The 42,447-nt window shown below is 32.0% G+C and carries 41 protein-coding genes (1 of these 41 cut by a window edge); 12 read left to right on the forward strand and 29 right to left on the reverse strand.

All coding sequences use genetic code 11. The features are described 5' to 3' along the window. Window positions 1–1,436, reverse strand: the 5' portion of a protein-coding gene (gene parE, locus KA814_RS05880) for a DNA topoisomerase IV subunit B (RefSeq protein ID WP_164987281.1). It extends 559 nt beyond the left edge of the window; 1,436 of the gene's 1,995 nt are visible here — the first part of the coding sequence; it begins with the start codon at window positions 1,434–1,436; the stop codon falls past the left edge of the window. Window positions 1,437–1,638: 202 nt separating this feature from the next. Here parE and plsY point away from each other — a divergent pair, with 202 nt between their 5' ends. Both plsY and KA814_RS05890 read left to right on the forward strand, forming a co-directional pair. Next, the gene (gene plsY / locus KA814_RS05885) at window positions 1,639–2,247 is read left to right on the forward strand and encodes a glycerol-3-phosphate 1-O-acyltransferase PlsY (protein ID WP_046208729.1); all 609 of its coding nucleotides are present in this window, start codon (window positions 1,639–1,641) and stop codon (window positions 2,245–2,247) included. 461 nt (window positions 2,248–2,708) lie between these two features. Beyond that, window positions 2,709–3,005 (forward strand): HesB/YadR/YfhF family protein, encoded by a 297-nt coding sequence (locus KA814_RS05890; RefSeq protein WP_046208554.1) that lies wholly within the window; start codon window positions 2,709–2,711, stop codon window positions 3,003–3,005. A 204-nt stretch (window positions 3,006–3,209) separates the two neighbouring features. Here KA814_RS05890 and menI read toward each other — a convergent pair whose 3' ends face one another. The 3 genes from menI to KA814_RS05905 all read right to left on the reverse strand — a co-directional run bounded on the left by menI (window position 3,210) and on the right by KA814_RS05905 (window position 8,507). Continuing rightward, window positions 3,210–3,671: a 1,4-dihydroxy-2-naphthoyl-CoA hydrolase MenI gene (gene menI, locus KA814_RS05895; protein ID WP_046208555.1), complete on the reverse strand. Its 462-nt coding sequence runs from the start codon at window positions 3,669–3,671 to the stop codon at window positions 3,210–3,212. A 229-nt stretch (window positions 3,672–3,900) separates the two neighbouring features. Beyond that, window positions 3,901–6,603, reverse strand: coding sequence for an aconitate hydratase AcnA (gene acnA, locus KA814_RS05900; protein WP_046208556.1), 2,703 nt, complete (start codon window positions 6,601–6,603; stop codon window positions 3,901–3,903). A gap of 260 nt (window positions 6,604–6,863) precedes the next feature. Further along, complete coding sequence (locus KA814_RS05905) at window positions 6,864–8,507, reverse strand: BCCT family transporter (RefSeq protein WP_371090931.1); 1,644 nt, start codon at window positions 8,505–8,507, stop codon at window positions 6,864–6,866. A 216-nt stretch (window positions 8,508–8,723) separates the two neighbouring features. Between KA814_RS05905 and mscL the strand changes: the two genes are divergently transcribed. Next, the gene (gene mscL / locus KA814_RS05910) at window positions 8,724–9,074 is read left to right on the forward strand and encodes a large conductance mechanosensitive channel protein MscL (RefSeq protein ID WP_046208558.1); all 351 of its coding nucleotides are present in this window, start codon (window positions 8,724–8,726) and stop codon (window positions 9,072–9,074) included. A 459-nt stretch (window positions 9,075–9,533) separates the two neighbouring features. Here mscL and sbcC read toward each other — a convergent pair whose 3' ends face one another. The 8 genes from sbcC to sosA form a co-directional block, all read right to left on the reverse strand. Continuing rightward, entirely contained in the window at window positions 9,534–12,560 is a 3,027-nt protein-coding gene (sbcC, locus tag KA814_RS05915) for an exonuclease subunit SbcC (protein WP_064208999.1), read from the reverse strand. Continuing rightward, window positions 12,557–13,690, reverse strand: coding sequence for an exonuclease subunit SbcD (gene sbcD / locus KA814_RS05920; protein WP_064209000.1), 1,134 nt, complete (start codon window positions 13,688–13,690; stop codon window positions 12,557–12,559). The genes sbcC and sbcD overlap by 4 nt, the downstream gene beginning before the upstream one ends. Before the next feature lie 175 nt (window positions 13,691–13,865). Next, window positions 13,866–14,333 (reverse strand): CcdC family protein, encoded by a 468-nt coding sequence (locus KA814_RS05925; protein ID WP_046208561.1) that lies wholly within the window; start codon window positions 14,331–14,333, stop codon window positions 13,866–13,868. 246 nt (window positions 14,334–14,579) lie between these two features. Further along, window positions 14,580–14,765: a hypothetical protein gene (locus KA814_RS05930; RefSeq protein WP_046208562.1), complete on the reverse strand. Its 186-nt coding sequence runs from the start codon at window positions 14,763–14,765 to the stop codon at window positions 14,580–14,582. Window positions 14,766–15,077: 312 nt separating this feature from the next. Further along, window positions 15,078–15,317, reverse strand: a complete 240-nt coding sequence (locus KA814_RS05935; RefSeq protein WP_019467986.1) for a YneF family protein — start codon at window positions 15,315–15,317, stop codon at window positions 15,078–15,080. A gap of 210 nt (window positions 15,318–15,527) precedes the next feature. After that, entirely contained in the window at window positions 15,528–17,516 is a 1,989-nt protein-coding gene (tkt, locus tag KA814_RS05940; protein ID WP_064209001.1) for a transketolase, read from the reverse strand. Between the two features lie 76 nt (window positions 17,517–17,592). Then, window positions 17,593–17,841 carry a DUF896 domain-containing protein gene (locus tag KA814_RS05945; protein ID WP_046208564.1) on the reverse strand — a complete coding sequence of 83 codons (249 nt, stop codon included), beginning with the start codon at window positions 17,839–17,841 and terminating at the stop codon, window positions 17,593–17,595. Window positions 17,842–17,964: 123 nt separating this feature from the next. Beyond that, entirely contained in the window at window positions 17,965–18,198 is a 234-nt protein-coding gene (sosA, locus tag KA814_RS05950; RefSeq protein WP_064209002.1) for a DNA damage-induced cell division inhibitor SosA, read from the reverse strand. Window positions 18,199–18,340: 142 nt separating this feature from the next. Between sosA and lexA the strand changes: the two genes are divergently transcribed. Beyond that, on the forward strand, window positions 18,341–18,964 hold the full coding sequence (gene lexA, locus KA814_RS05955) for a transcriptional repressor LexA (protein WP_064209003.1): 624 nt from the start codon (window positions 18,341–18,343) through the stop codon (window positions 18,962–18,964). 188 nt (window positions 18,965–19,152) lie between these two features. Here the strand turns inward: lexA and KA814_RS05960 are convergent, their stop codons facing one another. The 3 genes from KA814_RS05960 to rpsN form a co-directional block, all read right to left on the reverse strand. Next, window positions 19,153–20,169 (reverse strand): CAP domain-containing protein, encoded by a 1,017-nt coding sequence (locus KA814_RS05960; protein ID WP_064209004.1) that lies wholly within the window; start codon window positions 20,167–20,169, stop codon window positions 19,153–19,155. 20 nt (window positions 20,170–20,189) lie between these two features. After that, the gene (gene guaC, locus KA814_RS05965) at window positions 20,190–21,167 is read right to left on the reverse strand and encodes a GMP reductase (protein ID WP_046208568.1); all 978 of its coding nucleotides are present in this window, start codon (window positions 21,165–21,167) and stop codon (window positions 20,190–20,192) included. Window positions 21,168–21,358: 191 nt separating this feature from the next. After that, entirely contained in the window at window positions 21,359–21,628 is a 270-nt protein-coding gene (rpsN, locus tag KA814_RS05970; RefSeq protein ID WP_046208569.1) for a 30S ribosomal protein S14, read from the reverse strand. Window positions 21,629–21,851: 223 nt separating this feature from the next. On the opposite strand from rpsN, the gene rpmG reads away from it, so the two are divergent. Both rpmG and KA814_RS05980 read left to right on the forward strand, forming a co-directional pair. Beyond that, window positions 21,852–22,001 carry a 50S ribosomal protein L33 gene (rpmG, locus tag KA814_RS05975; protein WP_017724369.1) on the forward strand — a complete coding sequence of 50 codons (150 nt, stop codon included), beginning with the start codon at window positions 21,852–21,854 and terminating at the stop codon, window positions 21,999–22,001. Window positions 22,002–22,351: 350 nt separating this feature from the next. After that, on the forward strand, window positions 22,352–22,600 hold the full coding sequence (locus KA814_RS05980; protein ID WP_064209005.1) for a hypothetical protein: 249 nt from the start codon (window positions 22,352–22,354) through the stop codon (window positions 22,598–22,600). 329 nt (window positions 22,601–22,929) lie between these two features. Here KA814_RS05980 and KA814_RS05985 read toward each other — a convergent pair whose 3' ends face one another. Continuing rightward, a complete protein-coding gene (locus KA814_RS05985) occupies window positions 22,930–24,417 on the reverse strand; it encodes a catalase (RefSeq protein WP_046208571.1) in 1,488 nt (495 codons plus the stop codon). Window positions 24,418–24,640: 223 nt separating this feature from the next. Here KA814_RS05985 and KA814_RS05990 point away from each other — a divergent pair, with 223 nt between their 5' ends. Both KA814_RS05990 and KA814_RS05995 read left to right on the forward strand, forming a co-directional pair. Beyond that, window positions 24,641–26,086 carry an amino acid permease gene (locus KA814_RS05990; RefSeq protein WP_064209006.1) on the forward strand — a complete coding sequence of 482 codons (1,446 nt, stop codon included), beginning with the start codon at window positions 24,641–24,643 and terminating at the stop codon, window positions 26,084–26,086. A gap of 203 nt (window positions 26,087–26,289) precedes the next feature. Continuing rightward, entirely contained in the window at window positions 26,290–26,604 is a 315-nt protein-coding gene (locus KA814_RS05995; protein ID WP_046208573.1) for a hypothetical protein, read from the forward strand. 274 nt (window positions 26,605–26,878) lie between these two features. Here the strand turns inward: KA814_RS05995 and KA814_RS06000 are convergent, their stop codons facing one another. Genes KA814_RS06000 through KA814_RS06015 form a run of 4 tightly spaced genes read right to left on the reverse strand, consistent with a single transcriptional unit; the run spans window position 26,879 to window position 30,999 of the window. Then, complete coding sequence (locus KA814_RS06000) at window positions 26,879–27,682, reverse strand: Cof-type HAD-IIB family hydrolase (RefSeq protein ID WP_064209007.1); 804 nt, start codon at window positions 27,680–27,682, stop codon at window positions 26,879–26,881. A gap of 53 nt (window positions 27,683–27,735) precedes the next feature. Beyond that, on the reverse strand, window positions 27,736–28,647 hold the full coding sequence (gene thrB, locus KA814_RS06005; RefSeq protein ID WP_064209008.1) for a homoserine kinase: 912 nt from the start codon (window positions 28,645–28,647) through the stop codon (window positions 27,736–27,738). A 1-nt stretch (window position 28,648) separates the two neighbouring features. Continuing rightward, complete coding sequence (thrC, locus tag KA814_RS06010; protein WP_064209009.1) at window positions 28,649–29,710, reverse strand: threonine synthase; 1,062 nt, start codon at window positions 29,708–29,710, stop codon at window positions 28,649–28,651. Between the two features lie 5 nt (window positions 29,711–29,715). Continuing rightward, the gene (locus tag KA814_RS06015; RefSeq protein ID WP_064209010.1) at window positions 29,716–30,999 is read right to left on the reverse strand and encodes a homoserine dehydrogenase; all 1,284 of its coding nucleotides are present in this window, start codon (window positions 30,997–30,999) and stop codon (window positions 29,716–29,718) included. Between the two features lie 192 nt (window positions 31,000–31,191). Here KA814_RS06015 and KA814_RS06020 point away from each other — a divergent pair, with 192 nt between their 5' ends. Beyond that, the gene (locus KA814_RS06020) at window positions 31,192–32,559 is read left to right on the forward strand and encodes an aspartate kinase (RefSeq protein WP_064209011.1); all 1,368 of its coding nucleotides are present in this window, start codon (window positions 31,192–31,194) and stop codon (window positions 32,557–32,559) included. Window positions 32,560–32,655: 96 nt separating this feature from the next. Here KA814_RS06020 and KA814_RS06025 read toward each other — a convergent pair whose 3' ends face one another. Both KA814_RS06025 and KA814_RS06030 read right to left on the reverse strand, forming a co-directional pair. Then, a complete protein-coding gene (locus tag KA814_RS06025; protein ID WP_046208579.1) occupies window positions 32,656–33,249 on the reverse strand; it encodes a hypothetical protein in 594 nt (197 codons plus the stop codon). 111 nt (window positions 33,250–33,360) lie between these two features. Next, window positions 33,361–33,807, reverse strand: coding sequence for a DeoR/GlpR family DNA-binding transcription regulator (locus KA814_RS06030; protein ID WP_226857773.1), 447 nt, complete (start codon window positions 33,805–33,807; stop codon window positions 33,361–33,363). A gap of 283 nt (window positions 33,808–34,090) precedes the next feature. Here KA814_RS06030 and KA814_RS06035 point away from each other — a divergent pair, with 283 nt between their 5' ends. Beyond that, complete coding sequence (locus KA814_RS06035; protein WP_046208581.1) at window positions 34,091–34,954, forward strand: NERD domain-containing protein; 864 nt, start codon at window positions 34,091–34,093, stop codon at window positions 34,952–34,954. 236 nt (window positions 34,955–35,190) lie between these two features. On the opposite strand, the gene nucI is transcribed toward KA814_RS06035, so the two are convergent. Continuing rightward, window positions 35,191–35,724, reverse strand: coding sequence for a thermonuclease NucI (gene nucI, locus KA814_RS06040; RefSeq protein WP_046208582.1), 534 nt, complete (start codon window positions 35,722–35,724; stop codon window positions 35,191–35,193). Between the two features lie 177 nt (window positions 35,725–35,901). Between nucI and KA814_RS06045 the strand changes: the two genes are divergently transcribed. Further along, window positions 35,902–36,093 (forward strand): hypothetical protein, encoded by a 192-nt coding sequence (locus tag KA814_RS06045; protein WP_046208583.1) that lies wholly within the window; start codon window positions 35,902–35,904, stop codon window positions 36,091–36,093. A 109-nt stretch (window positions 36,094–36,202) separates the two neighbouring features. Here the strand turns inward: KA814_RS06045 and KA814_RS06050 are convergent, their stop codons facing one another. The 6 genes from KA814_RS06050 to hflX all read right to left on the reverse strand — a co-directional run bounded on the left by KA814_RS06050 (window position 36,203) and on the right by hflX (window position 41,837). Next, the gene (locus KA814_RS06050) at window positions 36,203–36,751 is read right to left on the reverse strand and encodes a GNAT family N-acetyltransferase (protein ID WP_064209012.1); all 549 of its coding nucleotides are present in this window, start codon (window positions 36,749–36,751) and stop codon (window positions 36,203–36,205) included. Window positions 36,752–36,882: 131 nt separating this feature from the next. Next, window positions 36,883–37,083, reverse strand: a complete 201-nt coding sequence (locus tag KA814_RS06055) for a hypothetical protein (RefSeq protein ID WP_046208585.1) — start codon at window positions 37,081–37,083, stop codon at window positions 36,883–36,885. A 310-nt stretch (window positions 37,084–37,393) separates the two neighbouring features. Next, entirely contained in the window at window positions 37,394–38,734 is a 1,341-nt protein-coding gene (gene glnA / locus KA814_RS06060; protein WP_210122696.1) for a type I glutamate--ammonia ligase, read from the reverse strand. A gap of 21 nt (window positions 38,735–38,755) precedes the next feature. Beyond that, a complete protein-coding gene (locus KA814_RS06065) occupies window positions 38,756–39,124 on the reverse strand; it encodes a MerR family transcriptional regulator (protein ID WP_073342234.1) in 369 nt (122 codons plus the stop codon). 242 nt (window positions 39,125–39,366) lie between these two features. Further along, the gene (locus KA814_RS06070; protein WP_064209013.1) at window positions 39,367–40,590 is read right to left on the reverse strand and encodes a methionine gamma-lyase family protein; all 1,224 of its coding nucleotides are present in this window, start codon (window positions 40,588–40,590) and stop codon (window positions 39,367–39,369) included. A 14-nt stretch (window positions 40,591–40,604) separates the two neighbouring features. Then, window positions 40,605–41,837: a GTPase HflX gene (gene hflX, locus KA814_RS06075; RefSeq protein WP_046208588.1), complete on the reverse strand. Its 1,233-nt coding sequence runs from the start codon at window positions 41,835–41,837 to the stop codon at window positions 40,605–40,607. Window positions 41,838–41,940: 103 nt separating this feature from the next. On the opposite strand from hflX, the gene KA814_RS06080 reads away from it, so the two are divergent. Further along, entirely contained in the window at window positions 41,941–42,414 is a 474-nt protein-coding gene (locus tag KA814_RS06080; RefSeq protein WP_046208589.1) for a glutathione peroxidase, read from the forward strand. The last annotated feature ends 33 nt before the right edge of the window (window positions 42,415–42,447 follow it).

Raw genomic sequence — 42,447 nt, forward strand, 5'->3', positions numbered from 1 at the left:
GTGTGGATAATCGTGTTAATCTCTTCATTTTTAAAAATATCTTCTAAACGTGCTTTTTCAGTGTTTATAACTTTACCTCTTAATGGTAAAATCGCTTGATATTTGCGGTCACGTCCCAATTTTGCAGAACCGCCAGCTGAATCACCCTCAACTAAATACAGTTCTTTTTTCTCTGTATTCTTACTTTGTGCAGGTGTTAGTTTTCCTGATAACAACGTATCTTTTCGTTTATTTTTCTTACCAGATCGCGCATCTTCTCTTGCTTTACGTGCTGCCTCTCTTGCTTGCTGGGCTTTTAATGCTTTTTTAACGAGTGCTTTTGACAATTGTCCTTTTTCTTCTAAATAATAAGGTAATTTTTCAGATACAACAGAATCTACTGCACTTCTCGCTTCAGGCGTGCCTAACTTAGACTTAGTTTGTCCTTCAAATTGTAATAATTCTTCTGGAATACGAATAGAAATAATCGCTGTCAAACCTTCACGTATATCATTACCATCTAGATTCTTATCTTTTTCTTTCAATTCATTAATACGTCTAGCATAGTCATTAAATACTCTCGTCATGGCTGTTTTAAAGCCAACTTCATGCGTACCGCCATCTTTAGTACGTACATTATTGACAAAACTTAAGATACTCTCCGAATATTGATCATTATATTGAAATGCGACCTCTACTTCTATTCCATTAGCAGTTCCAACAAAATTTGCTACATCATGTAACACTTCTTTACCTTCATTTACATAACTTACAAATTCTTTAATGCCATCTTCATAATGGAATACATCTTCTCTTTCTTTACCAGATCTTAAATCCTTAAGCGTAATTCTAAGATTTTTAAGCAAAAATGCTGATTCTTGTAAACGTTCGCTTAGCACGTCATAGTTAAAAGAGGTTGCTGATTTGAAAATTTCAGCATCTGGTTTAAAGGTAACTTTAGTACCTGTTTTTTTAGTTTTCCCTAGTTTTTCTAAGCCTGTAGCTGGTATACCACCTTGACTGAATCGTTGTTTATAAATAGCACCATCTCTGTAAATTTCTACTTCTAACCATTCACTTAATGCGTTTACGACTGATGCACCTACACCATGTAAACCTCCTGAAGTTTTATATCCACCTTGTCCAAATTTACCGCCTGCATGAAGTACTGTAAATATTACTTGAACAGTTGGTTTGCCCGATGTATGAATACCAGTCGGCATCCCACGTCCATCATCTTCTATAGTAATACTTTCATCTTTATTTATTGTAACTGCTATTTCATTACCAAAGCCGTTTAATACTTCATCGACGGAATTATCGACAACTTCATACACTAAATGATGTAATCCTCTTTTATCGGTAGAACCAATATACATACCAGGTCTTTTTCTAACGGCTTCTAGCCCTTCCAAAACCTGAATGGAATCATCCGAATAATTATTTTGTTTGTTCATTGCCAATCGTTTCGCCCTCCTACAAACGTACGTTCGTTTTTAAAACTATACATTAGTTATTCTTATATAAATCTTGATAAATTGCAAGTATCAAATTATATTTGAACCGTGTTTTACTACAGTTATAAATTTTTGTTCGTCTAACCGTGGTCATATGTGGTAAAATAATTTTAATGTCATTAAAGGATGTGGATTATGTATGGTGATGATAATAATCATGTTAATTTTAAGTTATCTCATTGGTGCTTTCCCAAGTGGCTATGTAATAGGTAAATTATTTTTCAAAAAAGATATTAGACAATTTGGTAGTGGGAATACAGGAGCAACAAATAGTTTTAGAGTGTTAGGTAAACCTGCAGGATTCCTAGTTACATTTTTAGATATATTTAAAGGATTTATTGTTGTATTCTTACCACTTTGGTTACCAGTACATGCAGATGGTGCTATTAGTACATTTTTCACAAATGGACTCATCGTAGGCGCATTTGCAATTCTAGGTCATGTGTATCCAATTTACCTTGGATTTAAAGGTGGAAAAGCAGTTGCCACAAGTGCAGGTGTGATACTTGGAATCAATCCTCTACTATTACTCATTTTAGCAGCGATTTTCTTTGGCATACTTTATTTAACAAAGTATGTATCACTTTCGAGTATCATAGCATCAATCTGTTGTGTTATCGGTGCGCTGTTAATTCGTGATTATATCTTATTAGTCGTGAGTTTCGGTGTAGGCGTCTTATTAATATTTAGACATCGAACAAATATCGTGAGGATTTTTAAAGGCGAAGAGCCAAAAATTAAATGGATGTAACTATTACAAAAGTCATTAGCAATCAATAAAAAAAATAGCAAACATTGCTCAGTCTGAGATATTCTTATGTCTCAACTATTGAAAAGTAGAAACGAATATTTAGCTAATAGAAAACGACAACACAAAAACTTGTTTATTAGCCAGTTTCCCAACATAGTGAAACAGAAATCTTTAACATAGACTTCTGTTTCACTATTTTTTTATTCACTAAAATAACAATATACACTTCAGAATATTATAATAGTCTTAATTATGTCACACTAATTCACAACATTTTTAAAAATTCTTTGCCCTCACCCTAAAACATATTGAACAATTTGAATTTAAAGAAAATAATACTTAATTATGTTATACTACTTTTATTGTTACTCAAATTTGGGTAATAGATATAGTACTAATTTAAAAATTAGTAACCAATGGTCACAAGTTTTAAACTTGTGAAATGAGAGGGGACTTTTATTATGGATATAAAACTTTCAGATAACGCTGTATCTTGGTTTAAAGATGAACTTGATTTACCTGAAGATAACAAAGTCTTACAATTTTTCGTTCGCTATGGTGGAGAATTCCAATTAAAACAAGGATTTAGCCCTGCATTCAGTGTTGATCAAAAAGATGATGTAGAAATTGGTTACGAAAATCATTTTGACGGCTTAGATGTAGTAATTGCAGAAAAAGACTTATGGTATTTTGAAGACCATGATTTATTCATAGACGTCAATGATAGTGTCGATGAAATTTCATATTCTGCTAAATAATAATAGAACTCAATTCACATAACACAATTGATCATTCATATATAAATATATACTTAAAAAGAGCCTGGTTCCATTCCAGGCTCTTTTTATTTATCATTTTGATAATCTTGTGTACATTTCAAAAACACATTGCAAATCAATCATTGTATATAAATACATACGCATACACTTAATTATGCATTTATACATTTAACTACAACTATATTAAAGTATGCCATTTTTCACTTCAAATGTTTCTCCTGCTTGATTTCTTTTATCTACATCGGCATACATTGCATGCCATTCAGGAAAATATCTATCCAATCTAATAGGCTTAAAGTTATCCTTTCTAATACAAGTCAAAACAGTTGAACCAGTAGTCGCTAAATCACCTACTTCGTTATATACTTCATAACGATAAATTGATCTTAAACGCGTATATTTTTCAACCCATGTCTTAATTTTCACAGTTTCAGGATACTGTATTGTTTTTATATACTTAATATCTAAATCTGTAACCGGTGAAATAATACCAGATTCTTCCATAGCTTTATAGCTAAAACCTAATTTTGATATATAATCTGTACGTGCAACCTCAAACCATGTTGGATAATTACCGTGATAAATCACACCCATTTGATCTGTTTCTGCATAACGTGAAGGAATTTCTGTAATACTATAAATCATTATAAACGTCCTCTTTTCAATTGTTCGTAGTACTTATATATAAATATTAACATAAAAAAGAATGCAAGGCAGAAATCACATTTTAAAATTCGTTGATTATAGACTCACCGAGCTAAAGATAAAACGCTAACGTTTAAAAAATCTATTCAACGTTCGCAAATTAAAATAAAGGCTGAGACACAAAATATTGTCTCAGCCTTAACTATATTCATAATGAACAGTTAATTTGTTAATTTGCTAATTTATTTCTTAATACTAATTGTAAAATACCGCCATTACGATAGTAATCAATTTCTACATGTGAGTCGAAACGTGCAACTGCTTCGAAGTCAATAACTTCTCCATTCTCTTTTTCAGCAGTTACTTTTACTAAATCATGTGGTTTTACACTTTCATCGATATCTACTGAAATCGTTTCTGTACCATCTAAGCCTAAACTATCAGCAGATTCGCCATCTTTAAACTGTAAAGGTAACACACCCATCATAACTAAGTTAGAACGGTGAATACGTTCATAACTCTGAGCGATTACAGTTTTAACACCTAGTAAATTTGTACCTTTAGCTGCCCAGTCACGAGAAGAGCCCATTCCGTAATCATTACCAGCTAATACTACTAAACCAGTGCCATCTTCTTTATATTTCATCGCTGCATCATATATAGGCATTTGTTCACCAGTAGGCCAATAAGTTGTGAAACCACCTTCTGTACCTGGCGCTAATTGGTTTTTAATACGAATATTAGCAAAAGTACCACGAACCATTACCTCATGGTTACCACGACGAGAACCATAAGAGTTAAATTGACGAATAGGTACGTCATGATCTAATAAATATTTACCTGCTGGTGTATCTTTACCGATAGCACCTGCTGGAGAAATATGGTCAGTCGTAACTGAATCTCCAAATTTACCCATAATACGTAAATTATTTAATGATTTAATATCATCAGGTTCTTTAGATAAGTTTTGGAAGAATGATGGATTTTGAATATAAGTTGACTCTGGATCGAAATCATATAACGGTTGGTCTGTTACATCGATTTCATTCCACATTTCATTATTATTATAAACAGTTTCATATTCTTCTTTAAACAATTCAGGAGTAACAACACTGTCTACAGTATCTGCGACTTCTTTAATTGTTGGCCAAATATCTTTCAAGTAGATATCTTCTCCATTTTTACCTTTACCTAAAGGTTCATTTTGTAAATCAATATCGACTGTACCTGCAAGTGCGTATGCAACTACTAATTGAGGTGATGCTAAATAGTTCGCTTTTACTAATGGATGAATACGTCCTTCAAAGTTACGGTTACCTGATAAAACAGAAGTCACAAGTAAATCTTCTTCAGCAATCGCTTTTTCGATTTCTTCTAATAATGGGCCTGAGTTACCGATACATGTCGTACAACCATAACCTACTAAATTAAATCCTAAGTCATCTAAATATTCTTGCAGACCAGAATCTCTTAAATAACCAGTAACAACTTTAGAACCTGGCGCTAACGATGTTTTAACATATTCAGGTACTTTCAAGCCTTTTTCTACTGCATTCTTAGCTACCAAACCGGCACCTAACATAACATATGGATTTGATGTATTTGTACAAGATGTAATTGCTGCAATAGCAAGGTCACCTGTAGTCATTTGTGTTTTAGAACCATCTTTAAATTCAATTGTTGCTGTTTTATCAAATTCACTCTCATCGAAACCATGACCTTGGTTACCAGCTGGTGCAGTAACAGATTTTTCAAATTCTTCTTTCATATCACTTAAGAAGATTAAATCTTGTGGACGTTTCGGACCTGAAAGTGAAGCTTCAACTGTAGCTAAGTCTAATTCAACAACGTCTGTATAATCTGGTTCATCTTTATCAGCAGTAAAGAACATATTGTTTTCTTCTAAATATGTTTTAACTAATTCAATTTGTTCGTCTGAACGACCAGTTAAACGTAAATATTTTAAAGATTCTTCATCTACAGGGAAGAAGCCACAAGTTGCGCCATATTCAGGCGCCATATTTGCAATTGTAGCTCTATCTGCTAATGGTAGATGTTCTACACCTGGACCAAAGAACTCAACAAATTTACCAACAACGCCTTTTTTACGTAATTCTTGTGTTACACGTAATGCTAAATCAGTTGCAGTAGCACCTTGAGGTAACGCATTGGATAATCTAACACCAATCACTTCAGGAATTGGGAAGTATGAAGGTTGACCAAGCATACCAGCTTCGGCTTCAATACCACCTACACCCCAACCTAATACACCTAGACCATTAATCATAGTTGTATGTGAGTCAGTACCTACTAAAGTATCTGGAAAAGCAACTGTTTCTCCGTCTACTTCACGTGCGTGAACAACGTTTGCTAAGTACTCTAAGTTAACTTGGTGTACAATACCAGTTGCTGGTGGAACTGCACTATAGTTATCAAATGCTTTAGTAGCCCAATTTAAGAATTGATAACGTTCATAGTTTCTTTCAAATTCTAATTTCATATTTCTTTCTAGTGCGTCTGGATTCGCATAGCTATCTACTTGAACTGAGTGATCGATAACTAAATCTACTGGCACTTCAGGGTTGATTTTGTTTAAGTCTCCCCCAACATCATTCATAGCTTTACGTAATGACGCTAGGTCAACAACTGCAGGTACACCAGTGAAATCTTGTAAAATAACACGAGATGGTTTGAAAGGTACTTCACCTTCTGTACCTTTATTGAATTCTGACAATGCTTTGATGTGCTCTTCAGAAATAACAAATCCATCTTCTTGTCTCAATTCAGATTCTAGTAAAACTCTAATCGAATATGGTAATTTGGATATCTTTGTTAAACCTTGTTCTTCTAAAGTTTTTAAATCATAGTATGTGTATGATTTCCCATTTAGCTCGAATGACTTTTTCGCTTGCTCTTTTAAATTAGAAGCCATATAAATCCCCCTTGAAAATTTTAGTAATTATATGCCGTTAATTAAATTGTATAATTATATGTAACTTAAAACAACTACCTACCATTATAAACCTCTATAATTTAGATTTGAATTTACAATCAGTATGTATAAGCAAAACTTATCGCGAGTGTATCGTGTAATAAGTTATTATTATTAATTGAGAATCATTATCATTAATTTAGAGCAATTAGTATCTAAACAAAAAACTGAGAGCCTATGTTGGCCCTCAGTTTTTAAGACTATTTTTCAGATTTTTCAGCGTCTCTTAACGGCGCTCTTCTATTAATTATATCATCTTCAAAATCTTCTTGTTGATATTGTACATAATCTTGTAATCTGTGTTTGTTAGGCGTTAAAGTTAAGCCTAAGAATTTACGTTCCTTATTTGCATCCTTGTAGAAAGAAATCATCATCATTATAACTACAAAGGAGAATGGTAACGCACTAATTATCGCAGCACTTTGAATTGCATTCAACGCATCTGCACCATTTCCTCCACCTGCAAATAGTAATACGAAAGCAATTAATGACTGAGCAATACCCCAAGTCACTTTAACAACATTTGAAGGTTCTAATGAACCAAATGTCGTTTGCATACCTAATACAAATGTTGCAGAGTCGGCAGATGTAATAAAGAATGATGCAATGAGTACTAGTGCTATCAACGACAATATAATTCCAAATGGTATTTCATTAAACACACCAAATAGTTGTGTTTCAGCAGTCATATTAAATAGTTCTGGATTTTTCTTACCAGTTTCAATACCTAATACACCAAATACGCTGAACCATACAAAACTTACTAAAGCAGGTACTAAAAGTACACCAGCAATAAATTCACGTACTGAACGACCTTTAGAAACACGTGCTATAAAGATACCTACGAATGGACTCCAACTTAACCACCAGCCCCAATAGTAAAGTGTCCAGCTAGACATCCATTCACGTTTTTGTGGGTTTTGAGCTGCTGTATCAAAAGTATTAAATAGGAATGAATTTAATAAACTACCTGTTGAACTTGTCATCATATTTAATATCAACACAGTTGGTCCAATAATTAAAACTGCAATCATTAAGACCGCACCCAAGCTAATATTTAAATTACTTAAGTATTGGATACCTCTACTTAAACCTGACCATGCACTCATAATAAATAGAATCGTAACGATCACAATAATGATTGCTTGTACCCAAATAGTATTTGGTACACCAAATAGGTAATTCAAACCACCATTGATTTGTAGTGCACCCATACCTAACGAAACAGCAACACCGACAACTGTTGCAAATACTGCTAACACGTCAATGATCGTTCCAATTGGACCTTCTACTTTATTGCCTAAGATAGGGCGTAACGTTCTTGAGATAAGTCCTGGTTCTCCTTTTCTAAACTGAGCGTAAGCAAGTGCTAATGCAACCACACCATAAATAGACCACGCATGGAATCCCCAATGGAAAAACGTAGAACGTAATGCTTCAGTATATGCTGCAGTAGTTTTAGGTTCCGCATTTGGCGGTGCAGCAAAATCTGCCATAGGTTCAGCAGCACCGTAGAACACAAGTCCTATCCCCATACCAGCACTGAATAGCATCGCAAACCAAGATATCGTATTAAACTCTGGTTTATCATTTGGTTTACCGAGCTTTAATTTTCCAATAGGACTAAAAATTAGGAAAATACAGAAGAAAACAATAAACGTTGTAAGAATTAAGTAATACCAACCCAATTTATCTGTAATCCATAGCTTAATTGTGTTAGTAACATTGTCAAATTGTTCTGGAACAATTGCCCCGATTAAAACAACGATACCAACAATAATCGCACTATAAATAAATACTGGGGATATCTTCTTACCGTTTGGTTGATTTTCAGAAGAATTCACAATTAATTACTCCCTTTCATATTCATATTAAATTTTTAAATCTAAATAGAAATTTGCAAAAATAAATTTATTTCTATTTTTTAGTTTAACCATTCATAAGAATAACAAACATCTATGTTAATATCAAATTCACTTTTAAAAAGTATTTTCATAATTTAATAAATATTGTATAATAACATTTATATTAAATATATTTAATTAAGAGAGGTTAATAATATGCTACAAGAATTTAAAGATTTTGCATTGAAAGGGAATGTCTTAGATTTAGCAGTAGCTGTAGTTATGGGTGCAGCTTTCAACAAAATTGTAACAGCTTTGGTTTCATATATTATCATGCCATTAATCGGTTTAATCTTCGGTACCGTTGATTTTGCCAAAAGTTGGTCCTTCATGGGTATCAAATATGGTATGTTTGTACAATCGATTATTGACTTTATTATTATTGCATTCGCACTATTTATATTTGTTAAAATTGCAAATACATTGATTAAACAAGAAGAAGAAGAAATTGAAGAAAACACAGTACTATTAACAGAAATTCGTGATTTATTACGTGACAAACAATAAACGTTAACACGAAATATTATTTAGTACGCTCGTATTTTTGTAAGAAATTAGGATAAAATTCCTTAAACTATAATCCCGTAAATGAATTTTCGACATTCATTTACGGGATTATTTTGTGATTTGGACATTCTACCTTTAATTCATAAGACGAGCTAACTTGTTGCTATTTCCTTTTTATAATAAGACTCTTTGTTACAAATACTTCACCCCTAGTTTTAAATTTAGCGCTATTTGTCTAAGCTATTCTCAATAAAAAACAAGGCCTTTGCATATTATTAATAGATGATTAAACTAAACTTATAACCTAAATCAACATATCATCCATGTATAAACTTTCATTAAGTTTATTTTAAAATGAAATTATTTAAATAAGTATCATCAATGCCCTTATATACCTATTTCTTTAAGATTAAAAACAGTGAATTACTGTTCATAAAGCAATTCACTGTTTTTATGCTTTTATTGTTTTATAAACTTTGTTTTACTTTGGTATTGTTCTGTCTGCACTTCTAAAATAAGTGGAATACGTTGCTTTAATTCACTAACATGAGAAATAATTCCAACCATTCTTCCAGAAGATTTTAAACTAAGTAGTGTATCCAAAGCAGTTTCTAGGGTCTCCTGATCTAAAGTACCAAATCCTTCGTCTATAAACATCGAATCTAATGCAATGCCACCAGATTCCTGTTGTACTACTTCACTCAGACCTAAAGCCAGCGCTAAGGAGGCCTGGAAGGTTTCTCCTCCTGATAACGAAGTAATATGTCTTTTCTTATTAGAGTGCGAATCAAATACATCTATTTCTAAGCCACTATACCCTTTTGAAGTTTGTTCCCTTCTAACTAATTGATACCTTTCACCTGTCATCAATGATAAGCGTTGGTTCGCATGCGCAAGTATGCGTTCTAAATAATAAATTAAAACAAAATTTTCTAAAGTTAATTTTTGTTCATTTTTCCCAGATAAAACTTCTGCTAATTGAAAAACTTCTTGTTGTTCTTGTAGTTCTTTTTCTAAATGATTTATAATAGCATAAATATTATCAATTTTCTTGTTGTTAAACTCAAGTTTATAATTATGTTTACTTAACATCGCTTTGGCATGATCTAGTTGTATTTTTTCCTGCTCATAATCTTTTTTTAATTGATTAATATCACATAATTCTTGGTCATTAATTTCTGTTTCCAGCTGTTTGATGATAATCTCAAATTGTTGTTTCTCTTGATTAAATTTGTTGATTTCTGCTTCTATTTTCGTTTTATTAGGAATTTCATTAATCGTGTGTTCTACATCTTTTAATGATGTAAAGCCAATTCTATTCATTTCATTGTTGATTTTATGGTCCGCTTCTTTAATATCCTTTTGCAAACTCTTTTCAGTATTGTCAAGATGTGTTTTGTTATTCATTTCAAGTGACAATGCGTTTTTAGATTCTTGAAGTTGCTGTACTAACCATTCATATTGCTTTTGATAATCATTGACTTTCACTAATGAATTGTCATAAGCAGTAATAAATTTATCCACGTCTGTATATTGTGTTGTATTTTCAAAATCATTTATCATCAATGTATTTTCATCTAATTTGAATTGTTGCGTTTTTAAATCCAATTCTAACTCATGTGCTTTCTGCCTTAGATTAAAAATTTTCTCTTGAAGGTTTCTAATTACTTCATTTTCCTCTTCTAGCAATCTTTTTTCTTTTAATAAGTTATCTTTAGTTAATTCTAGCTCAGTATAATTTGTTTTTTCTAAATCATCTAAGTTAAATCTATGTAACTGTTCTGAAATGTGATGCCATTCACTTTCATATTTAATTTTTTGCTCTTTTAATTTTAGACGTTGTTGTTCTATATGATCAAGCTGACTATGTCTTTTGGTAAGTTCATCAAAATCTATATGATGTTCAATTTCATGAATTTCATTGCCACAAAGTGGGCAAGTATCACCTATAGCTAGCACTGATTGTAACTTAGATATCATATCTTGTTTATTATTTAAATCTATATTAGTTTTATCGATTGCTTCATATTTAGCGTCTAATGCACGCATTTCAGAATTAATATGTTCAGTTTGGTTTGTTATGTTAGTTTGTCGCTTTTGCAAGTCTTGATATTCGTTTTTATTCAACTCATTTTGTTTGTTAACCTTAATTTCATTATCCAACTGATGTATTTTTTCATTAAGTTGTTCATTTCTTTTATAATCTGGTTCTCTGTCATTTAATTTTTCAATATATTGATTAAGTAGTTGTTTTTGTTGCTCATACGTTGATTTTAACTCGACATATGTGTAATTTAAATTTTCTCTTTGTTGATATATATCTTTATACTTATCAAATTTATTGTAAAATATTTTAGAATTTTCTATAAATGATTTCGATTTCTCTATTGTTTCAGATAGTTTCTGATGTTTTTCAAATTGTTTCTCGTAGTCTTCTAATTGTCTTTGTAAATTTGAAATGACTGCTTTTGTTTCTGTTTTATCTTTTTTTATCTCTTCGTGCTTTTTTAAAAGTTTCTCTTTTGAATCAAGTAAATTAGAAAGTGGTCTTACCTCATTGATCTCATTTAATAGTTTTATTTGATTTTTTATATGATTTTCATTGGATAACAAATCTTCTTGCTTTTGCTTATTTTGTTCAAGACTTGTCATAGCATCTTGAAGTTTTAAATTACGATTTAATAAATTTTCAGCTTGCTCAAATTTTTCAATACTTCTTTTTTCAGCTGCTAATAAATCATTTTGAATAGAATCGCCTATACTTTTGAATTGTGGTATTAATGCTTTAATTTTATCAGTTTGTCTTGAACTAACTTCTTTATATTCTTTTAACACACTATCATCAAAAGTATCCAAATCCATCCAATCCGTTTCAAGTGTATGATATCGCTTTTCAATATTCGCCCTTACCTCTTTAACATCATCATTTAACAATTTTTGTATTTCTTCAAATCTTTGACTATTAAACAATGTTCTTAGTATTTCTTGTTTTTCTATACTTTTAGATAATAAGAAACGTTTAAATTCACCCTGAGGAAGGATAAATAATTGTCTAAACTGTTCCGAATTAACTCCAAGTAACGATCTAATAAATTGATTTCCAGCATTCACTTTACTTTCACGTAATTCATATGTATCTTCAAGTTGATAAATTGAAAGTTGTCCAAGTGTTTTATTTTTATTGCCTTCTTTTACAAATGCACCTTGTCGATTAATTTTATAAATACTATCTCTCAATTTAAACTCGAACTCAACGACCATTGGTAATTTAGCATCTGCAAAGTGACTACGTAAATCCCCTTCGTTTCTATCTTTTGTCGATGCTTCACCAAATAAAGCGAACACAATAGCATCAAATATCATCGTTTTCCCTGATCCCGTTTTTCCGCTAATTAAAAACAATTGATCATTGTTTACTTGTTGAAAATCAATTGTTTCATCTAAAAAAGGGCCGAAATTAGTTAATTTTAAAGTTAAAGGTCTCATTTAGTCTGATCTCCTTCAAGTAAATGATTTAATACTTTACCAATTTTATTATTTTGAACGCTCGTTAATGTTTCATCCGTCATATTTTCAAAAAATTTATTAATGATTGTTTTATCATCTAATTTTTGTATTTCTATATTTTCATGATGTAACGAGGTATTAAATTCAAACGAACTATTGGTAAGTGACAACGTGTTTGGATAAATTTGTTTCAAATGCATCATAGGATCACTAACATGTGACATGTGTTTTAGTTTAAAATGTAAATAATTGTTTTTATCTTTTATGTCTAATTTTTCTTGGATAGCATCTTCGTAGTCCCCTTCAATGACTTCTAATTGTCTTAAAGGTGTTAATGGTTTAAATTCATTTTTTAATTTATGATCTATCACTTCAATTACCCTATAACCTTTAGGTTGTGTAGCTTCTGAAAAAGAATATTGTAATAAAGAACCACTATAATGAATAACATCCGAATTTATACTAAATGGATGATGTAAATGCCCTAACAATACTGCATCAAATTGTTGGAATGAATTTTCTGCAACTGATTCAACAGTGCCAATTGTCAATGCTCTTTCAGATTCGCTGCGAATACCACCTTGGACTGTGAGATGTCCTACCAGCATATTCACTTTATTTTCATTTATATTCTGCGTTATAAATTCTATTGATTTATTCACGGCTTGTTGATGCGTTTCAATCGTTTTATCATTAAAAAAATAACTTGTTTCATTCACAGTAGAAAATGGTAATGTATAAAAATCAATATTTCCAATCGAAATAGGATAACACATATCTTCTAATGAGGTTCTAATATAAAGTTGAGATTTTTCAAACCACTTTGAGCCATAATTTAACCGTTCTTTACTGTCGTGATTTCCACTTATAATCACTAAAGGAATGTTCATTTCTAAATTTAACGTATTAATTGTATTTTCTAATAACTGAATTGCTGCTTTGTTCGGATAACTTGTATCGTATAAATCACCTGCTATTACGATTACGTCTGGTTTTTCGTCGTTCATTTTATCTATAAATTGGTTTAATATATGTGATTGGTCTTCCAGTAAAGATTTTCCATTCAAAATCCTACCTAAATGCCAATCAGCTGTATGTATAATTTTCATTCTATCACTCCTAATAGAACATCCGTTCGATTTTATGATATAATACTCCAACTTAATACTCAAGTAATTTCTCAAAATATAAAACAGGCTACTTAAATTCCGTGATTTTTAAGGAAATTTAGTAGCCTTTTGTATCAAGCATATTCAATTACACTAGTATTATTACATATTTCGCTTATTTAATTAATGTTTTCTTAACTTTTTTATATTGATATAACATAGCCAATCTCCAAGGTACAATCATACAAAATGCTAGTAAGAAAAACATGCCAGCAATTTCACCTGGATCTATTTTATTACTAATAAATATTTTTATAATCGTTCTAATCAACAATAGCGAAATTAAGATAATAGGAAAAGCTTTAGAACGCTTCATATATATTTCACTACCGTATGTCTCAAAACGAGACGTCCAAATCAATATCGTTGAGAAAAGCACGCCTAATATAATGCATTCTATTATTTCCATACCTGTTAACCTGAAATAAGGAACAACATACATTAATGCACCTGTTGCCATAAAAAACGGCGGTAAAATAATTTTCTTTTCATTTACTGGATATTGTTGCGCCTTCATTCTTACAACGATTACCCCAATACCCATTAAAAAAGCTACAACTATAGAAAAAACTAAATATAACATGCTTACACCTTCTTTATGTTACTGGCTAAATCTCCACCTAAAATAGTATATCATTTTACTATTTAACATTCAGTAATTTTAATATGTTTCATTTGATCTGTATAACATGTTATTTAGCCTTATTTGTAGATTTCAAAATTCAATTATGTATATATCAAATGATTAATGCCAACGTCGGGAGGTATTGATAGAAAATTACTCAAAATAAAATAAGCCTTGTTTCAGACTTATCTTATTCATTGCTATTTAAATAGCACGTGTTGTATCACAAGCTGACAATGCATTTTCTAAAGTATATCTAAGATAATTCATATCATGCATTTGCATCGCATTGTGATATTCTTTGAAAGCTTCATCAGTAGAAAAGTTAATATGCATATTTGCTAGTCGATCTAAAACTTCTTTGTCTTCCATGTCATAAGCACTCTTCACTTATTAATACCTCCCTTATATATACAAATTATAACAAATATGATTTTACAATCAAATATTTACTGAATATTTAAAAAATAAATTACATTCACTATCACTTTAATTATTTTAATGCCCATTTAAAAAACTTAATCCATCTATAAAATTTCGAATCATTATAGTATGGTTTGCAAATAGCAAAATTAAGCACCATCACATTTATATGACCGAACCTAGATTATATTCTCATTTTTTAAATATAATAGGTATTTGTTCAAACCAAAAAAGCTGACGATTTACTAGTAGGTAGTAATCATCAGCCTTCACAAGACGTTATTTCTTCTTCTTGAATGCGTCGTCTTGATTTTTATTCATCATTGTCATCATTTGATTTATTTTCTTTTGAGATGGTTTTTGACCCATCTGCATCATCATCATTCGTAGCATTTCTTCATTAATTGGCGGGTTCTTTTTCAAATAATCCATCATATATTTTCTCGCAAGGAAAAATCCACCGACTAGTCCTAGAATAAGTGCTAACACGATTAATAAAATTGCTAACCAAGTTGCCATTGTTTCACCCACTTTCCTATCCTAATGCATTTTACTAAAATAAGCACTCCTTTTCAAGAGTGACTCAATTCATTTATATTTCCAACCTTATGTATTATATCAATTATAATTTCAGTTTGTAAATATAATCCAATTTTTATTTATAAATAAAAATTGGTATGAGAACAAATGCTCTCATACCAAAATATTAGCTATCTTTTATACAAATGATTAGAACGATTGAATTTGATTTAGGACGTTTTCTTTAGTGAAACCATATTTTTCAACTACTAAATCACCAGGCGCACTTGCACCAAATCCATCAATACCAATAACTTTACCTTCAGTACCTACATATTTATGCCAACCTAATGATGATGCCATTTCTATAGCTATACGTTTTGTAATTGAAGATGGTAATATTGATGCTTTATATTCATCTGATTGTTGATCAAATGCATGCCAGTTAGGCATTGATACAACACGTACACCTTTACCTTGTCCTTCTAAATCTTTAGCAGCTTCAATAGCTAAATTAACTTCTGAACCTGTAGCTAATAATAAGAACTCTGGATCTTTATCTGATTCAAACACCACATAAGCACCTTTACGTACACCTTCTTCAACAGTTTCTTTAGGTAAATCCATTGTTGTTAGGTTTTGACGCGTTAGTACTAAAGATGTAGGCGTACTTTCTGATTCCATCGCTACTTCCCAAGCTACACGTGTTTCATTACCGTCTGCTGGACGAATAACATTCATGTTTGGAATTGCACGTAAACCAGCTAATTGTTCGATAGGTTCATGTGTAGGACCATCTTCACCAACAGCAATTGAATCATGTGTAAAAATAAACGTTGAATTTAATCCCATGATTGCTGATAAACGAAGTGCTGGTTTTAAATAGTCACTAAAGACGAAGAAAGTTGCTCCATATGGGTGTAAACCACCATGAGCTGCCATACCATTCACTGCAGCACCCATTGCAAATTCACGTACACCAAACCAGATATTTTTGCCTTCAGGTGTATCTTTATCAAAATCAACCGCATCTTTAACGTTTGATTTATTTGATCCTGCTAAGTCAGCTGAGCCACCAAACAATGAAGGCACTGTTTTACTAAGTGCTTGAATGACTTCACCAGAATCTGCACGTGAAGCTCCACTATGTCCTGCTTCAAATTCTGGCAATTCATCTGAGTAGTTCGTTGGTAATTTACCACTGATTGCTAACTTAAATGTTTCAGCTAATTCTGGATATTTTTCACTGTATGTTTCAACAAGTTTATTCCAGCTTTCTTCTTTTTCATTAGCACGTTTCAACATTGTTTGTTGGAAAATTTCATATACTTCATCAGGTACGTTAAAGCGTTTTTCAGGATCCAAACCATAGTTTTCTAATGCTAATTTTCTTTCTTCTTCACCTAATGGAGCTCCGTGTACACCATGAGAAGCTTGTTTGTTTGGTGCGCCGTAACCTATGATTGTTTTTACTTCGATAATTGTTGGTACATCAGAAGCTTTAGCTTCTTTAATAGCATTATCGATAGCATCTATATCATTACCATCTTTAACTAAAATATGTTCCCAACCATATGATTCAAAGCGTGTTTTAACATCTTCAGAAAATGCTTTGTTTAAATCACCGTCTAAAGAAATATCATTTGAATCATATAACACGATAAGCTTATCTAATTGGTTATGACCAGCTAATGATGCAGCTTCATGCGAAATACCTTCCATTAAATCCCCATCAGAAGCTATCACATAAGTATGGTGGTCTACTACGTTAGCGTCTTCTTTATTAAACTTACCAGCAAGATGTTTTTCAGCCATTGCCATACCTACAGACATAGCAAAACCTTGTCCTAATGGTCCAGTTGTTACTTCAACACCATCTGTATGTCTAAACTCTGGATGACCTGGAGTTTTTGAACCCCATTGTCTAAATTGTTTTAATTCATCCAATTCTAAACTACCTGAAACATGTAATAAACTATAAAGCAACGCAGAACCATGCCCTGCAGATAATACAAAGCGATCTCTATCAAAGAAATCTTTTGATTGGGGGTTGAAATTTAAGTGGCGTGTCCATAAAGTATATGCCATTGGAGCAGCTCCCATTGGTAATCCAGGGTGACCTGAGTTTGCTTGCTCAACAGCATCGATACTTAAAGCTCTTATCGTATCTATTGCTAATTGATCTTTTTCTTTATTCATCTAAATGACTTCCTTTCTTATAGCAAGTTTCAGTACTATTATACCTTATTTAGTATTTATTTAACAAAAAATTGATTTAGTTATTATCTTTTTTATCTTTAGAATCTAATATTTTTTTCACCTTTTCAGGTGTTACATCATTGCCCTCGGGATCAATAACTCTTGTACTTTCAATTTGTTTTTTAAAGCTTTTTCGGAAAGAATCTAAATATGCCTTCCTTAATTTCGATTGCTCTTTTGATTCAGATTCAGTTAACCCTTGTTCTTTTTTCTTTTTTGCTAACTCATTTATACGCTTAATATCTACGGCATCATTTTTCGCCATAATAAACCTCCGTAATTCATAATATAGAAAATATAACAAAAAAATAAGCGAAACTAAATAGTTACGCTTATTTTATCAATTTCCTAAGCAAATTCACTTTCACAATAAAAGTAGCTTAATATTTTATTTGGCTTTAGCTAAAAATTGATTAAGTGTCCGTTCGCTTTTTTCATCTGAGTTCATTTGATACTGTTCGTCTTTTGTAGAAACATTTGTCATTTGATGATCTGTCATTTCGTACGTCTGTTCTGATTCGGTATTATAATAAGCAGTCAATATGAATACAGTACATAAAACCATTGTAGCTAACAATACTGCAATATAAGGTTTGATTTGATATATATATAGTTTAAACATATAAGTCACTCCTAGGAACGTTTGTTTGTAGCTATACTTTATCAGAACATCTGTTCTCTGTCAATACGAAAACGAACAAACGTTTGTAAACGTTAATAATACATGCTATAATAAAAATAAATTAACGTAGGGAGTGCCTATTATGAGAGAATTAACTAAGCGACAAAATGAAATTTTTGAATATATTAAGCATACTGTTCATTCAAAGGGTTATCCGCCAAGTGTTCGAGAGATTGGTGAAGCTGTTGGTTTAGCATCAAGTTCAACTGTGCACGGACATCTTTCTAGATTAGAAGAAAAGGGTTATATAAAAAGAGATCCAACTAAACCACGTGCAATCGAAATCGTTACCGAACAATTAGGTGAAACTGTAAACATGGAATCCACAATCCACGTGCCAGTCATCGGTAAAGTAACAGCAGGTATACCTATCACTGCTGTCGAAAATGTTGAAGAGTATTTTCCGTTACCTGAGCACTTTACATCTACACATAACAGTGATATTTTCATCTTAAATGTTGTTGGTGATAGCATGATTGAAGCTGGAATATTGGATGGCGATAAAGTTATCGTAAGAAGCCAAACGATTGCTGAAAATGGTGATATTATTGTCGCCATGACAGAAGAGAATGAAGCTACAGTCAAACGTTTTTACAAAGAAAAAACACGCTACCGTTTACAGCCGGAAAACAGTACAATGTCGCCAATCTATTTAGATCAAGTTGCTGTGTTGGGTAAAGTTGTCGGCCTATTTAGAGAAATTTAATTTTATAGATAAAGACACTCTCAATAAATAAGAGGCTACGCTCTAAGCGTAGCCTCTTATTTATTGTCATTTTTTTCCAAAACATCTTTTACTTTTTCTAGTATATCTTCTGTTTGATCTTTTTTATTTGTTGTCATAATACCTCATCCTCACAGAATACAGATACCCTTTTCAACAATGTATAAACACTATCCCGTATAATTTTCAGTCCAATAAGGTTGTTTGTGTTCATTAAAATCAACACCGACACCTAACGTACTAAATTCATCTTTAAGGATATTTTTTCTATGGCCTAAAGAGTTCATCAATCCTTGATGAGCATAAATACTACTTGGTTGACCATAAGCTAAATTCTCGCCAGCTGCATTAAAATCATGGCCATCTTGTTCTAATCTATCAAATGGTGAATCACCAGATGGATTATTATGGTCAAAATAATTATTCTCAGCCATATCAGTGCTGTGTTTACGTGCTGTATCAGAGATAGCCGTCGAATAATCTAACGTATTTAACCCATGTTGTACTCTTTCAGCATTGACCAAATCAAGGTTTTGCAGTTCAAAACCTTTTGCTAAATTACGCGATGGTGTTGCATATTGATTTTGAAGTCTATTCTCCATTTTTTCACTTACTAATAGTAGCGCAGTAAGATTATTGTCATTATGTTTGTCATAAAAAGCAGTTGTGTAAATGTTGTCTTTTTTAAAATTGTCAAATTCATTATCGCGAACGTCTATACTTAAATGACCTTTGCGTTTTGCAGTTATCGGATCACCTAATCGTTCTCTAACTATATCTTTAGGAGTATTGTATTTGATTTTAGATTTTGAAGAAATAACATTTTGATTACTGTATAGTCCGTTCACTTTACCTTTAATATAACTTACCATAATAAAACGCTTATAATTCTCCGAATAGTAAGTATACCATTGCGTACCATATTCATTTGAAGTAACACGTTTTGCCTTACCTAGTTTTGTTTCAACTTCATCCTTTGACATATTCATTTGAATGTTATTCAAAGCAAATTCTTGCTCATCAGGTACTTTTAAAGCATTTTCAGTTTGTGACTGTTCAGAAGAAGACCAACTATCTACTTTTGCTTTAAATTGTTGCTGTAAATTTTCTAAAGGTGTAAATGCTTTGATTGGAGTAATTAAAACAATACAAAGAAATACAATTACATATAATAAAAATCGTTTAATTTTTTACACCCACTAGTTTATTAGTCTCTATCTCCATTAAAGATTGAGTTTCTTACTATAACATAATCCACTTTAGTCAATGAATTTAAATCATTGCCACCTGCATATGAAATAGAACTTTGTAAATCTTGTTGCATTTCAATTAATGTGTCTTTCAATAAACCTTTATGCTCAACAAACATTTTTTTGCCTTCAACATTTTTGTGTTCACCTTTTTGGAATTCTGACGCACTACCAAAATATTCTTTATACATTTTTCCATCTAATTCAACGGTTTCACCAGGTGATTCTTCATGTGCAGCAAACAGTGATCCTACCATAACCATTGATGCACCAAAACGAATTGATTTAGCAATATCACCGTGAGTTCTGATTCCTCCGTCAGCTATTATTGGTTTTCGTGCAGCTTTACTACAATGGTTCAACGCGGCTAATTGCCAACCACCTGTGCCAAAACCTGTTTTAATTTTTGTAATACAAACACGACCTGGTCCAATACCAACCTTAGTTGCGTCTGCACCAGCATTTTCCAGTTCACGTACGCCTTCCGGAGTACCAACGTTACCAGCGATAACAAATGCTTCTGGTATGTGCTTTTTAATATGTTTAATCATATTAATGACAGCATCTGAATGACCATGGGCGATATCAATTGTTATATATTCAGGAATCACATTATCATGTGCTAATTTTTCAACAAAATCAAATTCACGCTCTTTGATACCAACTGAGATTGAAGCAAATAATCCTTTATCATGCATTTTCTTAACAAATGGTATACGCGCTTCTTCATCAAATCTATGCATAATATAGAAGTAATCATTTTCAGCGAACCATTCTGCTAATGTCTCATTCATTACTGTTTGCATGTTTGCAGGTACCACTGGCAATTTAAATGATTTTGGCCCAAATTTCACAGTAGTATCACATTCTGAACGACTATTTACAATACATTTATTTGGAATAAGCTGTATATCTTCGTAATCAAATATCTTCATAATTAAATAAACCCCTAACATTTATTAATAAAATAGTATTTAAAGGTAAGATTTTCAAATGAAATTCATAACTATAACTGAAAATACTTATACATACGATAGTTATTTCCGAACAATGACATTTAATTTATCTTTACCAATAGTTAATATACATGCTTTTACCTTAAATGTAAATGAACTAAAGTCTGAAATTACCAACTTGATTTTTTTACGCCTGGTATTTGACCTTTATGCGCATGTTCTCTAAATGCAATACGTGACATTTCAAACTTTCTGAGCACCCCTCTTGGACGGCCAGTTACTTTGCATCTGCGTGTCAGTCTTGTCGGTGAAGCATCTCTAGGTAATTTGCGTAATGCTTCATAATCTCCTTGCTCTTTCAATGCTTTTCTCAATTCGTAATATTGTGCTACTAAGCGTTCTCTCTTTTGTTCCTTAGCAATTTTGGATTTTTTAGCCATAATATTCTCTCCTTTTAAATCGTAATAATTACGTTTTGTATAATAACACATTCTACTCATTTATCAAACTAAAATAATTAAATGATTAAAATCCAAATAATGATTATCAATTTAAAATATAATTAACTATACACTTTTCAAAATTAAATCTTATTGAAATTAATAATAGAATATGGTAATATTTTAAAACGTAATGATTCCTGTTAAGAAAGAGGTGTTAACTTTGCGCGTAAATATAACATTAGCTTGTACTGAATGTGGTGATCGTAATTATATTAGCACTAAAAACAAGCGTAATAATCCAGAACGAATTGAACTTAAAAAATTCTGTCCACGATTAAATAAATACACTTTACATCGTGAAACAAAATAATTCTGTGCTTTCATTATCTTTTTAATACGACACTTCAAGCTAATTGTCTGGGGTAAGACATCTCGGACTTAGCGTAAACGTCAATTCTATTTCATTACAATAGAATTGACGTTTTTTATTATATAGTCATTTTTTAAGTTTCAATATTCATTGAAAAAATGGTGATTTAAAAACTTTAGATACACAAATTTACTATCGCTTATTACAAATTATAATTTATTTACCAAATTTAATAGTTATTTAACAATAAAGTGTTTAATTAACACTTTTAAATAAGTTAAGCGTCTATTAATCATGGTCCCCAAGCCTTATAATGAGATCGTATATTAAAATATATGGAGGCGTTTTATATGGAAAATCGTCATATTACTGAAAATCAAAAAAAGCACATAATCAATTCAATAACGGAGAAAACAAAAGATAAAAGCGTATGTAACTGTGAACATCCAAATATTGAAATATTAGATGGACATTATTTTCTACCATTGTTAACAGCTTCTTTAGGAAATGATCCAACACCTATGATAACTTTATTGTGTAATAATTGTGGGAAAATGCATTTCTATTCACAAAACTTCTTAGGTATAAAAACACGGTAAAGATTTTTAATAACTGTGTTATAAAATTAGGTATCATTCAGTCGAACATTATGTTGTTAGCGTTAATTAAACAATTCTTTAATAGCTTACAATTCTCCAACTTTGTAAGCTATTTTTATAAATGGAACAACTTAAAAACTAAACCATACTTAATACTTCAGCACGAAATATAAAAACGGATGATTTTTTACAATATAAAGTAAAAAATCATCCGTTTAATATCATATACGCATTACAGATAACTCAAATATTTAGAATAAATGAGCTGTTTTCATATCATTCTATACGCGAATGAAACATGGTTATGCGTGTATAACAAAATACACTTATTAATCTGCAATTTCTAGGTCTACATCATTAATGTCAATGCCTAGTGCTTTCGCAACACCTTTACCATACTCGCTATCCGCTTTATAGCAGTGACGTATATGACGATGTTGTACCTCTAAAGTAGTACCTTGCATTTCATTGGCTGTATTTTCAAAAATACGTTCTTGTTGTTCTTTTGATTGTAATCTGAATAAACGACCTGGTTGTTCGAAGTAGTTATCATCGTCTTCTCTGAAATCATATTCATACGCTTCTCCTTCAACTTTAAGCCCAGGTTTTTTAAATTCAGGTTGATCTTCAAATGAGCCATCACTATTTGGATAGTAGTGTGTACCGCCACCTTGATTATTATCAAGAATTCTCATTTGACCATCACGACTGAATGGGCAAATATTTTCAATGCCTACACCTTTAGGTTGGTTAACTGGGATTTGCCAATGGTTCACACCTAATCTATAACGTTGCGCATCACCGTATGAGAATAATCTACCTTGTAACATTCTGTCTGGAGAGAAATCTATACCAGGTACAATATTTGTTGGTGCAAAAGCAGCCTGTTCAACATCTTGGAAATAGTTATCTGGATTACGGTTAAGTTCCCATTCCCCAACTTCAATAAGTGGATAATCGCCTTTATACCAAACTTTAGTTAAATCAAATGGATTATCTTTATGATTTCTAGCTTGTTCTTCTGTCATTACTTGTATATATAATTTCCATTTTGGATAATCTTTATTCTCAATTGCTTCAAATAAATCACGTTGTGATGATTCTCTATCATGAGCAATGATATTAGCAGCTTCATCAGGTTGTAAGTTTTCAATACCTTGTTGTGTTCTGTGATGGAATTTTACCCATACACGTTCACCTTTGTCGTTATACATTGAGTACGTGTGTGAACCAAAGCCGTGCATATGTCTAAAGCCTTTAGGAATACCACGGTCTGACATTAAGATTGTGACTTGGTGCAATGCTTCAGGCAAAGATGTCCAGAAATCCCAGTTGTTTTGTGCGCTTCTCATATTTGTTCTTGGGTCACGTTTTACAGCGTGGTTTAGACTTGCAAATAATTTTGGATCTCTAAAGAAGAATACTGGTGTATTGTTTCCTACTAAATCCCAGTTTCCTTCATCTGTATAAAATTTCAACGCAAATCCACGGATATCACGTTCAGCATCAGCCGCACCTCTTTCACCTGCTACAGTTGAAAAACGTGCAAACATTTCCGTTTGTTTACCAACTTCAGAAAAAATGCTTGCTGAAGTATATTGTGTAATATCATTTGTAACTGTAAATGTACCAAATGCACCTGAACCTTTTGCATGCATACGTCTTTCAGGTATAACTTCTCTATCAAAATGAGCCATTTGCTCTAAAAAGTACCAATCTTGCATTAATAATGGACCTCTAGGGCCTGCTGTCATACTATTTTCTCTATCTGAAACTGGTGCGCCAAATAAGCTCGTCAATTTTTTCTTGTTACTCATAATATTTCCCCCGCTTTTTCTTATTAATAATAATTATTACCTAGTACTTATTTTAATCTATAATATTTGTAAAAGCAACTCACAATACATGTATAAAATAACAATTTTCAAAATATTTGAACATTTTATGGCTTTAAAGTCATAAAAAGCATTGCTCTTAAATCATAAAACCATTAAAATGAAGAATATATTTAAAATTCAATAGACTATAGGAGACTGTATTATGGCACAAAACAATATGAATCGTGGTCTAAATTCAAGACACATTTCTATGATAGCAATTGGCGGTGCAATTGGCACAGGTTTGTTTGTAGCTACTGGAAGTGTAATATCACAAGCTGGACCAGGTGGTGCAATATTAGCTTACTTGATTATTGGTGTAATGTTATATTTCTTAATGTCTTCAATTGGTGAACTTGCTACCTTTTACCCTGTATCTGGTTCTTTTAGTTCTTATTCAACCCGTTTTGTTGATAGTTCCCTAGGCTTCACCATGGGGTGGCTATATTGGGCAATTTGGCTATTAGTTACAAGTGTTGATATTATTATTTCTTCAAGTGTAATTTATTATTGGGATTTCTTCCAATTTTTCAGCCCAGTTACTTGGAGTATTATCTTCCTTGCTATACTTTTCTTACTTAATATTTTTTCTGTAAAAGCTTTTGGTGAAACAGAGTTCTGGTTATCTCTTATCAAAGTTGCAACAATAATTATTTTCATCGTTATTGGTGTATTAACGATTATTGGTATCTTAGGTGGAAAGACATATGGTTTAGGTAACTACGTAACAGGAGAAGCTCCTTTTGTAGGAGGTATCTCTGGCTTCCTGGGTGTTTTACTTGTCGCTGGATTCTCTGTCGGCGGTACTGAAGTCGTAGCCGTAACAGCTGGAGAATCTTCAAATCCAAGTCAATCCATGCCAAAAGCAATTAAACAAGTATTTTGGAGAATATTATTGTTCTATGTTTTATCAATCGCCGTTATTTCAGCAATCATTCCTTACACAGATCCATTGTTATTAAACAAAAGTGAATCTGTCTCACAGAGTCCTTTTACAATCGTTTTTGATCGTGTAGGTATTGCATTTGCTGCATCTGTTATTAATGCTGTTATTTTAACTTCATTATTATCTGCTGCAAATTCAGGTATTTATACTACAAGTAGAATGTTGTTCTCAATGGCTGAAGATAAACAAGCACCTAGATTTTTGAGTAAATTAAATAAAACTACAAAGTTACCTTTAGTATCATTGTTCGTAACTTTTATGATCGTTTTATTAATAATTATAATCGCTCAATTTAAATCAGATATCGTCTTTTCATTATTAAATATTATTGGTTCTTTAGTCATCGTTGTTTGGGCTTCTAGTATCATAGCACAAATCCGACTGCGGTCTGCGATAAAAAAACAAAACAAGAACCCTGATGAAGTACTACCTTATAAAGCTCCCTTTTATCCATTAGGGCCAATCATAGTTATCATTGCGTTATTATTCTTATTCATAGGAAATTCAATTGGTGCAATTTTAGCAGGCGACATTAGTGTCTTAATTAGAAACCTATCGCCAATGATCATTTTAGCCATCATATATTTTGTCCATAAATTATTGCGACAAACTAAAATTGTTAAACTCGAAGACATTGATTTAAAAGAACATGATTATAATTAATGAACTGCACTGTAAAAGTATTTTAAGATACTTTTTGCAGTGCTTTTTTAATATTAAAAACCTTACAGTTATTTATTACCTACCTATTCTAAAATAAACCTTTATCATGAGATTTTATAATAATTAAAAACATATCATATTTTCAGATAGTCAAAATTAGGGTATAATGAAGTTAATAATTTAATGACTTAGAGGTGGAAATTATGATTGGACAAACAAACCTATTTGACGATATTTTAGAAACTGATGAACGTTTCGTTATTGTTGTACAATCACTTGAAGAAAGACATGATCAACTAATCAAACGCACATTAAGAGAGTACCCAAGTTTAGATCACTCACAAATGGAAAGTCTTTTTAGCCATCTTAAAGAACTATTTTCAGAAGAAGCATTTGAAGACAATCAATCAGCGTTTTCAATTACGGTTTATACCAATTTAAATTATGCAGCAGATAATGTCTATGCGCATGTCAAAAGACATCGAGGTAAAAATGAATGGACACATACTGCAAAATAAGTACTTACTTAAGATGAGTCTGAGATATAAAATTCTTGGACAAATGTGACGTATTTTAGCGAAACGCTTGAGGAAACAGGACAAGCTGAAGACTACAGGTTAAAGCTATCATTCAAAAGGCGAGTCAATAATAGGAAGTATTAAATAAATGAAGCACTCAGATGATATAATTTAATTCATCTGAGTGCTATTTTTAGATTTGTGCCCCACTCTCATCTATATTCAGAATGAGGTTTTTGAATAAGACTATCAATCAAAGACATAATACAACATTTTAATTGAGTAAAGATTTCAGAGTATGTGGGATACCATCATTATCATTTGTTAAAGTAACTTCATCAGCAACAGCTTTGACATCATCATTTGCATTACCCATAGCAACAGCTTTACCAACTACTTTTAACATCGATATATCATTCGAACTATCACCAAAACCAATAACTTGAGATAAGTTTATATCTAATTTTTGACACAACTCAGTAATCGCATTGCCTTTTGATACACCTTGAGCCATAAATTCTAAGAAAAAAGGTTTACTTGTAGTAACATCGATGTTTTCATTAAAATGACCATCTAAATTATTTCTAATACTTGTAATATTTGGAACATAATCAATGCCCATAACTTTAGGTACATCTTGTTGAATATATGCTTTTAAATCATCTACCTGTTTCATTGGCAGGCCTGTGAGTTCTGATTCAATGTTCATATATTCATGCTCACCCTCATAGACGATATAACCATCTTGATAAGTTAAAACAAACAAACTATGTGCTCTACAAAAATCAACAATACTATCAAAATCAGATTTTGATACAGTGCGACTCACTTCCACTTTTTCATCAGAAACGTTAACCGTTTTTCCACCATTATAACTTATGACATAACTTTTATATTGGTCTAATTTCAAATGTTTTGCTGTAGGCATCATACCATCTGTTGGTCGACCTGAAGCAAGTACAACTTTATAACCTTGCGCTTGGATATTCATTAAATACTTGGCTGTTTCAGCGCTAACTTCGTTATCCGAAGTCATTAATGTATCATCCATATCCATCACTATTAATTTATATCCCATCTTATAATCTCCTTTCAACATCTACAAAACTATATTATAACAAATCAATCAAACTAATATACTACTTCAGATTCAACACCTGTGATATTGACTGTAACGAGTTCTGATCGACAATTCGTAAATTCACGTTTCAATTCTCTTACTAGTTCGCCGCTTCGTTCAGGTGCGATCAGGGTTAATACAGTTGGTCCTGCACCACTAATAACAGTAGCATAAGACTTATATTGTTTTGCAATCTGTTTAATCGTTTGGAATTCTGGGATTAGATGTTGGCGATATGGTTCATGAAAACCGTCTTGTTCCATCATTTTGCCTGCCAATTCATAATTCTGTTGTATTAAAGCACTAATCATCGTATTACTGATTGCACTATTTCTAACAGCGTTTTTATGCGAGAATGTTTCCGGCAAGACATTCCTTGAAAGCGTTGTACTCAATTCATTTGATGGTATTGTAATGATAATATCAGCTTTTGGCGGGTCAATATATGATACATCCGTCACTTTTGTTTCAGGATCATAATATCCTAAGACAAGCCCACCATAAATCGTGGGTGCCACATTATCAGGATGTCCTTCAAATTCAGTTGCCAACTGCAATAATTCATATTTAGAAAGCTCTATATCACCAAAATAATTCGCTATGTATAATCCACCTACGAGTGCAGAAGCAGAGGAACCTAAGCCTCTTGCTAACGGGATTTCACTTCTCATTTCAATAGATAGGGACGGTAAAGTCACATCATATTTATTGGCAACTTGCTGTGCAATTTGATAAATATAGTGTGTTTCATCTGTTGGTAATGATTCAACATTAGGGCCTATATGTTTAAATGACCATCTATTGCTATTATTGATACGCACATCAAGATACAAAAATTTATTTAATGCCATTCCAATAGAATCAAACCCGACACCTAAATTAGCAGTAGATGCCGGTATTTTTAAATGTAAGTGTACACTCATACTAAAGTGCTCCTTTAATATATTCTAAAATGCTTTCTCTATCATTTGGTAGTGGCTTAATTGGGTTATCTAATAATGAAATAGCTGTATCTGGATCTTTTAAGCCATTACCAGTCAATACTGACACTACGCGTTTACCCTTAGGTAACTTACCAGCACGATGCAACTTAATCAAACCAGCAATAGAGGCATTACTTGCAGGTTCACTAAATATACCTTCTTTTTGAGCCATCAATTGGTATGCTTCTAAAATTTCTTCGTCTGATACACTATCAATGAGGCCTTGTGATTCTTTTAGAGCATAATTAGCTTTATCCCAACTTGCTGGGTTACCAATTCTAATTGCAGTAGCTACCGTATCTGGATTCTTCACTACTTTATTTTGAACGATTGGTGATGCACCTTCAGCTTGGAACCCGTATAAATGAGGAAGTTGTGTATCATTTACGTCATGATACTCTTTAAATCCTTTCCAATATGCTGAAATATTACCAGCATTTCCAACCGGAATCGATAATATATCTGGTGCTTGGCCATTCAGCTGTTGAATTACTTCAAAAGCGCTTGTTTTTTGACCTTCAATACGATAAGGATTAACAGAGTTCACAAGCGCGATTTCACCATTTTTAGCCACTTCTTGTACAATTTCAAGCGCTTCATCAAAATTGCCTTCTATAGAAACAATTTCTGCACCGTACATAACTGCTTGTGACAATTTACCTAAAGCTATTTTCCCTTCTGGAATAACGACAATCGCTTTTAAGCCTGCTCTCGCAGCATACGCTGCTGCAGAGGCTGACGTATTGCCAGTTGAAGCACAAATCACAATTTTCTTGCCTTCTTCTTTAGCTTTTGCCATTGCCATTACCATGCCTCTATCTTTAAATGAACCTGTTGGATTTGCACCTTCATACTTAACATGTAATTCAATACCAAGCATTTCAGACATATTCTCGCAATATATCAAAGGCGTATGACCTTCATTTAAACTTACTTTTGGTGTATCAGCTGTCACTGGTAAATATGCTTTAAATTCTTCTACAAGTCCTTGCCAATTTTTCATAAACATTAAACTCCTTCAACTGGGTATATTTTCTGTACTACATAGCCTGATTCTTGAATCGTTGCTATCGGTGATTCATCAATACCTATAATAACCACACCTGCAGTATGTGCATCACGTTCAGCCACTACTAATGATTTATGAACAGGTAATTCGCCTTTTAACAAGGTTTCAACTTGTTTTACATCTTCCCCATCTGTTTGGACTACAACATAATAACTTTCCTTACCTTTAATAACAATCGTATCTTCTTCATCATTCATCATTTCTTTGGTTTCTTCTGTTTTTAATTCAAAATGCGGGGGTAACGTATGTAAATTAGTATCAAAATTAAATGTTACATTTAATAAATCACTGACAACAGCACTTCCTGTTGCTAAACTACCCGCACCTTTACCATAAAACATTGTTTCTCCAACAGCGTCACCAATAACATAAATCGCGTTAAATTCATCTTCAACAGACGCTAACTGATGGCTTTTATCAATCAAAGTTGGTGCAACAGATGCATTGACCTGAGCATTTTCATATGTACCTTTACCTATCAATTTTATCTTATAGCCAAGTTTATCAGCTACTTTAATATCTGGTAGCGTAACATCGCTAATGCCATATCTATCAACTTCATCTAAATTAATTACTTGGTTAAACGATAAATACGAGGTAATGACGACTTTTCGTGCTGCATCAACACCTTCAACATCATCAGTTGGATCCGCTTCTGCAAACCCTAGACGTTGTGCTTCTGCCAAAGCTTCTTCAAATGATGTCTCTTCTTGAGTCATCTTACTTAAAATAAAGTTAGATGTACCATTTAAAATCCCCATAAATTTACTTATATTATTAGCATTTAAACCATTGTTTATCGCATTTACAATAGGAATACCGCCTGCAACACTAGCTTCATATTTTAAAGCAACGTCATTTTCTTGCGCTAAATGTTCTAACTCTCGTAAGTTTTCAGCTAACAAATCTTTATTTGCTGTAATCACATGTTTTTGCTCACTCAATGCGCGTTTTAACCATTCTACTGTAGGTTCAACGCCTCCGAGCACTTCGACGATAATATCTATTGAGTCATCATTAAATATATCTTCTATATCTTCTGTTAAGTTATATTTTGATGTGTTAATAGGCCGTTTTCTAGACTTGTCACGTACTAATATATGTCTAATATTAATATCTTTATTCATCGTTTCTCTAATTTGTTCTCTATTTTCTTCTATTATTTTTACTACACCAGAACCTACTGTTCCTAAACCAAGTAGTGCTACATTTAATTCTTTCATGTCTTCATTCCTCCGTTTGTTTATCTAAAAAATACAATTGTACAGTTGAAAAATACTTGAATATGGTATAGTATAAATTCATTCATTATTTTTGTAAAGTCTATGTATATTTAAAACGTATATATATATTATCACTCCTGTGATAAAAACTAAACTAAATTTTCTGATTTTTTAGAAAGGTTGTATAACATTATGAAAGTAACTAAATTCGGAGGAAGCTCTGTTTCCAATGCAGAGCAAATTAAAAAAGTATTAGATATTGTTAATTCAGATGAAGCTCGTAAAATTGTAGTTGTTTCAGCTCCAGGAAAGCGCGATAAAGATGATGTAAAAACCACTGATTTATTAATTCGACTTTACGAAAAAGTAATAGAACGATTGGACTACACTTCTAAAAAAGAGGAAATTATTCAACGCTACAAGGATATTATTAACGAACTCAATATGAGCGACACACTTTTAAAAACAATTGATGAGACTTTAGAAAATTACATAGCAACATTGAGGAAAAAACCATCAAGACTACTTGATGCTCTACTTTCATGTGGCGAGGATTTTAATGCTCAAATTATTGCAGAATATAATAACAGCCAAGGCATTCCAACGCGCTACATTTCACCTGGAGAAGCTGGTATTACCGTTACAGATTTACCTCAAAATGCGCAAATCTTAAATCAATCATATGAAGCACTGTATAAATTACGGTCATTTGAAGAAAAGTTAATCATTCCTGGATTTTTTGGTATTTCAAGACAAAATTACGTGGTCACATTTCCTCGTGGTGGTTCAGATATAACAGGAGCCATAGTAGCAAGAGGTGTGAGAGCGGATTTATATGAAAACTTTACAGATGTTTCAGGCATTTTTAGAGCCAACCCTTCTATTGTTAAAAACCCTGAAGTCATAAATGAAATTACCTATCGTGAAATGCGTGAGTTGTCTTATGCTGGTTTTGGTGTATTCCATGATGAAGCGTTACAACCATTACACAAAGATAGAATTCCTGTCGTTATAAAAAATACAAATAGACCTAATGATATAGGCACCTATATTAGACATGATAGAGAAATTGATTCAAATAGTGTTGTAAGTGGTATTAGCTGTGACAAAGATTTCACAGTATTAAATATTAAAAAATACCTTATGAATAGACAAGTTGGTTTTACACGTAAAATATTAGCTGTACTAGAAGACTATAATATTTCATTTGATCATATGCCATCAGGTATAGATAACATTAGTATCATCATGCGCTCTAAAGAGATACAAAACAAAGAGGAACAAGTACTTAATGATATACGTAAAAATTGTGATGTAGATGAGTTAAGCATTGAACATGATTTGGCAATTTTAATGGTAGTTGGTGAAGGCATGCATAGAATCGTTGGCACAGCTAGCACAATTACGCATGCACTTGCAGAATCAAATATCAACTTAAAAATGATGAACCAAGGCGCCTCAGAAATTTCTATGATGTTTGGTATCGATGTGACAGATGCCGAGAAAGCTGTCAATGCGACTTATGAATATTGTTACACTAAAAATTGTTTGAATATTTAAATAATAATTCAAAAATTTATGTCTATAAAAAAATCCTTCAAATCGTATAGACTCATTTGAAAGTTAATGAATACTATTGAATGATTTGAAGGGTTTTTAAATTGCTTTTTTTTCAGATATAAGTGCTTGGTTAATACGTTCATCTCCGACTACTAAGCGTAAAATAACAAATTGATAATAACTTAATGAATCAATTACGCTTCTATAATTCGGTAATTGATGATAATCAATCGGATCTAATAATTCATACATTAACACAATTTCAGGTTTAATATAATCTACATCCCATTTGATAGAATGAAAATAAATATGCTTTTCAGGTAATCGAATATTGTGATTCCATCTAAACATCCATTCATCATTTTCTACGTCATAAACGATGATTGTCATGATTAACTCATCATTTATATAAATATTTGCGTGAGTAACATCTGCAAATTTTAACTTTGAAAAATCAGTAGTAGTATTTGTACCGTCATGTAACACAATCGTATTATCTTTAGGTATAAACTTTAAAACTTCACCTAGATATTTTCTTTCGACACTAATATCAACCTTATCGTCTAAATTAAACTCATCATGAAGAAAGAGTTGTTTTGCGACTTCACCATTATATTTAAACAGTTCAGGTACATTTTCAGTTAAATTTTTTACAACTTCTTTAATATTTTTATTATTACTAACTGCCAAATCTGTACCTCCTATCAAAAGTAAGCGTTTCCATTAATAATTATTATATTATTTGTTGTCGTATTTTTCAATGTGAAAAGCACAAAAATGTGAACTTAAACACATTTTTATTTAAAACTTGCCAATATAGCTATAGTCTTGTCGATTTTGTTGGTTCAAAATGCTCGGTCTGTTAACAATAAATAATGCTTCTGAACTATGGTATAAAGCCAACTGAATTTCAGCAATTTCTGGCAATGTTTGGTACAGCGCCTTATCTACCATGTAAGGTGCAGTTGCAAAATAATAACGAATGCGATATCTCGCAAATGTTTGGATCACTTCCGAACCAGTAATAATATGTAGTGCATTGTCTACTTTTCCATTCGGCATTATGATATTAAAATCAGTGTATCTTGCGACATATTTAATGATATCTGTTGAAAAAGTAATCACTGAAATTTTAAGATTAGCATCATATAATTCGTCAAGAATTTGATAATTAACTGGATGATTATCGAATGCAATAACATCTTCATTATTTATATTTTCTATTATGTAGTTGATATATTTTTTCATAGTCGTCAATTCAATGTCCTCCAAACAGACTTTTCAATACTTAGTTTCATTGATAATATATGTATTACCCGATTTAGCACTTATTTAATAGGCATATATGTTTTTTAATTCATTAATTTCTATAATAAATCAAATCGCTCTATTATATATTAAGTAGGAATTGCTTATAATTAAAAAATATGATTATACTAATATTGAACTTATTAGTTAGTTGTATTTGTACTAATATAAATAAAAGAGTAAAATATAGTTTATTAAAAATATTTAGATTAGGATGATACCAATGTTTTTCCCGATTATTTTAGCAATTATTATTGTAATACTATTATTAGTTATTATTATTGAAAGAAGAGTGATGAATCATAAGCTTGAGACTGAATCATACGCAAAAGATCAGTTAATAAATAAAATTAGTATCATCACGCGTGAAAACACATATTTAAAAAATCAAATGCTTGAAAAAGATGTAAATAATGATACACATCATCATGGATTAAGAAAAGCAAAACAGGATTTAAACGACATATTAAATCAATATCGAAGTGAAGGTTCAATTTCATTTTTTGATATTATCACAACTGGAAATTTAGCAGTGAAACATCCTTTGTTTGAATATGCTAGAGCTTTCGATTACATCGTCATTACTGAAAAAGGATTATTTAATATCAATGTGAAAAACTGGAAGCAAAAAACATTTTATCATTTCACGGTTGACCCAACAAATGACACACAAAATAATGGAAGCGATACAGTAAATCAAACGGTTGGACGTTATATTGCAAACCAATTCCACAGTCAATTTCAATCAACACGACCAACAACATACACATTTGTAGAAAGAATTAGAAATAATTCTATTATTTATGACTTTTATAACTATGATCCATATGAACAGTCTTCAAAAAATGCCAAAGCATTGGAAGATAGAATTGCAGACCAATTAAACCACAGAATTCAAAATATTGGTTTAGTTTATTTTACAGATGGCAGCGTCAATTTAATTGATGGACCTACAGAAAGACAAGATTTTGTAGAAACAGTTTCATCCAAATCTTCACTAAAAGAAGTCATTGGTGAGACGATTGTAAATGCTCAAGAATCATTAACTGAGGCACAATACAATGAATTGCTTGCACATTTTCACTAATTAAAAGGTATTTAAAAAGCTGCAATAGAGATTTTGTTACGTGACGACATATCTGAAAGTGATTTAAATGAAAGAATACAAACTTAGATTAAGTAAAGTTGAACACAGACAAACAAGCACGGTTAAAATCATAAAGATTTAAATATAAAAGAGAGCTAATCCATTAGGGTAGCTCTCTTTTTTGAGTATGGTTATTTATGTACCAGCCTCATTTGCGTTTAAGCCATTTGAAATTTTTAACTCCAAATATTTTCTTTATTGCTTTTAGCCATCTGTTCTGCTTTTTCGAATAAGTCTCTATATTTTCCATTTGGTGAAAAATATTTTTCTCTTGCCAATCCTTTTTTCACTAACAATTCATTGAACATGGTTTCTTTATCTAACCATACATATGCTAATGTGCGCCCATAACGATCTTCTTTTTCTTTATCATATTCTAAAAAGACATCTTTATCGGTTAAATGTTCTTTTGAAAAATCAGATGCTTCCTTACCATATGGTTGTACAGGTGTATTTGGTTTAACAGTCTCTGGCGTGTCTACACCTATCAACCTTACTTTAATTTGTTCATGCTGACTATTGTTTGCTACTAGTGTGTCTCCATCAACCACACGCGCTACATGTACTTTCTCAGTTTGTTTTGGTCCAGTATGATTGTTATTGGAATCATTGGATGAAAAAGGACCAGTACCATTAATAAACTGAAATGCCAGTACACCTAGTACAACTATACTTATAATTAATGTCGTAATTTTCTTTGTTGATTTCATTGTTGCACCCACTTTTTTTGAATATACCAAATTATCATATAGAAAATTAAAGTTTGCGTCAAGATGCTCATTCCAAAGAAAAATTACGCTTTTACAACAAATGAAACTATAATAGTTCTTTATTTTAACTCACTTAACAAATCGTGGTATAATACTAAGATGATAGGAGTGAACAACTTGAGTATATTTAAGGAGAACATGATTACAGTTATTGCGATTGTTATAGCAATCATAGTGGGATTAATATTACAGTACCAATATCAATTCCCACCTCTTGTATCTGCAGTTGTAGCAATATTTTTAGGCCTTTTTATTGGATTTATTGTCTTTCTCATTCAAGTGATTGTAACTAAAAACAAGAAAAAATAGTACCTTCTGCCGAGTGTTTAAATCGGCAGTTTTTTATTCAAGTTAACATAATATTGTTATTGTTATTTTTATATATAGTAAAAAATAAGTTTTGCTTTAGAAGTTATATTTATAAAATCGCTCGCTTTAATGTTTTTTCTAATAACGTCCATGCTTCGTAATCTTTTTCATTTGAAAGGATTGGTCTAAACCCATAATTTAGATACATATTAACCGCTTGATAACTAGTGGTTTGAGAAGTTAAAAACGCTTGGTTATGATATTGAGATAGGCGATTCATTGCTTCAGATAATAAAGGTTTAGACAATTGCTTACCTTGATACTCTGGGAGTATCGCCACCCAATGAATGCGTCCGCAAATTTTACTATCTCTTGTTAAATTTCCATACCATGCTGTTGTAGTACCTATGACTTCACCTTTAGGATTTTCAAGAAACAAACATCTTTGTTCCATTTCATGCATATTTTGTCCGAATTCAGTGTTAAAATGTGTCAATGCTTGATCTGTAGTATCAAATTCATTTACTTTCATTTCTAAATTTGCCCATTTTACTTCTTCTCCTATTTTAAAATTTCGAATTTTATATCCAACAGGCAATTCATACTGTGGAATACTTTCTAAATTTTCTCTTATCATCTGTACTTTTAAATATTTCATACCTTAATCCCCTCACTCACAAGCCATTTGTCATCAGAAAAAGGTTGAGACATGATGTTCGTCTCAACCTCAATTAGTATAGTTTTCAATTCACTGAACCTTACTTGCATTATAACTTATAACGCTTGTATTTACTCTACTTCTTTTATAAATGTTAATATAGCATGAAACTCTTCTTCATTTGCTGAGAAAGCACGCTCTTCTACTTCACGAACGGTTGAATTGAGTAATTGATAATCCGCTACTTCTTCATCTTTTAAATATGCATTTATGCTACTTTCTAATTCTTTTAAGGAACTCGCTTTTAATGTACTTAGTTTTACTTCTTGCATGTAACTACAACCCCTTTTAATTATTTTTAATCATTTTAATAAGATTAAAAGTTATTTTTACTTAAAAAACTATAAATATGATATGTTTTTTCAAAACCCCTAATCTTATTTTCAAAAATTATATCACTTCATACATATTTTACATAGTTTTTTTATTCTTTAATAGTTCAAACAATGCTTATCGTCCTCAATTTCCACCCAAAAAGCTTTAATTAATACAAATAGGTGCTTAAAAAAGCAATCCAAATCACTTATGAGTAAGTGACTTGGATTGCTTGTATACCTAGTGTTTGCCCCTTTTGCTTAGCACCTAGTATTGTTTTAAATATTGCTCTCTTTCCCATTCAGAAACTTGAGTTCTATAATAATCCCATTCAATAGATTTAGAATTTATAAATTGATTATAAATGTGATTACCCAAAGCCTCTTTAATAGAATCATTATCTTTCATTGCTTTAATAGCAGTATATAATGTTGATGGTAAATCTTGAATACCAACGGCTTCACGTTCTTCACGATTCATTTCATATATATTTTGATTTACTGGCTCAGGTACTTCTAATTTATTTTCAATACCATCTAAGCCCGCTTGTAAAATAGCCGCTAATGCTAAGTAAGGATTGGCTGCTGGATCTACCGAACGAACTTCTACACGTGTTGATAAACCACGTGAAGTTGGTACACGAATTAATGGCGAACGGTTTTTACCACTCCAAGCAATATAGCATGGTGCTTCATAACCTGGAACTAAACGTTTATAAGAATTAACCAATGGATTACATACACCAGTTAAACCTCGTGCATTTTTTAGAATACCTGCGATAAAATGATATGCATCTTTAGTCATTTCCATATCGCCTTCAGAATCGTAAAAGGCATTTTCTTTACCCTTGAAGAGTGACATATTGAAGTGCATGCCGCTTCCGTTCACACCAAATAATGGTTTAGGCATAAATGTTGCATGAAGATTGTGTTGACGTGCAATTGTTTTAACAACTAATTTAAATGTTTGGATATTATCACACGCAGTGATAGCATCTGCATATTTAAAATCAATTTCATGTTGTCCTGGTGCCACTTCATGGTGACTTGCTTCAATATCAAAGCCCATGTCCTCTAATTCTAAAACAATATCACGACGACAATTTTCACCTAAATCTGTAGGCGCAAGGTCGAAGTAACCACCATTATCATTTAATTCTAATGTTGGTTCACCTTTTTCATCTAATTTAAACAAGAAGAATTCAGGTTCTGGTCCTAAATTAAGTTCACTAAACCCTAAATCTTGCATGTTTTTTAATACACGTTTCAAGTTTGCACGTGGGTCACCTTCAAACGGTGTGCCGTCTGTTTTATAAACATCGCAGATAAGACGAGCCACTTTGCCTTGACCTGCTGTCCATGGGAAAATAACCCATGTATCTAAATCTGGACATAAATACATATCTGATTCTTCAATACGGACGAAGCCTTCGATTGAAGATCCATCAAACATCATTTCATTGTCTAAAACTTTTTCTAATTGGCTTACTGGTACTTCCACGTTTTTAATAACACCTAAAATATCAGTGAATTGCAAACGTAGGTATCTGACATTTTCTTCCTTAGCGAACTTGTGTATGTCTTCCTTGGTAAATGTACGTTTTGCCATTATAAATGTCCCCCATTAATTTTATTTGATAAATCGAGATAAGTCACCACGATTTATCGGAATCGCTTCTCGTTGTGGTTTCTGTGTAGCATCAACAATCATTTGTTTTCTCGTTTCTTGTTCATCATCAGAAAGGTGATCTTGTTCGTCATTTAAAATCTGTTTAATACCTTTTAAATTAAAGCCTTTTTCTATCAATCTTTTTATCTCTAAAAGGCGTTCCAAATCGTTTAACGAAAAAAGTCGTTTATTTCCTTCTGACCTATGTGGTTTAATCAGTTCATGTGTCTCATAATAGCGAACTTGTCTAGCAGTTAGTTCACTTAATTTCGTAACAACACTCATAGAGAAGACCGGCATGCTTCGTCGTATCGTATCTTTTGACTCCAATCCAATCACCTCTATTTTTGAACTTGTATTTAATTTAGCATAATTCTTAAAGCAATTCAAAAATATGTCAGGTTTTCTAACATATACTTCAAACCATTGATTTAATTAACTTTATAATGCACTTCCTACATTTAATCGCAGAATTTTCCGAAATTTTTTCTATAATTAGAAATAGCCACATATGCATTTTAATTTGCTATTTGACCTAGCTATAAATACAATGTGGCCTCTCTTTAAATTTATTAAAATATTTTTTCAACAGCTCTTGTTACAGCTAATTTAACGTGTTCATACGTTAAGCCACCTTGAACATAAGCCTCATACGGTGGTCTTATAGGACCATCTGCTGATAATTCAATTGAAGAACCTTGAACAAACGTACCCGCAGCCATAATGACATCATCTTCATAACCCGGCATATAAGATGGTTCAGGACTAAAATGTGCGTTAATCGGTGAAGCTGCTTGAATACTTTGGCAAAATTGAATCATCTGTTCCTTCGTATCAAAAGTGACCGTTTGAATTAAATCCGTTCTAGGCACATCAAATCTTGGTGAGGTGTGCATATTCATTTGTTCTAGTAACAAACTCGTAAATAATGCACCTTTCAAACTTTGGCTCACAACATGAGGCGCTAAGAAAAATCCTTGATACATTTCTTGTAACGAATATAGTGAGGCACCAGCTTCTTTACCAATTCCTGGCGCAGTTAAACGGTATCCACATCTTTCCACCAATGTTTCATTTCCAACGATATAACCACCGATTTTAGCTAGCCCTCCACCAGGGTTTTTAATTAAGGAACCAGCCATTAAATCAGCGCCGCACTCTATAGGTTCTCGTTCTTCTACAAATTCACCATAGCAATTATCTACAAATATTATGATTTCAGGATATTGCGCTTTTATTTGTTGAATTGCACTTTCTATTTTTGTTAAATCTATGGATGGTCGTTGATCATAACCTTTCGAACGCTGAATAGCGATGACCTTAGTTTGTGGTGATATTTTAGTTAATACCTTATCAATATCGATTTCACCGTGCTTTAAGTCTACTTTATTATATATTACTCCGTGTTCTTTTAAACTTTCTATACCATTACCATTAATACCTATCACTTCTAATAATGTATCATAAGGATCACCTGTAATATACATTAATTCATCCCCATATTTCAAAGTACTTTGTAAAGCAATTGTAATCGCATGCGTACCAGAAATAATCTGAGGGCGCACTAATGCGTCTTCCGCCTTAAATGCATGTGCATATACAGCTTCTAGATGATCTCGACCTATATCATCATATCCATAACCCGTTGTGCCAAGTAAGTCACTTTCGGATACTTTAACAGCGTGGAACGCGTCCAACACTTTTTCTTGATTGATATAAGCAATCTCTTCTATATTTTTAAAATAAGGTTCTAGTTTTGCTTCTGTATCTGCTATTAATTGTTTCATATTTTTCATCGTAATTCTTCTTCCTATTCTTTTTTAAACCCTTTTACAGTATATGTTGCATCTTTCTCATTAAATATGATTTCTGTGACGAGTGTATGTTGTTTCAAGAAATATAATCTATCCGCATCAGCACTTGAGACATTTTCTTCATAAAAAGTTAAAGCTGATTTAACTTGCTCTATAAGTAATTGTTTCACTTTGTCTTCATCTTCTTCATTTTTACTCGAAACAAAAACTGATGGTAAATGAGTTGTTGGCATAGTTCCTTCGTGTAAATCTTTTTTATTAAAAATAATAGCTTGTGGAATATGCCCCATATCTAAGTCACCTATGATTTGGTTTACTGTATCATACTGAACTCGATATTCAGGATGACTAGCATCCACAACATGTAATAGCAAATCTGCGCCTTTCGCCTCTTCTAAAGTGGATTTAAACGCAGCAATGAGTGTAGTTGGTAGTTTTTGAATAAAACCAACCGTATCAGATATGATTAGGTTAAATCCATCATTGATTTGAATTTGTCTTGTTTTAGGATCTAGCGTAGCAAAAAGCAAGTTTTTCTCATAAGTAGCTTCATTCGCCAATGCATTAAACCAAGATGATTTACCAGCGTTTGTATATCCAATAAGTGCTACTTGAAACACATTATTTTGTTCACGTTTGTTGCGATATCGCTCTCGATGTTCAACCACCGTTTCTAATTGATGTTTGATTTCATTCATACGTGTTCTAATATGACGACGATCCATTTCTAACTTAGTTTCGCCTGGACCTCTCGTTCCGATGCCACCACCTAATCTTGATAAACTACGCCCATGACCTTGAAGTCTAGGTAATAAATAATCTAATTGCGCTAATTCTACCTGAAGCTTACCTTCTTTACTTCTTGCTCGAAGTGCAAATATCTCTAAAATCAGTTGTGTTCTGTCGATAATTTTAACGTTCAGATTACCATTTAATGTTTTTGACTGGGCTGTAGTCAATTCATCATTAGCAACAAGTACATCTATATCATTCATTTCTATATAAGCTTTTATGTCCTCTAATTTACCTTTTCCAACGTAATATTTATTATCAAAATGTTGTCTGTTCTGGGTAAATTCAGCTTGTACATTTAATTGGCATGTTTCAGACAATGAAGCTAATTCTTCCATTGTTGATTCAAAATCAAACACTTCATCGGTTTGAGCTTGTACGCCAACTAAAATCGCTGTCTCTAATTCTTTTTTAGTCGTATGTGTTTGTTGGCTCATAACATGCACCTCTTTCAAAGTTTTCTTTGCTATTTTATCATAGTGTTTATATAAAGACTATCTTCTCAAATTATGTTAAATTAATAATAAGAGGTGACATGATATGACTATATACGATATAGAAGTTCAAAAACCAAATGGCGAAACTTACAAGTTAGAAGAATATAAAAATAAAGTATTACTAATTGTCAATACTGCAAGTGAGTGTGGCTTCACACCACAATTTGAAGGACTACAACACTTATACGACAACTATAAAGATCAAGGATTTGTTGTGCTAGGTTTTCCATGTAACCAATTCGGAGGTCAAGAACCAGGTACGGGTGAAGAAGCTACTCAAAACTGTAAAATTAACTATGGCGTTTCTTTCCCAATGCACGAAAAAATTGATGTCAAAGGCGAAAATCAACACCCTTTATATCAATTTCTGACAGAACAACAAAATGGATTTTTCAATGAAAAAATCAAATGGAACTTCACCAAATTTTTAATCGATAGAGAAGGTAATGTAACTAATCGATATGCGCCACAGAAAAAACCGAGCCAAATTGAAGCTGATATTGAAGCGTTATTATAAATAAATTACTGATTTAAAGAAGAAAGCTACACT

This window comes from Staphylococcus sp. GDY8P196P, from assembly GCF_017891705.1.
In the GTDB taxonomy this organism is placed as follows: domain Bacteria; phylum Bacillota; class Bacilli; order Staphylococcales; family Staphylococcaceae; genus Staphylococcus; species Staphylococcus ureilyticus.

What these genes read in the sequence shown, in the direction of transcription:
- KA814_RS05945 (WP_046208564.1), bottom strand. Translation starts at nt 17,841, where the DNA reads ATGGCGAAAAATGATGCCGTAGATATTAAGCGTATAAATGAGTTAGCA.
- KA814_RS05935 (WP_019467986.1), bottom strand. Translation starts at nt 15,317, where the DNA reads ATGGCAACTTGGTTAGCAATTTTATTAATCGTGTTAGCACTTATTCTA.
- KA814_RS06070 (WP_064209013.1), bottom strand. Translation starts at nt 40,590, where the DNA reads ATGAAAAATATGAAACAATTAATAGCAGATACAGAAGCAAAACTAGAA.
- KA814_RS06055 (WP_046208585.1), bottom strand. Translation starts at nt 37,083, where the DNA reads ATGCAAGAAGTAAAACTAAGTACATTAAAAGCGAGTTCCTTAAAAGAA.
- rpsN (WP_046208569.1), bottom strand. Translation starts at nt 21,628, where the DNA reads ATGGCTAAAAAATCCAAAATTGCTAAGGAACAAAAGAGAGAACGCTTA.
- thrB (WP_064209008.1), bottom strand. Translation starts at nt 28,647, where the DNA reads ATGAGTGTACACTTACATTTAAAAATACCGGCATCTACTGCTAATTTA.
- KA814_RS05980 (WP_064209005.1), top strand. Translation starts at nt 22,352, where the DNA reads ATGGAAAATCGTCATATTACTGAAAATCAAAAAAAGCACATAATCAAT.
- sosA (WP_064209002.1), bottom strand. Translation starts at nt 18,198, where the DNA reads ATGTTTAAACTATATATATATCAAATCAAACCTTATATTGCAGTATTG.
- sbcD (WP_064209000.1), bottom strand. Translation starts at nt 13,690, where the DNA reads ATGAAAATTATACATACAGCTGATTGGCATTTAGGTAGGATTTTGAAT.
- KA814_RS05985 (WP_046208571.1), bottom strand. Translation starts at nt 24,417, where the DNA reads ATGAGTAACAAGAAAAAATTGACGAGCTTATTTGGCGCACCAGTTTCA.
- KA814_RS06050 (WP_064209012.1), bottom strand. Translation starts at nt 36,751, where the DNA reads ATGAAATATTTAAAAGTACAGATGATAAGAGAAAATTTAGAAAGTATT.
- KA814_RS06035 (WP_046208581.1), top strand. Translation starts at nt 34,091, where the DNA reads ATGTTTTTCCCGATTATTTTAGCAATTATTATTGTAATACTATTATTA.
- KA814_RS06080 (WP_046208589.1), top strand. Translation starts at nt 41,941, where the DNA reads ATGACTATATACGATATAGAAGTTCAAAAACCAAATGGCGAAACTTAC.
- lexA (WP_064209003.1), top strand. Translation starts at nt 18,341, where the DNA reads ATGAGAGAATTAACTAAGCGACAAAATGAAATTTTTGAATATATTAAG.
- KA814_RS06020 (WP_064209011.1), top strand. Translation starts at nt 31,192, where the DNA reads ATGAAAGTAACTAAATTCGGAGGAAGCTCTGTTTCCAATGCAGAGCAA.
- mscL (WP_046208558.1), top strand. Translation starts at nt 8,724, where the DNA reads ATGCTACAAGAATTTAAAGATTTTGCATTGAAAGGGAATGTCTTAGAT.
- nucI (WP_046208582.1), bottom strand. Translation starts at nt 35,724, where the DNA reads ATGAAATCAACAAAGAAAATTACGACATTAATTATAAGTATAGTTGTA.
- KA814_RS05925 (WP_046208561.1), bottom strand. Translation starts at nt 14,333, where the DNA reads ATGTTATATTTAGTTTTTTCTATAGTTGTAGCTTTTTTAATGGGTATT.
- KA814_RS06000 (WP_064209007.1), bottom strand. Translation starts at nt 27,682, where the DNA reads ATGGGATATAAATTAATAGTGATGGATATGGATGATACATTAATGACT.
- tkt (WP_064209001.1), bottom strand. Translation starts at nt 17,516, where the DNA reads ATGAATAAAGAAAAAGATCAATTAGCAATAGATACGATAAGAGCTTTA.
- glnA (WP_210122696.1), bottom strand. Translation starts at nt 38,734, where the DNA reads ATGGCAAAACGTACATTTACCAAGGAAGACATACACAAGTTCGCTAAG.
- guaC (WP_046208568.1), bottom strand. Translation starts at nt 21,167, where the DNA reads ATGAAGATATTTGATTACGAAGATATACAGCTTATTCCAAATAAATGT.
- hflX (WP_046208588.1), bottom strand. Translation starts at nt 41,837, where the DNA reads ATGAGCCAACAAACACATACGACTAAAAAAGAATTAGAGACAGCGATT.
- KA814_RS05890 (WP_046208554.1), top strand. Translation starts at nt 2,709, where the DNA reads ATGGATATAAAACTTTCAGATAACGCTGTATCTTGGTTTAAAGATGAA.
- KA814_RS06030 (WP_226857773.1), bottom strand. Translation starts at nt 33,807, where the DNA reads ATGAAAAAATATATCAACTACATAATAGAAAATATAAATAATGAAGAT.
- acnA (WP_046208556.1), bottom strand. Translation starts at nt 6,603, where the DNA reads ATGGCTTCTAATTTAAAAGAGCAAGCGAAAAAGTCATTCGAGCTAAAT.
- KA814_RS05995 (WP_046208573.1), top strand. Translation starts at nt 26,290, where the DNA reads ATGATTGGACAAACAAACCTATTTGACGATATTTTAGAAACTGATGAA.
- thrC (WP_064209009.1), bottom strand. Translation starts at nt 29,710, where the DNA reads ATGAAAAATTGGCAAGGACTTGTAGAAGAATTTAAAGCATATTTACCA.
- menI (WP_046208555.1), bottom strand. Translation starts at nt 3,671, where the DNA reads ATGATTTATAGTATTACAGAAATTCCTTCACGTTATGCAGAAACAGAT.
- KA814_RS05990 (WP_064209006.1), top strand. Translation starts at nt 24,641, where the DNA reads ATGGCACAAAACAATATGAATCGTGGTCTAAATTCAAGACACATTTCT.
- KA814_RS06015 (WP_064209010.1), bottom strand. Translation starts at nt 30,999, where the DNA reads ATGAAAGAATTAAATGTAGCACTACTTGGTTTAGGAACAGTAGGTTCT.
- sbcC (WP_064208999.1), bottom strand. Translation starts at nt 12,560, where the DNA reads ATGAGACCTTTAACTTTAAAATTAACTAATTTCGGCCCTTTTTTAGAT.